Here is a 48277-nt window from a genome sequence, read left to right as displayed (position 1 = left end):
CCCTATGTTCTTCGGAAAAACAAGCCATTTTTTAGCATGTGATTTTTGGTCCCAAGCCTTAAAATCACTTAGAAAATCCTTATATTGAGATTGTAAATTTCTACCCGAAACACCATAGAAAGAAGCAATAGCTTTACAATCATTGGGACTGGAATCTATTGATTTCATTTAAAAAAGACGCAAACTCCTGAGTTACACGAGTTCCGTCTGCTACTAAATTCCAATCTCTAAAAACTATTTTTCCAGTATCTTCCTGAAGCCATCTTCTGCGAGTAATGTGAAGATATACCTGATGACCACGAATAGGAAAATCCTGAACCGTTATTTCTTCAAAGAATCCCTTTGAGCTTAATTTAGAGTCTCTGTATTCTTTTGGAATCGAGTTGATCTCTCTTAAATATAAATGAAGAATCTCATCTCCTTTTTCATAAGAGGTAAGCTCAAAATAATCCACTATTATTTCTGGTAATAATAACTTGAGAAGGTCGATAAAAGAATCCTGCATTTCTACTTAATTTTAAAATACAAAAATCGTCATTTTAATATTTCCCCACAACAATATGAGTTGATCCCATTTTAAATTAAGCCTAATCCCGACATATTGCCAAAGGCACTTAAAGGGGCGCTTTTCTCTCTATTGAGTCTTTAGCACTTAGTTTTACATCTTCTCATCTCCTTACCATATAAATTTGATGTTGGGCCATCCACTATTTTAAGGTTTATTTTTATAAATTTACGAAATGAAACAAGCAGAAACCGTTAGCGAATTTTATAAACGACTGCCAAGCCATGCTCCCGTAGATGTACCACTTAATAATGCAGGAATCGGCCATATTAATGTTTTTACCCGAGAATCTTGTGCTGAAGTAAGTCCTTACAGCCGAAGGGATTTTTACAAGATTTCCCTAATAATCGGCAAGGGCAAGATTTATTATGCCGACAAATGGATCCAGATTGACAAACCCGCCCTACTCTTTTCCAATCCTGTGGTGCCTTATTCCTGGGAAGCAGAATCTAAGGATCAGTCAGGTTGGTACTGCCTGTTTACCGAAGATTTCATACAGCATAGCGAACGCATGAATAGCTTACTGGATTCGCCTTTATTCAAAATTGGATGCAATCCGATATTTTTTCCCGATGATGCTCAATTGAAGGAACTTTCAGCCATATATATAAGGATGCAGGCCGAAATGCTCTCTACTTACCCTCATAAGTACGATATTCTGCGCAGTTATCTGCATTTGATAATTCATGAGGCCATGAAAAATAATTCTGTTGCAAATTTTCATACTTATACAAATGCCTCTTCCCGTGTATCGGCTTTGTTTCTTGAATTGCTCGAAAGACAGTTTCCAATTGACTCTCTTTCACTTAAACTAAAATTAAAAAATCCGGCAGATTATGCCAATTCTTTATCCATACATATCAACCATCTTAATCGTTCGGTAAAGGAAATTACAGGAAAAACTACATCTGCTCATATTGCAGAGCGCATTATTAAAGAAGCGAAAACCTTATTGCAACATACAGATTGGAATATTGCCGATATTGGCTACAGCCTTGGTTTTGAATATCCCTCTTATTTTACACTCTTTTTTAAAAAACACACTGGATTGGCACCAACTCAACTGAGAACAACTGTTTGAATATTATAATTAACTGTTTGATCGCTATAAGTCCCGACTGTGTTTTCAGGTTTACATTTGTAGAAACAAAATTAGATAAAAATGGAATACAGAAAACTCGGAAACACAGGTGAGGAATTATCAGCACTTGGTTAGGCTGCATGGGCATGAGCTTTGCTTATGGCCCAACAGACGATAAAGAAAGTCTGGCTACGCTGGAGAAGGCACTTGATATGGGGGTTAACTTTTGGGATACAGCCGATATGTACGGCAACGGTGCCAATGAAGAACTCATCTCTAAAGTTCTTGTACCTAACCGCGATAAGATATTTATTGCAACAAAATTCGGATTTCGTTTTAAAGATGGAATTGCGGGCCCAAGCAGTGCTTCGGGAACCTACTTTGACGGCTCTCCTGCCTGGATGAAAGTCGCAGTTGAACAGAGCCTAAAGCGTTTGAAAATCGATACAATTGACCTTTATTATGCACATCGTGTTGATCCAAATATCCCGATTGAGGAAACTGTTGGCGCAATGGCGGATTTAGTTAAAGAAGGTAAAGTGCGCTATCTCGGACTTAGCGAAGTCTCTGCCAATTCTTTAAGAAAAGCACATGCTATACATCCAATCTCTGCTGTTCAAAGTGAGTATTCGCTTCTCACAAGAGATGTCGAAACCGGAATATTAAAAACTACTCGTGAGCTTGGTATTTCTCTTGTTCCTTATTCTCCTTTGGCGCGAGGTCTTGTTACCAATAAACTTAATGTGGATGCACTTGCCATTGATGACTTCAGAAGAACGCTTCCTCGTTATCAAAGTGAAAATATTGACAACAACAATAAGCTTATAGAAAATTTCGTCGCATTTGCAGCTTCCAAATCTTGTACACCCGCACAACTAGCTTTGGCTTGGGTGTTAGCCCAAGGTGAAGATATAATTCCTATTCCGGGAACCAAGAAAACAAGTTATCTACAAGAGAATGTAGGCGCGATTGAAGTTAAATTGACAAACGCTGATCTTACGGTTATTAATGAGTTAATCAATAGATATCCTATAATTGGAGAGAGATATAGTGAAGAAGCAATGAAAATGGTTAATCACTAAGTAGCTTTTTTATTTTTGTTAACAATTTTAAAATCATTCTCTTTTTTTTTCGTCTCCATCAAAAAGAAAGTAGGTAAAGATTAATTTTAAATGTACACATATAAATTATGCAACTATAATTTATTTTTCTATAAGAAGTTGGGATGGAACCTATGGTAAATTTGTAATATGTAAATTATAAAAAACCACGTTATGGAAAAGCAAAACAACCCCGAATATGGTCAAACAGATCCCGATTTTATTGATCAAAACACTTTGGTTGATGGTAATAACATCCTAAACGAGGATCAATTACATCAAACCGTTCAAAAAGAAAATACACCAGAATTTGGAGAGAGTGACCCTGATTACATAGACCAAAGTACTCTTGTTGATAATGATAATTATGCCAGAGATGAAGATCCATATCAATATAAGGACGAATTTAAAATCAAACCAGAAAAAATAGATCCGGAACAAATCGTAAATAAAAATGATGCGATTACCAATGATGAAAGTAAAGATGACTTAAATAAAGATAACGAGTAATTGAATGTATCAAACATTTCAAAATATATTGACAAGTCTTTGCTTATTTTCGATAAAGATTTTTAGTAAAGCACAAAGCCTTCTTTTTCAAAAAAAAAAAGAAGGCTTTGTGCTTTAAAATAAGATACCAATACAACAAACATCCATACTATAAAATTTATTTAACCGTTTGGCTCTATAATTTTGTAGTTTCCACTAAGATGCATTAAACTAAAAAGATACATTAATCCATCATAATATGGATCAAAGTAACCGTCTTCATAAGGTTCAAGTTTGGCATTCCAAACAGCATGAACAAAATCCATACTTGCTTTATCTTTATTCACTAATGATGCTGTTGCTGCAGTTCCTACTAATCCAATCGAATGTCTTAATTTTTTGACCGGACCGGCCTGAAGAATAAACTCCGGAACAGAACCATCCAGATTAAACTGATCTTTAAATGTATTTAATCCTTTTGATCTAAGGAAATCTTGAAATCGTTTGGCATAGTCTTCCTGCCATTCCTTATCTTTTCCGTACCAGGTATAATCCATTGCGATGTTCATAGGAACACGCCAGGAATCATAACGAAATCCCGGAGGCATCCAGGGTGTTGGATGGGGTTCACCGTTAAACTCGGTATAATCTGAATTTAGTCCCGTCACAGCATGGCAGGCTTTATGTAAAAAATTACGCGAAACATCGGCACATTCTTTATAAAACTTCTCATGACCGTCTTTGGCATACAAGGTCCATATTTCGTAAAATGCTGGAACATGATACGAAGGATCTGTCCAATTGTAACCTCCTCCTTCCGGCACAAATGAAATCTGCTTATGTTCTGTATTGATAATATTATGCACATTGCCGGTGCCGTCTTTTTTCCACATCGCATCCAGAATTCTTCTTGCCTCTTTGTAGTAGTTTATTCCTGTATCATTACCCCATTTATTAGAAGCAAAAAGCAGGCTGGTTATATAATACAATTCCCCGTCTGAAGCAGAACCGGGAGAGTTTTGTTTTTTGGTCTCTGGATTTACACTCCACGCAAAGTACCCTTCTCTTGCTCCTTCCTGATGCTGCATGTATTTTACCGACCATCTCCAGAGACGATCAAAAACATCTTTTTTATTGAGCTGAACGGAAACCATCATTCCGTATGACATTCCTTCGGTACGGGCATCTTTATTTTTGACATCCGAGACGTATCCTAATGAATCACCTTCTTCAAAATAAACTTTATCCGGCCCTTCAAAAACATCGTAATAGGCTTTGGCTAATTTCTTGTCTATTTCGGTCTGGCTGTACCCTGCTTCTTTAAAAAGATTCCGATATTGAGGTCTTTTGAGTTCTGATATATCCGTTTTCTTATTATTTTGCCCTGTAACTAAAGTGGGAGCAGTCAACATAAAGATCATTACCAAAGCTGAAATTTTAATTAAACTCAAGCTTTGTTTTTTTCTATCTGTATTTTTCATTTTTTGACTTAATTAAAATTTGAAAATGCAATTCGTTTTTCATCAGTTGCATCTCTGTAAACAAATAAACAGCGCAGTGAAATGCGCTGTTTATCCAACTAACTTAACTTAAACTAACCAAAATTTAAATTATCTTAATAACCAGGATTATTATCTTTTGGTTTTATTTTAGGATTAGAAGATGTTTCCCTGTTTGGTATTGGCCACAATTCGCTTTTTCCTGCAGTAAAACCCGTTCCTTGTAAAACAGTACTGGCGATACCCCATCTTATAAGATCATCAAAACGAGACTGTTCTCCGGCAAACTCTACCTGACGTTCGTGAACAATTGCTGTAAAAACCGCCTCTTTAGTTGGTGCAATAGTAGTTGCCAAATTTGCTCTGTCGCGGACTTCTTTAATGTATGCTATAGCCGCTGTCTGCGAACCGCCATCTCTTTGATTTTCACATTCGGCTTTCATAAGCAATACATCTGCATAACGCATTACTTTAAAGTTAATGCTTGATCGTGTTGCTTCATCTTCTCTTGTGTAATAGTTTTGATATTTTTTCCAACCCGCTCTTCTAATACCTGCAGAGGTAGTAAAATTACTTGCTACCATTACCTTGGTTCCTTTTAAATAAGATGAACCAGGAACATAAAAAGTATCTCCAAAGCGATTATCACCTGCTTCATACGAATCTAAAAGTTCATCTGACGGATAAACATTGTACCAGCTAAGATTTCCGTACTCCTGACCTCTAAGTGTTGACTCCTCAAAACCCGTTCCGCCGCTATCACCAACAGCTCCCCATTGATCACCAGTTCCATTTTTCTCGTCAAACTCTATCTCAAAAATCGATTCTTTACCATGTTCTGTTTCTTCCAAAAAGTTGTTGTAAAAATTGCCTTTGTCTTCAAGGCTATAACTTGTAACATTATTAAAAGCAGCCAAAGCTTCATTATATTTCTTTTGATATAACAATACTTTGCCTAATTGTGCATAAGCCGCTTCTTTATTAGCTCTCCCTGCCGATTCTGAAGCTTTTGGCAAAAGATTTTGCGATGCAAATACAAGATCTTCTTCAATCAAAGCATATACCTCTGCTTTAGGGCTTCTTGCGTTTCCAATAATAGTACCTGTTTTATAAATTGGTAAATCACCAAAACGTCTTACTAATAGAAAATAATAGTATGCTCTTAAAAAATGAGCTTCTGCTAAATATTTGTTCTTTTTTTCCTGAGATAAAACATTATCTGGAAGAGCATTGATTTTCTGCTCGTTATCCAGTACAAAATTGGCTCTGGAGATTCCTGTGTAACAAGATTCCCAGTAATATTGAATAATATCATTTCCTCCGTTAAAAGAAAAATCCTGAAAAGGTTTCTTGTTACCCTCCAACTGCGGATTTCCTAAAGCATCATGGCCCATAAGATCCATGGCGAAAAAAAGATTTCTGCCATAGAGTCCCCTTGTCTGAAGATTTGCATACGAAGCATTTACGGCAGACTGAACCTGTGTTTCGGTTTTAAAGAAAGTTTCAGGCGATAAGGTATTAGGATTAGTTAATTCTAATTCGCTTGTGTCACATGAAGTTATGCTTAGAACTCCTGACAGTACTATAAGTATATATTTAATTTTTTTCATCGTCTCTAAATATTAAAATGTAACATCAATTCCAAAAATCACCGATTTCGGCTGTGGATACCTTCCTAAATCAATACCTGCTGAATTTGCATTTGCATCAGCACGGGCAATTTCAGGATCTAAACCTGAGTAATCTGTAATTGTTATAAGGTTTTGTCCGCTTACATAAAATCTTGCTTTTGAAAAATAGCTTTTAAAAGAATCTCCTGATAATGTATATCCAATAGCGATGTTTTTTAATCTGGTGTAAGAACCATCTTCTATATAACGCTGGTTTGCTGAAGACCAGTTAATATCTGCTCCTTGCGCTCTTGGTAATGTAGCCGAAGGATTTGTGACAACGCCATTTACAACATTTGCCCTGTCTAAAACATCTGTGCTGGCATTAAACAAGCGGTTCATTCCTTTTAGGTCAAAGGTGTTTGCATTATAAATATCGTTGCCTGCAACCCCGGTTATAAAACAATTGAAATCAAAGTTTTTATAGGCTGCGTTCAGGTTTAAACCGTAAGTGAAATCCGGGTATGGATTTCCGATATTTGTTTTATCATCTGCATTGATGATTTTATTACCGTCTCTGTCAATTATTTTAATATCACCCGGTTTTATAGTAGTCTGGCCAGGTCCAAAAACAGCATCTACTTCTGCTTGATTTTGATAAATTCCATTGGTTTGATATCCGTAAAAATAAAATAATGGCTGTCCGACTTCTAATCTGGAGAAATTTTCTAAACCTGCTCTGGCAGAAGGGCCTCCTAATACACTTGTAACTCCTGGTGCCAGGCTCACTACTTCATTTTTGCTTGTTCCCAAATTAGCCAAAGCCGACCATGTAAAATCACCTTTTCTGTCATTGTAACCAATTGACAATTCATAACCGCTTACTTTTACGTCTGCAATATTTTGAATTTGAGTTCCCCCACCCGCAGATCCAACAGAAGCCGCAAGAGGCACTGCAAAAAGAATATCACTGCTCTTATTATTGAAATATTCAAATGAACCCGTTATTTTTTCATCAAAAAAACCAAAATCTAAACCGATATTCCTGTCTAGTTTTGACTCCCATTTTAAGTTTGGATTTGCCGCAACTCCCAAAGAAACACCTGGTGCATTCCCGCCTCCAATTGGATAATTATAATTTGCCAATAAAGTAGCACTATACTGATAATTGTCTATCCTGTCGTTTCCTGTTGTTCCTGTACTAGCCCTAAGTTTTAATGTACTAAAAACAGAATTTTGCATAAAACTTTCTTTAGCTATATTCCATCCTACAGCAACAGAATAAAAATTACCCCAACGATTATTAGCCCCAAAACGTGAAGATGCATCTCTACGTCCTGAAACAGCCAGAATATATTTTTCGTCATAATCATAATTGATACGGGCAATATAACCGATGTTTTTTTCTTCGTAATTAGCAGATCCTAAACTTCCCTCATTATAGCGCAGCTGATCAATTTCGTCTGAAATATAATAACGGCTTCCGGCTGCTACATTTTGTGATTTTCCATCAATTTTAGTAATAACGCCTAACACTTCAAGATTGTGTTTGTTTGCGATGGTCGTTTTATAAGTTAAACTATTGTCAAAAACGATAGTCTGGCCTTGAGAATTTGTTTCGTTTGTTGTAGAAAAGGCCTGTTTGTGATAAGAACCATCCTGAAAGCTCGGAACAAAAGTATGATCTTTACCAGTATAATAATCTAAAGAAACTTGTGATCTGAATTTCAATCCTTTGTAAATTTCTAATTCAGCGAAAATATTTCCAATAATAGATAAGTTATTTATTTTTTGATATCCTAAATTAGCCACACGAACAGGGTTTTCTGCGTCATTACCGTCTATAGCGCTAGGTCCTTGATAGCCGCCTAAACTATTTTCATTGTAAATTGGAAAATAAGGTGCCATTTTAATTGCATGCTCCAATAATGTTCTTCCTCCTGAAGCACGTTCAGGGTTAATAGTACTGAAAGAAACACCAATGTTACTGCCTATTCTTAGCTTACCAATATCCTGCGTGTTATTTGCTCTAAAAGAATAACGTTCGAAACCAGTATTAATAATAGCTCCTTCCTGTTTTAAATATTCAGCAGAATAACGACTTGTAGAATTCTCTGTACCATTTGAAAAACTCAAATTGTAATCCTGCATTATTCCCGTTTGAAAAATCTGGTCCTGCCAGTTTGTATTTATATTTCCAAATTCAGCTGCTCTTGTTGTTAAATCACTCCCTAAATCTTTAGCGTATTGAAGATACTGCTGTGTATTTAAAACATTATATCTCTTTGTTATTTCCTGTCCGCCAACATAAGTGCTAAAGGTTAGCTGTCCCGGACCTTTTTTTCCTTTTTTAGTGGTAACCACAATAACACCGTTAAAGGCTTTTGAACCATATAAAGCTGTGGTAGAAGCATCTTTCAAAACAGATATACTTTCAATGTCATTCGGACTTAAACCAGAAAGATTACCGGTTAAAACCCCGTCAATTACATATAATGGAGCGCTGTTTCCCATTGTGGCAAGACCACGAATACTCACGGTGGGATTGGAACCCGGGGCACCATTTACAACTGTAACACCTGCAGCACGCCCCTGTAAAGCTGATTCAGCGTTTGTAATAGGGACAGCAGCAATATCTTTTGAACTTACAGTCGAGATTGCTCCTGTAATCTTGGCTCTTTTTTGAGTACCATAAGCTATAACTACTTCATTTAAATTTTGTGTAGATTGAACAAGAGTAACATTAATTGAACTTCTTTCACCCACTGTGATAGTTTGTGAGATTAAGCCAACATAGGAATAAGTTATTTTATCGGTAGGATTCACCCCATTTAAAGAATATTTACCGTCAAAATCTGTTGATGCGCTATTCTGCGTTCCTTCTACATTAATACTGGCACCAGGCAATGGAAATCCTGAAGGATCGGTAATCACGCCGCGAATAGTTTTTGATTGTGCTATCATACTATGACTGCTGACAATCAGCAGTCCGATTAGTGCAATTTTGAGTTTTAAATTCATATTAATAGTTTTTTTATTTGGTTTAAATAGTTAATGGTTTTTGTATTCTAATTCTATTTGTTCATAAGTGGTATTATTTTATTCAGTTATTATTTTGAAAAAAAGAATGAAGCAATGTAAATCAGTATGAAGTAATCACATCACTAACAAATATAAAAAAACAATTAATAAAACAATCGGTTGCTTTGCAATTTATTTAAACAATAAACAAAAAATAGCCAAAATAAAAACATTAAAAATATTTATTAACCAATAAAAATACAAATAATTCAATATCAAAATAAATTTGAAATAAAAAATAATAATTTAACAGCCAACTGAGTGATTTTATACCAAAAATACAAATATTAAAAAAAAGAGTAAATTCTATTAAAAACCATCTTGAATATAAGTAAAAAGCTACTAAAACAAGTTAAAAGGTATCTTTTTCAATATATCGTATAGAGAAATAAGTCTAAAAAAAACAAAAACAGGTAAAAAACAATCGGTTTCTTAAAAACAATTATCTCCTTTTGATATTAATTTTACGCTACTCCAATAAGGCAGAGTATGATTAATCTTTTTATGTATTCAAAAAATTTCTTAGATTAGTCTTTACAATCAGCTGTTGAATTTATAGCTATATTAAATCATTGAAAACAAAAACTATAAACCATTTAATTCTGGTTTCCCATCATTTTTCCAATTGATCTTAATAATCACAGAATTCACTAATAATTAAATACCATTTAGATGAAAAAAAAATTATCACTAATACTATTTCTTTTATCATGCTGTACTGTTACTGTTTTATCTCAGAATAAAAAACCAAACATTGTACTGATACTGGCTGATGATCTGGGCTATGGAGATGTGGGTTTTAATGGGCAGAAACTGATTAAAACGCCAAATCTGGATCGATTAGCAAAGGATGGAATTACATTAAAACAATTTTATGCCGGCACTGCGGTATGTGCTCCATCAAGGTCCTCCTTAATGACTGGTAAACATACAGGGCATACTTTTATTCGTGGTAATTTGGGTGTTGAACCCGAAGGACAGTATCCAATACCCGATACAATTGTAACGCTGGCTGAAGTATTAAAGAAAAGTGGATATAAAACAGCTGCCTACGGCAAATGGGGACTTGGGCCTGTTGGATCAGAGGGAGATCCAAACCGACAGGGATTTGATCATTTCTTTGGTTATAACTGCCAGTCACTGGCACATCGATACTACCCTGAGCATTTATGGAACGATCAGGAGAAAGTATTACTGAAAGAAAATAGCAAATTAGAATCCCCTAAACAATACGCATCTGACTTAATCCAGGAACAGGCATTAGCATTTATTGAAAAGAATAAGAAAGAGCCTTTTTTTCTTTTTTTGCCTTCAATATTACCGCACGCTGAACTTATTGTGCCCAACGATAGCATTTTTCGTTATTATAAAGGAAAGTTTGCTGAAAAAACTTTTAAAGGTTTTGACTACGGAACAAACGCAAAACCTACAGGATATGTTTCTCAACAATATCCTCACGCCACATTTGCAGCAATGGTAACCCGTTTAGATCTTTATGTTGGACAGGTTGTTGCTAAATTAAAGGAATTAGGACTAGAAGAAAATACACTCATTATATTTACCAGTGATAATGGCCCTCACAAAGAAGGTGGCGCAGATCCTGAATTTTTCAACAGCGCAGCAGGTTTCCGGGGCATTAAACGTGATTTATATGAAGGAGGTATCAGGGTTCCTTTTGTGGCCAAATGGCCGAAAGTTATTAAGGCTGGCCAAAGCAGTGATTTCACAGGCGCTTTTTGGGATATCATGCCTACTCTATCAGAAATCACAGGAAGTAAAAATCCTCAAAATGTTGACGGAATTTCTTTTACTAATACCCTTATGGGCCGTAAAAACCAAAACACTCATAAATACCTTTACTGGGAGTTTCATGAAGGAGGAGGCAAACAAGCGGTTCGTTATGGAAATTGGAAAGGAATCCGACTGAACGTTTTAAAAGATAAAAACGCAGTAATTGAATTGTATGATCTTAGTTCCGATCCTCAGGAAAAATATGATATTGCACTAAAACACCCTGATATAGCTAAAAAAATTGCTCTCTTTATGAATGAAGCTCACACAGAAAGTCAAATATTCCCCTGGTAGAATTTATGTTTATAATGTTACACAGGGATAATTTGCTATTTAACAAAAAAAAATGTTTTTAGATCTTTTTAGGAGATTTTAATTCAACAATTAAAAATTAATTTCTTAATTGTTAACTAGTTTAAAAATTAACAAAATCACAATCAAATTATTAGAGACGTACTGGCTCATTTAAAAAATATTTATTTAAAGAATCTTATTTGTATTTAATCTAAATAAGTTTAGATTTGCAGTCTTAAAAATAAATAACCGCCATGAAGTTTACGTTCTCATTAATGCTGCTTGCCGTTTTTAATATTGGCCTGGCACAAAACGCCAAAATCACCGGAAAAATTGTTTCCGAAAATAATGAAGCTGTTTCCTACGCTTCTGTCTCCATAAAAAGCCTTAAAAAAAATACTGTTTCTGATGATAAGGGAAATTTTGAAATCTCTAATCTTACCCCTGGAAACTACACTGTTTATTTCTCGGCAATGGGATTTTCTGTTCAGGAAAAAACAATTGAACTTCATGAAAATGAAAATCTCGAAGTTTCGATAGTTTTACAGGAAAACGTAAATACGCTGCAAACTGTAGAAATTACAGGACGTAAGGAGAAATCCTACCGAAACACAAAATCTTTTATTGGTGCCAAAACAGAAATCGCCTTAAAAGATTTACCACAAGCCGTTTCCTATGCTACCAAAGAATTAATTGCCGATCAGGGCGCTATCCGCGTAGGCGAAGTTGTAAAAAACTTCAGCGGGGTGAGCCAGTTTACTTTTTATGATGATATTTCGATTAGAGGTTTTAGAATCAACGGAGGAAGCAACACGCAATTGCTTAATGGTATGCGAACGTCTACAGGATTCTGGAAACAGCCGCTTGCTAATTATCTGGAGCGTGTTGAAGTTTTAAAAGGGCCTTCATCTGCTTTGTTTGGAAATGCTTCTCCTGGAGGAGTCATTAACAGAGTTACCAAAAAACCTTTGGATCAGGCTGCAAACAGCGTGAGTTTTTCTACCGGAAGTTTTAATACTTTACGCGCTTTAGCCGATTTTACAGGACCCTTGACTGAGGATAAATCGCTCTTATATCGATTGAATTTGGGTTATGAAAATGCAAATTCTTTTAGGGATTTACAATTCGACAAAAATATTGTCCTTGCTCCTTCCCTGTCTTTTCTTCCAAATGATAAAACGAGTGTGAATTTTGATCTGATTTATACAAGCTCAAAAAGCATATTGGACCGTGGACAATCGACTTATGAAAATAATTTATACTCTACCAAAATATCCAATTCATTAAATTCTACCAACGATTATTTAAATGAAGAAACTTATATTGTAACGACTTCCTTAAATCATCAATTTACAGATCGTTTGTCCTTTTCAGGATCATATATCCGCACGGGTTATACAGAAGATCTTTTGGAACACCGCGGTGCCAATAAATATGCGTCGGCCGGTGATGGATCTACGATTCCGACTTCTATAGAAATGCAGGTTTTTATGCGAAAACGTAAACGTTATATCGATAATCTTTCGACATTTTTTAAATACGAAGCCAAAACCGGAGCATTAGACCATAACCTGATTTTGGGTTACGATTATGCACAGGAGGAAGTTCCTGCCGGAGGTTCACAATTGCAGGCTACAGGATATAGAAATGCTGCAAATACAGGATCGATTGCAACGTATAATCCGGCCAATAAAGCTAATTATTTATTGGATAGCAAAGGTAATCCGGTGCCAAACGTGGCGCATTTTGACTTGACAAATCCATCCGGATCACAGCAGTTAAAAGACATGAGCAAGTATTTTTATGCAGCCCGTCCTTTTGATCCTACTTTTTACTCTTTATACGGAGTTTATCTTCAGGACCATATTAAGTTTGGTGCATTTCAGGCTTTAATTGGAGTGCGTTACGACGAATACAGCGATAAGGAAAACTACAAAAAAACGAATGAAAACAAAGTAAAACAACATTCCTTTCTACCTCGTTTTGGACTTACATATACTGTTAATCCAAACATTAACTTGTACGGAACTTACGTAAAAGGATACAACCCACAAACTGCTTCTTCTTTATCAAATCCAAATGCGGGAGGCCCTTTTGATCCGTTAGAAAGTAATATGATCGAGTTTGGAGGAAAATCTTCATGGTTTAAAGAGAAACTTTTTGTAACGGTTGCCCTTTTCAAAATTCAGCAGAAAAACACTTTATATCCGGCAAACGATACTACAAATCCTGATTTAATGCGTGCTATAGGTGAAGAAGAATCAAAAGGTATTGAAATTGATGTGAACGGAAATATTACACGAAACTGGAGTGTATCTGCCGCTTATTCTTATAATGAAGCTGCAATTTCTGAAAGCCCGATTGAATCTGAAATTGGAAGACAAAAACCAAATACTCCACGCCAGCAAGGTAATTTATGGACACGTTATAATTTTACAGACGGAGCTTTGAAAGATTTTGGATTAGGTTTTGGAAGCAATTTTGCAACCACCCGTACACTTAGCCAAACTGACCAGCAGACACTTCCTGGCTACACTTTATTTAATGCGGCATTATATTACAGCATTAACAAATTTAAAATTCAGGTGAATGCCAATAACATATTGAATAAAACTTACTGGGTTGGTGGTTATGATTATATTCGTTTGTTTCCCGGCGCACCTTCAAACTGGCTTTTAACCCTTGGATATTCCTTTTAAAAACCTTTAATTATATTTGGGACAATTTTCTCCTCTTCTATGAATAAAACATTGAAAAAAAATATTGGCTTTTTACATTTATGGCTCGGACTTTCGTCCGGGCTTATTGTATTTATTGTGGCGCTTACCGGAAGTATTTTAGTTTTTGAAGAAGAAATTGATGCTTTTGTCAATCCTGAATTTTATCAGGTTTCGACTATCGGAACAAAAAAATTACCGGTTGATGTTTATGTAAATACCATTCAGAAAAAATATAAAATCACTCAGTTAGATCGTATTCAAACGTATGAAGATTCTCAAAGAACTGTAATTGTTTCCGGAACTGATGCCGATAAAAACGATCAGATTTTCTCTGTAGATCCTTACACCGGAAAGGTATTGGCCTCAATTCCTGAAAAAAGCAGGTTTTTTTCTGTAGTACTGGATCTGCATCGTCACTTAATTTTGGGGGAAGCCGGAAAATTTATTACCGGATGCAGTTGTCTTATTTTTGCTTTTATGCTTATCTCAGGTCTTATTTTATGGTGGCCGAAAAAAATAAAAAACCTAAAACAAAGATTAACCATAAAATGGAGCGCCTCTTTTAAAAGAGTCAATTGGGATTTTCATTCGAATTTTGGTTTCTACAGCTTTTTATTTCTTTTGATAATATCGCTGACCGGGCTAACCTGGTCTTTTAAATGGTTTGAAAGCAGTATCTATTTACTCGCAGACGGAACCACAAAAAAGCCTTCAGCAAAAGTTGAAAATCCAACAAAAGTCGATCCTAACATTGACAAAACATATTTTTACCAAAAAATATTTTCAAAAACCGACAGGATTTATAAATATAAGGGAGATACTCAAATCAGAATCCCATCTGACACCATAAACAGTATCATGGTGATTAAACTCAACCTTGAAAAATCGATTCCAAATATTTCAAGTATGGCTTATTTTGATAAATATACGGGAGAGCTTTTAAAAACAAGACCTTACGAATCTTTTAGCAACGGCGATAAAGTGCGCCGTCTTATTTATCCTATTCATACAGGAAGCATTTATGGTTATCCAACAAAAATCCTGGCCTTTTTGGTCTGCCTTTTTGCTTCGACACTGCCTATCACGGGTTTAATAATATGGCTGGGAAGGAAAAAAAAGAAAAAAAATAAGTAGCGATATCATTGTAATTGAGAACAGGAAAGTTCAAACCGCTTATTATAGCAGATAATTCAAAAACGTCAATTTTTATTTGTTGTTTCATTTTATCCAGCCGACCGTTTTTTTCCATTCTTCAATTTCCTTCTTTCTTTTTTCAAAGTCTGGCGGAGGTGATTGATTTTCGTTTTTCGCCTGTTTTCTTATAATTTCTGTTTGCTCTTCAAGAGTATTAAGTCCGATTGCTTTTCTTCTTTCATTTACTTTGGTTATATGATCAAAAAGATTTGGGCTTAAATTTCCATATTCATCCCAATCAAATTGAGTTCCGTAAAGTTGCGGCTTACCTTCAAATACTGCTATTCGATCAGTAAGATAGGCCAAATATTTTGGGTCTGCTTTATTTTCACTAACCGCACTTTCCAGTAGTTTTGCACACTTTTTCATAAATACTGGTTGTCCAATTGAATGTTGTATGACCAGCCAGGTCGCTTCGTTTGCTTCTTTACCAACTTTATCTATTGTTGGATAACCTATAGTGTCAATTATGTCGTTTAATATTTTTGCATTTCTGTTATGCAATTCTTTCATTTCTTCATTGTACCCTTCGCTAAGTTGTCCGCTTTTTACAAGTTTATCCCTTAACACCAAGTCTGCGTTTTTCAGGTCAATTATTTTTTTAGCAATGCTTTTATAATCCATTTTGATATCATTTAATTATGGCAATCTATCTTCCCAAAAAAATAATCACTAACGTTCTTTTACTACAGCGGGTTTAGGACTAAATTAAGACCATTCTCCGAATTTGCCAAATTTTATCACAAACACAAAACCACTTTACATTAAAACAAATAACAGATTAGAACCACTAAAAAAGTCCTAACTTTCATTAGGACTTTTTTTTATAGCTAAATTTTAATGTTGAAAATTCGGATTCTAAAACTATAGCAGAACCGTTATCTTATTTTATAAGTACACTCTGATATTTAGATATATCTTTTAAAACAATACCTGTACCTCTAACTACTGCTCTTAAAGGGTCTTCTGCAATAAAAACCGGTAAATCTGTTTTCTGCGAAAGCCTTTTATCAAGACCGCGAAGCAGTGCGCCTCCTCCTGCAAGATACAATCCTGTGTTATAAATATCAGCTGCAAGTTCCGGCGGTGTTATTGAAAGTGTTACCATAAGAGCATCTTCAATTCTTTGTATTGATTTGTCTAGAGCTCTTGCAATTTCGCGATAACTAACCTTAACTTCCTTAGGTTTTCCGGTTAAAAGATCCCTTCCGCGAACTGTTATGTCGTCAGGAGCATCCTCAAGTTCCTCTATGGCGGCACCAACATCAATTTTTATTATCTCTGCGGTTGCATCTCCAATATATAAATTATGATGCGTTCTCATATAATATAAAATATCGTTGGTAAAAACATCTCCCGCAATTTTTAAAGAGCTATCGCAAATTATGCCTCCCAGAGCAATAACCGCAATTTCGGTAGTTCCACCGCCAATATCTACTATTACGTTTCCCTTGGGAAGCATAACATCTAATCCAATCCCAATTGCAGCCGCCATAGGTTCGTGAATTAAAAATACTTCCTTACCATTTACACGTTCGCAGGATTCCTTTACAGCTCTCATTTCTACCTCAGTTATACCGCTTGGAATACAAACTACCATTCGCAGTGCAGGAGTAATAAAACTTCTTTTTAATTCAGGTATATTTTTGATAAACCAGTTGATCATTTTTTCTGAAGCATCAAAATCTGCAATAACACCGTCTTTAAGAGGTCGGATTGTCTTAATATTTTCATGCGTCTTGCCCTGCATTAAACTCGCTTCTTTACCAACAGCAATAATTTTTCCGTTTCTAATATCTCTCGCCACAATTGAAGGACTGTCTACCACTACTTTTCCATTATGAACTATTAAAGTATTTGCCGTTCCTAAATCCATCGCTATTTCCACTATCATAAAATCAAATAAGCCCATATATAGTATTGTTTTATTTAAACAACGCTTAATAGTAATGTTTTATTCTCTATTAATAAAAAATTCAAATATATTTTGCTTTCAGATTACTGAAAGTAAATAAAATCTTAATTATAATGTGTTTTTACGGTTTCAAACTGCGATAATCATTTTGCAATAAATGATAATCATATAACCAGATCATCCAATCATATAAAGTGAAAATGTTTTTTTAGCAATAATTTTAATTAATTATAAACATAGAAATCATTAAAAAATAAAAATATGGAAAACTTAATCAATCAGGAGAATCTTGAAGACATCAGGGAATTAATAGAATCTAAAATTGCGGATGTTCCCGGAGAAGTAATACTTTTTGGAGCAATTGGCGCTTTACTCTTATCTTCTTATCTAAATAAAACAGGCCACACGCAGGCGGGCTCCATAGTAGGAAAATTGTCTATTCCGATAATAGGAATAGGACTTGCCAAATATAAAGATGTTATAAAATCAGAAATTGAAAATTATCAGACAACAACGCAGGAAAACTTATACGAAAAATTCTAATCCACGGATAATTTTAGTTTCCTTAATTTTTTGTCTTATCAAGATATTATATGTCAAAAAAGCCTCCACACAAATAAGTATGGAGGCTTTTATTTTGTCTTTGGATTTCTAAAAAAATTATCTTCCTCGCTTTTATCAATTCATTGAAAATTGCATTCAAAACCTTTAATAGCAATCTCTTTGTTGATTTAAAGACCTGCAAATACATCATTTGTTTTACAAAATGCTTCAAATCTTGTACTATCGACACTACTGTAAAAGTACATTTACAACCTATTTTAAAAAATTCGATGCTAACTAAAATACAATGATGAAAAGACCAATTAAAAAATATGCCTTTTTACTGCTAATCGTTTTTGGAAACGGATATGCACAATCAAAAAAACATCTGGATACCAATAAACCAATTGAAGAGCGAATTTCGCTTTTGATGAAAGAAATGACATTGGAAGAAAAAGTAGGGCAAATGAATCAATATAATGGTTCATGGGATGTTACAGGCCCAAAACCCGAATCAGGTTCTAATGAAGAAAAATACAATAATATAAAGAAAGGACTGGTAGGTTCTATGCTAAGTGTACGAGGCGTTAAAGAAGTAAGAGCCGTACAAAAAATGGCTGTTGAAGAAACCCGTCTTGGGATTCCGTTACTTTTTGGTTTTGATGTGATACATGGTTATAAAACTCTCAGCCCTATCCCATTGGCAGAAGCCGCAAGCTGGGATTTGGAAGCCATTAAAAATTCGGCGCATATTGCTGCTATTGAAGCTTCTGCTTCCGGATTAAACTGGACTTTTGCACCTAATGTAGATATTTCGAATGATGCAAGATGGGGACGCGTAATGGAAGGTGCCGGAGAAGATCCTTATCTGGGCAGTAAAATTGCTACCGCTCGTGTTAAAGGGTTTCAGGGAGAGAGCTTAAGTGCTAATACGGCTATTATTGCCTGCGCCAAACATTTTGCAGGTTACGGTTTTGTAGAAGCAGGCAGGGAATACAATAGTGTCGACATGAGTAATTCTAAGTTATACAATAGTGTATTACCGCCTTTTAAAGCAACTGTCGATGCTGGAATTCGTACTTTCATGAATTCATTTAATACATTAAACGGAGTTCCGGCAACCGGAAATAGTTTTTTGCAAAGAGACATTTTAAAAGGAGCCTGGAAATTTGATGGTTTTGTAGTTTCTGACTGGGCTTCGATAGGCGAAATGATTACCCACGGTTACGCAGCCGATGCCGCAGATGCCGCTCAAAAAGCCGCTATTGCAGGTTCTGACATGGATATGGAATCAAGTGTTTATGTAACAGAATTGGCGAAGCTGGTAAAAAAAGGTGTGGTAAAAGAAAGTGTGGTCGACGATGCTGTTCGTAGAATTTTGAGAGTAAAATTTGAATTAGGATTGTTTGATAATCCATACAAATATTGTAATGAAGCCCGTGAAAAATCAAGTATTGGAAACAAGGCTAATAATGATGCTGTTTTGGATATGGCTAAAAAATCAATTGTTTTATTGAAGAATAATAAAAACCTGCTGCCATTAAAAAAAGAAGGAGTAAAAATCGCTTTAATTGGTGCTTTGGCAAATGATAAAACCAGTCCGCTAGGAAGCTGGAGAATTGCCGCTGATGATAATACAGCAATATCGGTTCTTGAAGGAATGCAGCAATATAAAAACAATCCTTTAGTTTATGAAAAAGGAACTGATGTGGCTTTAAACAAACAAGTATTTGTTGATGAAGTAAAAATTAATACAACTGATTTTTCCGGATTTGAAGCCGCTAAAAAGGCAGCCAAACAAGCAGAAGTTGTGGTAATGGTTTTAGGAGAAATTGGTTTTCAAAGTGGTGAAGGACGCAGTAGAACCGAATTGGGTTTGCCTGGAAATCAGCAGCAATTATTGGAGGAAGTTTACAAAGTAAATCGTAATATCGTTTTGGTTTTAAATAACGGGCGTCCGCTGGCATTACCGTGGGCAGCAGAAAATATTCCTGCTATTGTTGAAGCGTGGCAGTTAGGCACCCAATCCGGAAATGCAATTGCACAGGTTTTGTACGGAGATTATAACCCAAGTGGCAAGCTGACAATGTCATTTCCAAGAAACGTTGGGCAATGTCCAATTTATTACAATTTGTACAATACAGGACGACCAACTAATAAAGATCAAAACGCTTTTTGGTCCCATTATATTGATGTCGAAAAAACACCATTATATCCTTTTGGTTATGGATTAAGCTATACTTCTTTCGAATATAAAAATCTGAAATTAGCAAAAACTTCTTTCCAGAAAGGAGAAAAAATTGAACTAAGTGTTGATGTTACCAATACAGGAAATTTTGATGGAAAAGAAGTGGTTCAATTGTATATAAATGATGTCGCTGCCAGCGTGGTTAGACCCGTAAAGGAATTAAAAGGTTTTGAACTTATTGCATTAAAAAAAGGAGAAACGAAAACCGTTCATTTTACCTTAACCGACAAGGAGCTTGGTTTTTATGACAACAATGGTAAATTTTTGACAGAAGCTGGTTTGTTTAATGTTATGATTGGCTGGAATTCTAATGAAGGTCTTAGCACTAAATTCGAACTAAAATAAATGCTAACAAACTTAAAAACAAAAAGATAATCTTGATTGTTTGATTTATTTTTAAGCAATTTACAGCCTGAGTACGATTAATCCTTTTGAGGTGATTAATCTGCTCAGGTTTTTAGCAATATGGTAAATCTGGATAAAAAAAGTAAGTGTTCTGTTTAGTTTTATTAATATTGTTTTGGATATGATTAACCCATTGGCTGAAATGCATAAAAATTTAATTAAACACATAGAAACATAGATTTTATGATTTTGAAAAAGTAAATCCAAAAGAAACTTGTTTCTCACACATAGTCCCGATAGCTATTGGGATTAATGCAAGTGAAACGCCTTTTTTTTGTTCAATAATTCTATGTTTCTATGTGTTAAAATAATTACACCCAAGGGGTTGATTAAATCATCAATTATAAATTTTATTTCAAATAGAATTAATAAATATTAAAATGTAAATGAAAAATATCAAATATATTCTTCTGTGCTTTTTTGGTCTTGTAAATTGTTTGTTTTCTCAGGATAAATTTGAAAACTACCAATTTAGAAGCATACAGGAAACTACTTCAAAAAGGGCTATTTCTTCTATCATTCAGGATCACAATGGTTTTATTTGGATAGGTACAAACGGCGCAGGATTATATCGATATGATGGGGTAAATTATTTTGGATATAAACATGATAAAAAACCGGGATCCGTAAACAGTAATTTTATTTATGCCACTTTTATTGATTCTAAAAATAACCTATGGATTGGTACAGATGAAGGCTTGTGTTTGTACAATCGGGATCTGGATAATTTTACTAAAATCAATATTCAGGATGCAATTGTAAAAGGATACGAACAGCCAATTACCATAAAAACTATTATTGAAGATAACAACGGCGACATACTTTTAGGTGCGTATGGTTTTGGATTATTTAAAGTAAATGCAAAAACCCTGAAAACGTCTTTAGTGCACTCAAAAGTTCTCGAAAAACCAAACTTTTTAATCAAATGTTCCGTAAAAAACAAACAGGGAATTATTTATTTAGGAACCAGTTACGGACTTTTAGAGATCGATCTAAACGGAAAAGTAAAGCAGGTTTATAAAGACAAGTTTAAAAGAGAACCATTATTAGATGATATTGAAAGTGTTGTTATAGACAAATTTGGATATTTATGGCTGGGAACGACTGAAAATGGACTGATAAAAATTAAACCCGAAACGGATAACTATCAATTTGAGAATTTTTTTATTACCAAAAATAAAATCTTATCGATTATACAAAGTAGTCAGGATTATATACTTTGCGGCACCGAAAATGATGGTTTATTAGTTGTAAATTATAAAGGAGAAGTACTGCAAAAATACCTGCACAGCAAATACAATAATTTTAGTTTAAAGTCGAATTCTGTATGGTCATTATACGAAGACAAAGAAAAAAGACTTTGGTTAGGGTATTTCAATAAAGGACTTGGTGTATTTGATAAGCCTAATAATAAATTCAATTCACTTGAGTCGCTTGTTAATAATGATAATTCGCTACAGACTAGTTATGTAACTTCAGTTATAAAAGATAAAAAAGGCAATCTGATCATCAGTAACGAAGGCGGCGGACTTGATATTTATAATCTTTCGGCTAAAAGTTATATTCATGTCAACAAAAACAATCAAAGTTATTATTCCGGTCTGGATGCTGTTGATATTCAGACTATTTTCATAGATAGTAAACAAAATATCTGGGTAGGAAGCTGGGATCGCGGCATCTATTTTTTGAAAAATGGAACTACCCGATTCATAAACTACAATACGACAAATACAGCTGGATTGAAATCGAACAGGATTTTTAGTTTTTCTGAAGATTCCGGAGGCCGAATCTGGATTGGAACTTTCATAAAAGGACTTCATTATTTTGACAATAAGACCAACACATTCGTGCATTGTAACACTAAACCATTTGCAGACAACTCTTTAAACGAAGCCTTTATTCGCAAAGTTTTTGTTGACTCTGATAATATTTTATGGGTGGGAACAATATTAGGGCTATATCAGGTACACTTAAATGCCGATTCCAGTTTTAGAGTGATAAATATGCGCGATGAAATGTTTAGGGATAAAACAAAATATAGCGGTATTCAGACCATTTTATCCATTTATGAGTCCAACGATAAAAAAATATGGATCGGTACAGATGGCGAAGGATTGTTTAGTTACAATAAAAAAAATAAGGTATTTTCTAATTATGATGATTTTCCGGGTTTTGAAGAAAAATCAGTTCGCGCTATTATTTCTGACAACAATGGATCATTATGGATAAGCGGTGGATCCGGTTTGACAAAACTCGATTTTATAAACAAACAAAGCACCAATTTCAATAAAGATGATGGTCTTATTGACAACGATTTTAATAATAATGCCGTCTTTAAAGATGGAAATGGCGAACTGTATTTTGGTGGTTATGAAGGCGTAAACTATTTTAACCCTAATGAAATCAAAAAAACAGAAAAAGCGCCAAGGCTGTATTTTAGTGATTTCAAATTATTTAATAAATCTGTAAAACCAAATGAAGAGAGTTCGCCTTTAACCAAGGTAATTTCGCAGACAAAAGAAATTATTCTCAATCATGCACAATCGGTTTTTACGATCGAATATGTGGGGATAAACTATAATTATTCTAAAAAAAACCAATACGCCTATTATCTTGAAGGTTTTGAGAAAGACTGGAATTATGTAGACAATAACAGAACGGCTACGTACACCAATCTTGAGCCTGGTAATTATGTTTTTAAAGTAAAATCGGCCAATGCAGATGGTTCCTGGAGCGATGTTCAGTTAGAATTAAAAATAAAAATTCTTCCTCCGTGGTGGAAAACCATTTGGGCTTATTTAATATACGCCTCAATTTTAGTTTTTATGATTATATATTTCAACAAAATTTATCAAAATCGTTTTAAAGCCAGACAATCCATCATTTTAGAAAGAGAAAAAACGATTCAGTTAGAGAAGTTAAACAATAAAAAATTACAGTTTTTTACCAATATTTCGCATGAATTCAGAACACCATTAACCTTAATTATCAACCCTCTCGAAGATATTTTAAGAAGTAAGAATGTATCAAGAGAAATACATAATAAATTAAAAACGGTACATAAAAGCTCAGACAGGCTTTCGTGGCTTATCAACGAGCTTATGGATTTTAATAAATTAGAGTTCAACAAAATTTTCCTTCAGGTTAAAAAAATTGAAGTGATTGCTTTTGTAAAAGAAATTATAGGCTATTTTGATGAGGAAGCAGCTGCGAGAAACATAACTATTGATTTTGAGCCCTCAATTGAAGAGCTTGAAGATTGGTTAGATCCAAAAATGCTGGAAAAAATAATATTCAATATCATCTCAAACGCTTTTAAATTTACTCCTGATGATGGTTTTATTACTGTTGCTATCGATAAATTAGATGAGAATAGTTCCTTAATAATTAATGAAAGTAAGGTTCCCTCCTTTTCAATAACCATTACAGATACAGGTTCTGGAATCTACAAAGAGGATTTGAAAAGAATTTTTGATCGCTTTTATCAGGTTAATAACCTCAACAAAGATTACTACGGAAGCACCGGAATTGGCTTAGAGGTTGTAAAAGAATTTGTTGAGCTTCATAAAGGAAAAATTGATGTGGAAAGTACACCGGGAGAAGGAACAAAATTCGTGGTAATATTTCCTTTAGGCAACTCTTTTTATAAGGAAAATGAAGTAGTGAATGAAGTTTTTGAAATAGAAAAAAATAAAAATAAGTTTTTGTTTGAATCGAATAAATATCAGGAAGATGATGAAGAGATTCCTGAAGAGCCAACGAAAGAAATGGAAGCAGATACTGCAAAAGCCTATACCGTTTTGATTGTTGAAGACAATCTTGAATTACGAAATTATCTAAAAACGGAACTGAGTAAACTATATAAAGTCATTACAGCCGAAAACGGAAAAAAAGGTTACGAACTGGCCGTTCAGAAATTACCGGATATTATAATTACTGATGTTATTATGCCGGTAATGGACGGCTTACAGTTGTGTAAAAATATAAAGGGAGATTTAAAAACAAGTCATATTCCGTTATTAATGCTTTCTGCAAAAGCGATGGTACATGACAGGATTGAAGGAATAGATTCTGGTGCTGATATGTATTTGAGCAAACCATTTGAATTAGATATTTTAAAATCCAGTCTGGCGCAGCTTATTACAAGCAGACAAATAATGTTTAAGAAATTTTATACCGGCATCACAAAAGATGGAAAGGAAAAAACAACTTCATTAGACAATGATTTCATTCAAAAAATTCTTCATTTTATTAATGAAAACCTCAGCGAATCTGACTTAAGTGTGGAATTGCTTTCTTCTAAAGTTTTCCTGAGCAGGAGCCAATTGTATCGAAAAATAAAAACGCTAACGGGTGTTTCTGTAAATGAGTTTATTAGAAATGTACGATTAGAAAAAGCAAAACAATTGCTCGAACAAGGCAATAATACGATTAATATCAATGAAATTAGTTATAAAGTAGGATTCACCTCTCCTTCTTATTTTGCCAAATGTTATAAACTTAAATACGGACATTTGCCTACGCAGGAAACGGGATCTAAGAAATAGAGGAAAGAATATAGAGGAAAGAATATAGAGGAAAGAATATAGAAGAAAGAATATAGATGGAAGATGGAAGATGAAAGATTCTTTAAAGCTCGTATAATTTTACAAGCCTCGATTTTAAGTCGGGGCTTTTTTTTGTCAGCATCTTTTTAAAAAATTACTTTTTTGAATTTTGCTTAAACTTGTTATTTTAATAAAAATACTACAATATAATTTCGCAAAATATATTTTAAAGTATAATTTTTTGCCAATACTTCACTGGTTATTTAAGGGTTTTTATGTGTTATTCATTAAATGCAGAGGGTTGAAATGCGGTTTTGCATCAAATGATGCATGATTTGCTTCATCTGTTCTACACTTGGACTGCTCAAGATTTTACTTTCGTTAAGAAATATTTAAGAAATAGTTTTATATCACAACTCAAATAATAAGCGAGACAAAAACAATCCATTAAATGTTTTTTACAAACTAAAATAACTAATTATTTAACTCAGTCTAACAACCAAATTTTATGCAGAAAAGAACATTAAAAAAACTATTGTGTTTAATAGTGTGTATGTGGGGAAATTTTTTCTTTGCTCAAACTGTTAAAGGTAAAGTAACATCAGGCGGAACCAGTCTGCCGGGTGTTAGCGTAATAGTACAAGGAACAAAAAATGCAACCGTTACCGATTTCGACGGTAGTTTTGTCTTAAACAATGTCGAACCAACAGCTTCATTGCTTTTTAGTTATGTTGGATATAAAAATTTAATACTACCCGCAAAACCAGTCATGCAAGTGGTCATGGTCAATGATCTGGAAAAATTAAATGAAGTTGTTGTAATAGGATACGGAACTTCAAAAAGAAAAGATATAAACGGTGCTGTTTCATCTATTAAAGCTTCTGAAATTCAGGACAAACCGTTTACTTCTATCGATCAGGCTCTTGTGGGTAAGGCTGCAGGTGTAAACGTTACTCAAAATTCTGGTACTCCCGGAGGTGGAATCTCTGTTCAAATTAGAGGAATAACTTCCATTAACGGTAACGAGCCTTTATACGTAATTGACGGAACGCCCGTTTTTGCTGATAAAAACAACGATTCTTTTTCTTTTAGCGCTTTAGGCGGAGGAAACGGACAAACTAAAAACTCGGCTTTATCAGGTTTGAATATTTCGGATATCGAAACTATTGATATTTTAAAAGATGCATCGGCAACGGCTATATATGGTGCAAATGGTGCAAATGGTGTCGTTTTGATTACAACCAAAAAGGGAAAAAAAGGAAAATCAAAGTTTGCTTATGAAACCTATTTAGGTACTCAGCAGGTAACCAATACTGTTGATGTTTTAAACTTACCACAATACGCTGCTTATCAGGCAAAAATTTTCAAATTAAATGGCGAGCCTGTCCCATATCAATATCAAAAGCCTAATCTATTAGGTAATGGAACAAACTGGCAGGATGAGCTTTTTAGAACTGCTACAATGTACAATCATCAGCTGTCATTCTCTGGTGAAAAAGACGGAACTCGTTATTATACTTCTTTAAATTATTTTGATCAGGAAGGAATTGTTCTAAACTCAGATTTCAACAGATTATCGATGCGCTTAAATGTAGATTCTAATGTGAAATCCTGGCTAAAAATTGGTAATAACTTATCTGTCAGTAAGTCGTCTCAACAAGTAGTAAGAAACGATGACAGAGGTGGTTTAGTAATGAATACTTTAAGACAATCGCCAGAATTACCGGTTAGATATGCCGATGGCTCTTATGCGGGACCAACAAGTGGTTTAGGATCTTCGGCAAATGAAGCAACCAACCCAATAGCTTTGTCGGAATACAATAATTCAACTACAGAAAGATTTAAAATTAACGGTAATTTATTTGCTGATTTCACGATTATCAAAGGATTGGTTTTTAGATCTGAATTAGGATATGACCTTAATTTTTCAAAAAGCAGTGCTTTTGCACCTAAATACACTTTAGGAAATGTGTCTGAACTTTTAAACAAATCTTTCAAACAGCAGGATCAAAGTTATTATTGGAATATTAAAAACTACCTGACTTATAATAAAGCGCTAAATGAAAATCACAATTTTACTTTTTTATTAGGTCAGGAAGCTCAGGAAAGCCGCTATGAATATTTAAGCGGTTACAGAACGGGTGAGTTTTTAAATAGGGATTTTACGAACTTAAACATTGGCGATATTGATACTGCACTTAACGGAAATGGTTCTGGCAGATGGTCGATGGCATCTTATATTTCGAGATTAAACTATAGCTTTTCTGATAGATATTCTTTCTCTGCGTCTTTAAGAGCAGATGCTTCGTCAAACTTTGGACCTAATAACAAATGGGGATATTTTCCATCATTTTCAGGAGGATGGACAGTAAGTAACGAGAAGTTCTTTGAGCCTTTGTCAAATACTGTAAACTATTTAAAATTCAGGGCAGGTTACGGTCTGGTGGGAAATCAAAATATTCCGGCAAACAGGTATCAAACCATACTATCGTTACTTTCATCTCCGTTTGGAGGTGTGTCGCCAACAATTGATAATTTAGGTAATCCGGATATTAAATGGGAATCTCTTAAATCTTTCAATGCCGGTTTTGAATTAGGATTATTTGATAACAGAGTAAAAATAGATTTTGATTATTATATTAAGAATTCATCCGATTTCCTGACCAAACAAATCAACGATGAATCGAATCAAAGCGCCCTTAATTACTACCTCAACACAGGCGAAATTGTAACTAAAGGAGTTGAATTTACATTGAATACAAGAAATATTGTTACCGAAAATTTCACGTGGGACAGTACAATTATTTTATCCAAATACAATAATGAGCTGACAAGTTTTCAGGGTCAGGGCAAATCTTTGTTAGGAAAAGTACAATTTGATTTGTACAACGTTACCAGAACTACAGAAGGACAGCCGGTAGGACAATTTTATGGATATGTTACGGACGGATTATTTAAAAATGCTGCCGAATTAGCCGCAGGACCAACTCAGGAAACAGGAACCGGAATTGGAGATATTCGTTTTAAAGATCTTAACAGCGATGGAAAAATTGATAGTAAAGATCAAACAGCCATAGGAGATGCAATTCCTGATTTTACGTATGCCTTTACCAATAATTTTAAATACAAAAATATCAGTTTATCTGTTGTTTTAACAGGAAGTCAGGGCAACCAGATCTACAACTTTACGCGCCATTATACAGATGGTATTTATCCGGGATTTGGAGATCGTTTCGGAAACGTTAGTACTGAGGCGCTAAAGGCTTTTGAACCTGGAGTAAATGAAAATACAGATGTACCCAGAATTACACTTAACGATCCAAACGGGAATGGCAGAATTTCAAATCGATTTGTTGAAGACGGCTCTTATTTAAGAATTCAGAATGTTTCGCTGAGCTACGATTTACCGGAAAAAATATTCGAAAACTCTATTTTCTCTAAAGTAAGATTGTACGCCAATGTTCAAAATTTATACACGTTTACTAAATACTCCGGTTTTGACCCTGCCCTTGGAAATTTAGATCAAAACATAACCCTGAGCGGTATTGATTTAGGAAGATATCCTGTGCCAAGAACAATTTCTATGGGAGTGAATTTAGAATTCTAAAATTGATAAAAAACACATTTAACTTAATGATTCGTAATCGTTAACATAAAAAAAGTAGTTATGAAAAAACTTTTTAAACTTTTTATGATGGGAATGCTAATACCATTGCTGTCTTTATTTTCCTGTTCAGATGATTTTTTGGATGCACCATCTGAAAATCAATTAACCCCGGCTGATTTACCCGAAGGAGTTACCGCTTTTGACGGAATTGCTGAGAGTTTGTACTTTAAGCCGTGGTTTACTTTTAACGATAAATTCCTGATTGCTGTAGGAGATATGTATGCGGGAAATGCTTTTTCGTTTGATGGTGCGTATGCGCAATTTAAAGATGGCCAGGTAACTTCGCAAAACCCAATCCTGACTGAAGGATACGTTTCGTTATTTTCGGTTGTCGATCAATCTAATAATTTAATGAGTCTGGTTGAAGAAAGAAAAAGCGAATTACCTGAAGAATCTTATAAAAAAGCGATTGCAATATCCAAATTTATGAGAGCCAATGCTTATTTCTATCTCGTACGAACTTTTGGCGCTGTGCCTATTATTAGCAAAGCAGGTTCTGCTGCACAGCCAAAAAGAAATCTCGTTGCTGATGTGTATAAATTTATAAAACAGGATTTGGAATATGCTGTTGAAAATTTACCTGAAAAACCATTAAAAAAGGGGTATGTTACGAAATATGTCGCTATGGGTATTCTTGCAAAAGTGCATTTAACCTTAAATGAATATGCAGAAAGTTCAGCCTTAACCCAGCAAATTATTGGAAACCAATATAAGTTAATCCAGGAATACGGAAACTTATTTAGCAGCCCTGAAAATAATAACAGCGCAGAGAGTATGTTTGCCCTGCAATGGAAAGCGATTGCTACAGAATGGGGAACACAAAACACGAATCAGGCCTATATAGTTCCGGGAGGTACAGGAATAACAGGTGGCGGTGATGGCTGGGGAGTTTACCTGCCTTCAATCTCACTACAAGCCGGATTTGAGCCAAAGGATACCAGAAAAAAGAACACGATTATGACAGATGGTGACTTTTATCCTGAATTATTAAAAAATCAAGGTGGTTTCACATACAAAAAAATCCTTTCTTCGACAGGAGCTAATTTCAGAAAATACATTGTAGGTTCTGCCGCCGAAAGAAACGATGTGTTTTTTATGAGAACATCACAAAACACGATTATACTCAGATATTCTGATGTTTTATTAATGCATGCCGAAGCGATTTTGGCCGGAGCAGGTTCAACTACTTCCGAAGCTGCTTTAAGTGCTTTTAATGAAGTAAGATTAAGAGCCGGATTACCAGCTAAAACAATACTTACCAGAGATGATCTGTTTAATGAAAGAAGAGTTGAATTTGCACTTGAAGGACAGTATTTCTTCGATTTAAAACGACGTGGTCTTGCCGAAGCTACAGCTATTATTTCACAGCAGGAAGTTGGTTTTTATTCTGATGATGCCAGAACAGAATTGGTTTCCAGAAAGATAACTCCGGCAAACAATTATTTTGAATTGCCATTACCTCAATCTGCTATTGATACTAATCCATCATTATTAGAACCGCCGGTTCCTTTTAACTTCAATTAATTTTTATACTATGATCAATAAAATAAAATATAGAATTATAATTCTTTTGGCTCTGGTTTCTTTTACAGCTTGCCAAAATGATGATAATAGTACTGCTGCAACTATTGATGCAATGGTTGCTGAACCGGGAGATTTACTTAATCAGGCTTTTCCGTTAAATAAAGTTAGAGTCGAAGGTGAAGGTTTGGCGGGATTAAAAAAGATTACGCTGGATAATAAAATTAACATCAGTTTTAATCCTAATCATAATTCTGATAAAGCGTTTATTTTCACTGTTCCTTTTGATGAAAAATTAGGAAGCAGATTTGGCGTACAACCCATTACATTTGAAACTGCTGCTGGTTCATTCACAAAAGATATTGAGATTTTACAGCCCACTCCTACCATTGTAAAAACAATTCCGGCTGTAGCAACTCCGGGATTTCCACTGGAAATTGAAGGCACCTGGTTTTATAATATTTCTTCGGTAACTTTAGGAGGAAAAGCACTAAGTTATACTCTAAAATCATCTTCTTCTATTATTATCGGTTTACCTTCAGATGCAGTTTCAGGATCAGAATTAATAGTCACTACACCGGGAGGCACAGCAAAAACAATAATAAATTTTGCTACAATGGTTCTTGTATCTGATTTTGACGGAAACGGTGTCAGAACGAGTTGGAATGCTTATGGCGATATCGATACTTTTAACGCAAATACTACAGGCGGCCCAACAGGAAGTTATGCAACACTTGCATGGACTGGTTCTACTGCCAACGGTTACAACGGAAGCAGCGCCGGAGGAGGAACTAGTTTTTTAAGTGCATCAAACACTGATGCTGCAAAAACTTTTATAGATATTGACGTAAGTTCTAATGTCATAGGCGCTCAATTCGCCATACAATTAAACACTATTGATGGTAAAGACTATGGTTATAATTTTAAAGTAACGGATGTGAATTGGACAACCAAAACCATAACCTTAGCTGATTTTAAAGATAATTATGGGTTTGGAATGCCTGCTACTACGCTGGACGCTTCTAAAGTTAATGAAATCAAAGTAGGAATTGTACAGAGTGATACGCCAAATCCTAGTGTGATAAAATTTGACAATATTAAAATTCGCTACCAATAATTGAGAATTGTTGCTTTAACAAAAAGAGGCTGTCCATCAAAGCAGCCTCTTTTATAAAAGTAAATTATACATAAATAATAAAGAAAATATAATAAGAGTATTTCAGGATATTCTATAATAAAAAAACAGTATGAAAATTAAATTTTTACTAGTGCTCAGCAGTATCTTCTTTTTTTTAACTGCCTGTTCTAAAGATGACAATGAAACTGTTGAAACTTTAGAAAATCCAGTTGCAAACGCACCAAAAGATGTGAATGACAATGGTTTTAAAGCTAAATGGAATTATGTTTCGAATTCTAAAAGCTACCTTTTGGATGTTTCGACAACCGAAAATTTTACAGCATTTGTACTCAATTACAATGCAAAAGAAGTGACGGATTTAAATGAAGTCGTAGTTGGTTTAACAGGAGGCACACAATATTATTACAGAGTAAGAGCCAAATCAGAAACAGAGATTTCAGATTATTCAAATGTTATTAGCGTTGTAACTACCGGCTCTAACGGTATTCCTGAAGATCCTACTTTTTTAAAAGTAAAAGTCAATAAGGTGGCTAATCCATTTTTTGTTGGTATGGCGATAAAGGCTTCACAATTAACCAGCGGAAGCCCTTATGACATTATTTTGAAAAATGAATTTAGCAGTATTTCTGCGGAATATGAAATGAAAATGGATCAAATTTCTACGGCAAGCGGTGTTTATAACTGGGCAGTGGCTGATCAAATTGTTGCTTACGGAAATTCAAATGGCATCAATGTTCACGGTCATGCTTTAGTATGGCATAATTCAGTACCAAAATGGTTAACCGATTTTTCAGGTACTGATGCTGAATTTGCTGCAGAAGTAAAAAAATACATTACGGATGTTGTTACGCATTATGCCGGAAAAGTAAAGTCCTGGGATGTGGTAAATGAATCTGTAGATGACAATGGCGGTAATATGAGAAATACTATTTTTCTTAAACGAATGGGGCCTAATTATGTAAAAGATTGTTTTCAATGGGCAAGAAATGCAGCAACTGCAGCAGGTGACACCAATTTATTATTGTTTTATAATGATTATGCAACCTCTACAAATATCCCAAAACAAGATAAAGTTTTTAGTATTATAGATGATTTAAAAACAAGTAACCTTATTGATGGTGTTGGTTTTCAAATGCATAATACTTATTTAAGCCCAACAAAAACTCAAATTGAAACCGATATTAACAGAGCTGTCTCAAAAGGTCTGAAAATTCATGTTTCAGAATTAGACATTCAGGTCAATCCATTTAATGACATTTCTACTTTTACAAATGAAAGAAGGTTGGCCCAAAAAGCAAAATACAAGGAAATGGTAAAAATCTATAATGCACTTCCGGCAGCAAATAAATACGCTTTAACGATTTGGGGAATGAAGGATAATGAATCCTGGATTCCGTATAACACAGATCTAAATCATGTTGGAAATGACTGGCCTTTATTGTATGACGCCAATTTTGCGATCAAAAGTTCGCATACCGGATTTCTGGAAGGTTTAGATTAAATTTTAAAGCATAATACTTTACTATACTATTAATATAACCACAAAAAATTATGAAAAAATTAAATTTGTTATCATTAGCATTATCCTGCGCTTTAGGATTTGCATCGTGCTCAGACAGTACAAATCCTGTATTGGCAGAAGAGCAATTGTCAACTGTAAATACCACTGCAAGTACAGCTAAAATAGCCGCTGCACCCTGGGTGAAACAATTTGAAGACACATTCAATGTAGGCTCTAATTTGTCGCAATGGACTAAAGAACAACGAGCGGATTATAATTCCTGGTATTGTGACTATAATAGTTCGGTACCTACCACACAATGGAGAGATGGAAAACAATGTTTAGAAATCAAAACAACCAAATTAAGTGCTTACAAATATCAATCTGGTTTCATTTCTTCTCATTACCAATACAAACCGGAAAACAATACAGAGTATATGCTTTCTGCCAATATTAAATTAATAGCGATGGATGGCGGAACCTACAAATCTTTCTCAGATACTTACGGTGCGTGGCCGGCCTTTTGGTCTGTACAGCAAAATGCATGGCCAACCAAAGGAGAAATCGATATTCTGGAAGGGTATTCTTTTGCACCCAATGCGAGCCGTTATACTTCAAATATTTTTTACGGAACTTCTTCAGGAAACAACTTATTAGGAAACGCTGCCGAAAGAAACTATCCCGGTAGTTTTAATCTAAACGGAAATAACGGTTGGCACTTATATGAATCTTTCTGGAAAATGCAAAACAATGTTGTAACGGTAACTATAAAGGTTGACAATGTAACTGTTGCAACATACACGAACAGTAGTGTGGTCAATCTAAATTTTAATAATTTTGGGACACATTCGATTATTTTCAACATGAATGTGGGGTCTAAAGATTCTAATTTTATAGACCCTAATAAAATTAACTTATTTTCATCTGTAATGATGTGGGTAGATGATGTTACGGTTTACAAAAGACCAATCTAAAAATATATCGCAATCAATAACAGAAAGCTTCAGAGAGATCTGGAGCTTTTTTATGTGTATGACTTTGCTGTTTTTAAAGGAGATATTGATGTAATGTTATCTTGACCAAAGCTATTCTATTTTAAGAAAATAGTATGTCAGGATTTTCATCACATAGCCAATTTACAATAACCTTTAAAAAATCACAGGAGTTTCAACTTTAGACTTTATTAATTGTTTAATAATGAAGATAATTTTCTGTAGAAGTTAAAAAAGAAAAAGCCTTTAAATACAAAACTATTTAAAGGCTTTTTAAAATTTAAAGCTCGATTATATTTTAAATCCTCCGGAAACTTCTATTCGTTGTGCGTTAATCCATTTAGAATCATCAGAACAAAGGAATGCTACCACACTTCCAATATCATCCGGTAAACCAACTCTTCCCAAAGCTGTTTCTGAAGCTATGTATGCATTCAAATCCGAAACATCACGAACAGCACCACCTCCAAAATCGGTTTCAATGGCGCCCGGAGCAACGGAATTGACTCTTATTTTCCTGCTTCCCAATTCTAAAGCCTGATATCTTGATAATGAATCCACTGCAGCTTTCATTGCACCATAAGCGGAATATCCGGCAAAAGAAAATCTTGCCAAACCAGAAGACGTGTTCACAATACTGCTTCCATCATTTAATAATGGCAGCAATTTTTGTGTTAAGAAAAAAGGCCCTTTAAAATGGATATTTGTCATTGCATCCAAAGTTTCTTCTGTTGTGGTTTCAAAACTTTCATTGATTCCGATACCTGCGTTGTTGACCAATGCATCCAATTTTGCAGAAGAAAATTGAGTTTCTAAAACATCTTTTACTTCGGTTATAAATTGGTCAAAACCTGCCGTTATTGAAATATCCAAAGACAATGCAAACGCTTTTTTTCCAAGAGTTTCAATTTCTTTTACCACTTGGTCCGCAAATTCTTTTTTGGTTTGATAAGTAAGGATGATATCAAATCCTTTTCTGGCCAATTTTAAAGCCGAATCTTTTCCAAGTCCGCGACTTGCTCCTGTAACTAATGCTATTTTATTTTGATTATTTGACATTCTTATTGTTTTTATATTTGTTATTATTTTAAAAATTAATCATTACAGAGTCCAGCCCGTATAATTTACTTATACCAGCCAAAAACTATTTCTTTATAACTTATGAGATATGTTGTTAATTTAGCCTGCTTCCCCTAAATTCATTTGGGGTGCTGCCTACTTCTTTTTTAAAGAGACGTGAAAAGTAAGTTGTATTTTCAAAACCAAGTAAGTGCGAAATTTCAGAAATATTCAGTTCCCCTTCGGTCAATAAGTTTTTTGCCTCATCAATTAAAAAAAGATGAATCAATTCTAACGCCGTTTTTCCTGTTTCTTGTTTGAGCAAATCGGTTAAATAGCGCGAAGATATATTGAGCTTCTCTGCCATAAAGGCTACCGTTGGCAATCCAATGTTTTTTGTTTTTCTTTCTTCAAAATTAGCGGCCAGTAGTGCATTAAACTTTGTGACTGTAGAACCAGTTAGTTGTTTACGATTAATAAACTGTCTTTTATAAAAACGCTGTGCATATTTAAGCATAGCATCCAGATGACTTACAATAATAGCTTTGCTCAGTTCGTCAGTATTATTATGGTATTCTTTTTCAATGCTGAAATACAAATTCCAGATAATATCTTCTTCTGCAGGCGAAAGATGTAATGCTTCATTAACCTCATAATCAAAATAACCATATTTCCTGATTCCGTTGTAAAGCATTGTTCCTGGTAAAAAGTCTTCATGAATAATAATCAGGAATCCCTTTTCCTCTAGTTCTACATTTTTAAAAACTACTTTCTGCTGAGGCTTTACAAACGACATTGAACCAAGGTCATGGTCGTATTTTGTTTTTCCATACAACATACTGCCGGATTTCAATTTTTTAAATCCTATGATATAAAAATCGGATGAAAATTCGAGAATACTATTTCCATCACAGGAATCCCTTTCACCATATGCCACACTTAAAAGCGGATTTTCCGGAGGTTTTACACCAAGAGCTTCATGCAGATCGCTGATTTTTTTGAAATGTTTCATTGTTTGCAATTAAAAAAAAGAATCGCGGTAAATTCAGATTCTGTTTAAGGCTGTTTTACCAATAATAAGCCGTTTTTCCCAATAGTAACATTCGCAGATTTTTATCTACTTTCCAAATTCTCCCAAACCAGGGCACACCTCTTATAAAAATTATTTTTGCCATTATTTTATCTTTAATATTATAATGACAAAGTTCTGCTAATCAGTAATAGCTATTGTGATACAAAAGTAGGCAATAATGAAACGTTTTTACATTTTGATAGCATTGTAACAGATGTTAAACTATCTTCTTGCTATTTCATTATGGATTGTTTTTATAATTCAGTTTAACAAAATAGATCTTTCCTGAGCAAAAAGGAAAGATCTATTTATATTGATTTCTTAAACAGACTTAGGATTTTTTTGAAACAATCCTCTATTGTATTCTACTATATAGGAATGAGATGGATAAGATGGCAGCGAAGAAAGATCAGCAATAGCTTTATCTCTTAACGAAGGTGCTTCTTCTTTTATGGCATTAGAAAGTGCTTGTTTTAATTCTTGTGCAGTAAGTTCTGTGCAGTAAGCAGGTGTCCCTGGCTGATGTTTCCAGGATTCAGAAAGATTACCGGAGTCAACGGCATCAAAACCGGCATCATTAATTAATCTTATAATTATTTTTTTTGCCTCTGTATCATCACCTGCAACAGCCATCGCTATTCTGCCTTGAGCATCAGGTTCTTTTCCTCCGTTTGCTAATGTTTCTGCCAATAAATTGTTGAAAGCTTTGATTACTGGTCTTCCTAGTTGTTCAGACACCCAAACACTTTCGACTTTTCCGTTTTTGATCTCTTCGATATCGGCATCACGAAAAGGATAATAATTGGATGTATCAACCAAAATTACATTTTCGGGAACGTTTGAAAATAAATCTTTGGGTAAAGTTGGAATTGCTACTGTTGGCACTGATAAAATAATGACATCTACATCTTTTACAACATCTTCAATCGTAGCTGCCACGACACCTAATTCTCCGGCAAGAGCATTTAATTTATCAGTATCACCTGAATTAGTGATTTTTACGTTGTGTCCCGCTGCTGCCATTTTTTTTGCGATTGTACCGCCAATTGCGCCGCTACCTATTATTCCTATTTTCATTTTATGTAAATTTTAGTTGTTATAACTTGCAATTCATAATTTGCAAATTTTGAAGAGATTATGTGGCAAAATTAAATTAAAATTACTTTCCTTTGTATAGTCCTTTCCCAAAGGAAAGCAAAATAAGTAATTATATTATGCCAAAAAAGAAACCTTACTGTGAATGCCTTAACACGGTCAAGCCAGTGCGCGACACATTGGAAGTAATAAATGGAAAGTGGAAATTATCCATCATTATTTCTGTTGGTGTAGGCAACAGCCGATTTACAGAAATTCAAGAGAGCATTCCTGGTTTAACGCCAAAAGTCCTTTCTAAAGAACTTAAAGAACTTGAGCAACACCAACTGATTAAAAGAGTTATAACAAACGATTATCCTGTCAAAATATCCTATTGTCTGGAACCCTATGCATATACCTTAACACCAATTATCTATGCTATGAAAGATTGGGGATTAAACCACAAAAAGAAAATTTTTCAGGAAGTTTAATCCTGTGTAGTTTAAATATGCCGATACTATCATTTATGTTAGCGTTTTAGATCACTACTCTAATAAGCTGAATTATTCCAGAGAGCAACTTTGGGCTAATTTTCTTCCTGAAAGCTCCCCATTGGTACTGATTAACCTTTTTATATTTTAAGCATTCTTTACATTTTACGAGAATACTTCATTTCTCCCCGCTTATCCTTTTTTCTAATACACTTATTACTTTATATTAAAATCAGGCTGCACAATCAGAATTGCGGATACTATTTTTTGTAAATTATTTTTTTTTGCAGTAATAAAACACTCAACTAAAACGTTATAAATCATTACGTTAAGTTCAATTCCTTTTCAATTATTCCCATTTGAATTAAAAAAAAATAAAAAAAACATGACCCCTATTAATGCTGTAATCCTATCACATGAAAAAGAAACTCTGATGATTTTAAAGAAATTTGCAGAAGAGAATTATATGATTGTGCAAATAATCGGGGTTGCACAATGCATAAGTGATGGCATTGCATTGATTAAATCAAAGAAACCGGATGTTATCTTTCTGAATATTGCACTTGAAGATGATTCTTTTTTTGAAATGCTTGAACAATTAGAATTTAGCATTCCAAAACTCGTATTTATCTCCGCACACAAAGAGTATGCTATCAAAGCTTTTAAACATAATGCAGTTGATTTTTTATTAAAACCAATTGACTTTAATTCCATCATAATAGCGATATATAAAGTTATTAAAAGAATAGAAATGGAACGTGCTTTTCAAAATCAAAAAATCAACAACATCAATACTTTAAACCCTATAAATCAAACAAATGACTATGTAGCAGTCGCATCTTTAGAAAAAATAGAGCTTATACCTATGACCGATATTATTTTTTGTAAAGCTGACGGAAAATATACCGTTTTTGTACTTTCTAATGGAAATAAGATAATGTCAAGCAGAAACCTTGGTGAATACGGTGCAATTCTCGACAACAGTTACTTTTTTAGAATACATAATTCCTATATTATTAATTTGAGGCATATCGCCAAAATTTTAAAAAAAGACGGGTACTTCTGTGAACTTTCCAATGGAGCAATTTTGCCGGTTGCCAAAAGAAGACAAGATGACTTTAACAAATTTATAAAACTTAAGGAATAACAAATAGCCCATTACTTTTAAATTAATTCCAATAAAGACCACTATAACAAAGAATATAATGAAAAGCAATCCGCCAAAAGAAAAAAATGATAATAATACTGGTGATTTTAAGGAACCACTACATGAACTTGGTAAAATTTTAGACTTTTCAATGGATCTGATTTGTTCTTGTGATAAAGAAGGAAAGTTTGTCTGGGTAAATAAAGCCTCAGAGCGTATTTTATGCTACACATCTGAAGAATTAATTGGCAAAAAATACACTGACTTCGTATCTCATGAAGATGTTGATAATGGGATAAATAAAGATTTTGATTTTAGAAGCGGCGGGTCGCAGGTACCTATATTTGAAAAAAAATTTATAGACAAAAACGGAAATATTGTTTATTTGCAATGGTCAGCTGCATGGGATGATGCAAAAAATTTATGCTACTGCATAGGCAGGGATATTACGGAGAGAAAAAATATAGAAAAAGCTTTTGAAATTGAGCGATTACGATTCTATAATTTATACTCGCAGGCACCTTCCTGTATAGGAATTTTAAAAGGACCAAACCATGTCTATGAATTGGCAAATGAGCTTTATTTGCAATTAATTGATAAAAGGGATATTATTGGCAAGACGGTAAAAGAAGTTTTACCCGAGCTTGAAACACAAGGATTTTTTGAAATATTAGATAATGTATATCAAACAGGTGAAACCTTTACTGCCAATGAAATGCTGGTAAAACTTGATCGTGATGGTAATGGAAAACTAAAAGACACCTATTTAAATTTTATTTATCAGGCACATAAAGATGCAAACAATAATATTGACGGTATTTTTTTCTTTGGAAATGATGTAACAGAGCAGGTTTTATCACGGAAAAAAATTGAAGATAGTGAGAAAATATATCGGGATCTAATCCATAAATTACCTGTTGCAACGTACTCCTGTGATGTTGAAGGACAAATAGTGCTCTATAATAAGGCAGCAGTTGCCTTATGGGGAAGAGAGCCAGAACTAGGAAAAGATTTATGGCATCATTCATGGAATATTAGCAATAATAAAAGTTCAGCGACGCTCAATTTATGTTCGATGGCTAAAGCGCTAAAAGAAGGTGACCCTATCTTTAGAGAGGAAATAATCATCATGCGCCCTGATGGAGACAAGCGTTGGGTCTTGCCTTACCCTGTTCCTTTTCGCGATTCTGAAGGTCAGATAACCGGAGCTGTTATTGTATTGGCTGATATTACGGAAATGAAACAGGCAGAAAAAAAACTGAAAAAAAGCGAAAAAAAATACAGGTACCTATTCGATAATAATCCAATGCCGATGTGGGTTATCGATTTGGTAACTTTTAAATTTCTCGATGTAAATAAAATGGCCATTATGAAATACGGATACAGCCGTGAAGAGTTTCTTGCCATGACTGCTCTGGACATAAGACCAAACGATGAGAAAATTAGTTTTATAAAATCTAACGATATTTCGGAAATTAACGAATCAAATTACAACAGGGGAAAATGGAATCATTTAAAGAAAGATGGAACTCTTTTTACAGTTGAAATCATAGCACATGATATTACGTATGAGGGAACGCCGGCAAGATTAATTCTTTCTAATGATATTACAGATCGTACAAAAGCAGAAATAAACCTGGAAAAAAGAAACAGGGAACTCATCAAAACCAATTCAGAGCTGGATCGCTTTGTGTACAGTGTATCCCACGATTTACGTTCGCCTCTAACTTCGATTCTTGGTCTTGTTAATTTTATTGAAACAGAAAGCCAGGAAACCGATACACTTAATCATGCCCAATTGATTCGAAGCAGTATTAATCGTCTGGATGAATTTATTAAAAACATTTTAAATTATTCACGAAACAACCGTACAGGGCTTGAAGTACAACAGATTCCGCTAAACGAGATGGTGCTGGACGTCCTAGAATCGCTTCAATGTATGAAAAATGCAGAAGGAATTCGTTATGAAGTTCAGATCAATGAACAGCAGACTTTTTACACAGACAGGCTGCGCCTGAGTACGATTCTTAAAAATCTTATTTCCAATGCAATAAAATACCATAAAAAAGAGGAGGCTGAAAGATTTGTGAAAATAGTTGGATATTCAGATCAGGAAAATCTGCATTTATCCATAATGGATAACGGAATCGGAATTGATCCTGCCTATCATCAAAAAATATTTGAAATGTTTTTTCGACTCTCAGGCAAAGATGGCTCCGGTATTGGGTTATATATTGTAAAAGATGCCATAGAAATGTTGCAGGGAACCATAGAAGTTCAGTCAGAAAAAGGGGCTGGAACTACATTTAATATCACACTAAAAAATTTAAAACCATGATAAAAGAACCAGATGCAAAATTTGAAACGGTTATGATTATCGATGATAACCTGGTAGATTTATATATCATATCACGTATAATCATTAAAAATAATTTTAGCAAAAATGTGTTGCATTACACTGAGGCAGAAGAAGCCATGAAATATCTACAAGAGAATCAGGACAATATTTCTAAGTTACCACAAATAATTTTTGTAGATATCTATATGCCTCTGATGTCGGGATTTGAATTTTTGGAAGTGTATGATACGTTATCGGCCACATTAAAAAATTATTGTAAAACTTATGTCATATCATCAACAATCGATAACGAGGATATAGCCCGATCCAGCAGAAATAAAAATGTAGTTTGTTTTCATGTTAAACCGATTACTAAAGAATTTCTTGACCGGATTGTTTAAGAACAATTATTAAAAATAAATTCTAACAATTTCAGGTTAAACTAAATATTAGGGTTTACATCAACATTACCAAGTAATTTGGTAAATACTTTGTAATTATTTAATTTGACTTTTTAAACTTTTTTTAGAAGTACTAAAGTCCATTCTTCAAATGCATTCTATTGCACGATGGTAACAAACTAGCACTTCTTCCAACTACATTTTTTATTCTCAAAAATTCCATTCTGGAATTCATTAATAATCCGGCAGGATTTTGACACTATTTACTTTACTCTTTTTTACATAAATCGTAGTTATTATAAGTTTATTAACCACTTCTTTTTAAAATTGGAAGCTTTTTTCATATAAAGTCTGTTATAGCTTGGTGTTTGGTATGTTCTTTTGTAATAATCATCTCATAATTATAAACGGTTATTCTCTATAGGTGCCACTTATTACTTCTCGGTTTTAATTCAACATTCATTTTTTTTTATTTGTGCCCAATATACTGGATAATAAGATCTTGAAATAAAGAATTTTCAAATTCACAAATACTTTACTTAACCCATTACTTTACTATAATGAAAAAACCCCTTTTCTATTTATTTTTTTTTATACCAATAATAGCACTATCAGCCAATCCTCCTCCACCCGGTTTACCCGATGAGCCACCCACAGCACCAATAAACTCAATGATTTTTTTACTATTTACAGCTGGTATTGCATTTGGGGGCTACACTATTTTTAAAAAGAAATAAGATAGACAGTTAAAACTTAAAACAATCTAAACTTTACTAATTAACCCGAAAGAAGTATGAAAAAAACTTTACTATTACTATCTATTTTATTTTCTTTTAAAGGTTTTTCTCAAATACATGTTGGTGCCAATACACCTCTCTATGTTAAGAGTCAGGTACTCTATGTAGGTCAGAATATAAATCTGGCTGCTAATTCTAATCTTTATCTGAGAAACAATTCTCAGTTGATTCAGGGAACAACCAGTACTTCTCAGAATACAGGAACAGGAATTATATCGCTTTATCAGGAAGGAACTTCAGATAACTTTGATTATAATTACTGGTGTTCTCCTGTTGGAAATACTGCAACCTCTACAGGAAATAATAACTTTGGAATTACATTATTACATCAGCCCACGACTGCAATTGCTTCTACTGCTGCAACTATACTGCCTATTGGGACTTATAACGGCACCGCTAATCCGTTGCGTATAGCATCTCATTGGATTTATAAATTAACAAATGCCAACAATTATTCACAATGGGTACAAGTTGGAACCTCAACAACGATTGCTCCCGGTGAAGGATTTACAATGAAAGGAACAAGCGGTTCTGACAGTGCAGATCCGGAAGGAACAGGTATTGTAAACAATCCGGGTACAGGCGCCCAAAGATATGATTTTAGAGGAAAGCCAAACGATGGAAATATTACCGTTACAGTAGGTTCTAATGATGCGGCGACCTTAACAGGAAATCCTTATCCTTCTGCATTACATTTAAATGCTTTTCTGTTGGACCCTACAAATACTGCCGCTACGGGAATCGCTTATTTTTGGCAACAGGACAAAAGTGTAAATTCGCATAATCTCTCTGCTTACAGAGGAGGATATGCCGCGTATGCTCCTATTAGCCTGGCTTCAAACGGAATCTATACCGCAGCAACCTTTAAATCCTATAACAGCGACGGAACAGTAAACAATAATCCTCCAACTGGTACCAGTCCGGCTGTAGCAAGAAAATACCTTCCAATCGGTCAGGGCTTTTTGATAAATGGAACTTCCAACGGAGTTGTTACTTTTAGAAATTCGCATCGTATTTTTTATGTGGAAGGCAATAGTTTATCTCAATTCGAAAAACAAGTAAAAACGCTATCTGCAAAAACAAATACTAATAATGGAGACAATACTTATATTCCTCCACCACCTCCGCTTACGCCTTATTTTAAACTAAATGCTATCATAAACAATGAGTTTACAAGACAGCTTGCATTAGTTTTTGTTTCTGAAGCAACAGATGGCGTTGACAGAGGTGTTGATGCCAAAAATATGGATGAAGATCTTCCTAATGATATTTCTTTCTGGATCGAAAATGGAAATTACGTAATTCAGGGGCTTAACTTCGATGTATCTAAAAAAATTCCGCTTTGTGCAAAAGCAGCTACAACTACAAAATTCAAATTTTATATCTCTGAAACTGTAGATTTTGATAGCGAACAACCTATTTATATATACGATGCACTTGATATGTCTTATCATGACATCAGAAATACACCATACGAAGCTGTAGTTGCAACCGGAAAATTTACAGATCGATTTAAAATAAGTTTTACTAATGGAACACTGGGAACAAGTGATGTTGTCAAAAGTAAATTTCTTATTAGCCAGGACAATAAAAACCAGGTTTTAAAAGCGACGAATTCAAATAATGAGATCATGAAATCATTTGTTCTTTATGATATTTTGGGAAGAGCTGTAATTTCAAATAATAATTTAGGCGCTGAACAGCACTTTAGTTTTTCGACTTCAGGATTGAGTTCCGGAGTGTATATCGCAACATTTTTAACGGATGACGGTGCAAAAATTACTCAAAAAATTATTATTTCTAATTCAGGCAGCTAAATATAATTCATCAAAACTTATACAATTTTAAAAACATTCAATTAATACGAAACTATGATTATGACATCTACTCCATCAAATAATAAGATCATTCTATTAGTATTTTTTCTCTTTCTAACCATTATTGGAAATGCTCAAATTGGTATCGGAACAGTGACACCAAACGCAAGTTCTGTCTTAGATATTTCCTCTGTAACTCAGGGAATGCTTGCTCCCCGAATGACCACTGCGCAGCGAATTGCAATAGCAAGTCCTGCAGAAAGCTTATTAGTTTATGACACTGATCTGAAATCATTTTATTATTATAGTGCAGCATCCTGGATTGCAATTAACAGTGGCGGGTCAAGGTTAAACTTTAAACGTATAAAATCGACCGATAATTTGGCAACTGTGCTTGCGGCTGAATTGGCCGCCGGAGGTGGCGCCAAATATGTATTAAACAGCAGTACATTATATGAAATAAATGGTACGGTAGTTTTTAATTTCCCAATTGATTTAAATGATGCCTATATACAGGGTCTGGATGCAAATGAAGACATTATTACGAAAACATCCGGAACTCTTTTTGACGGAAATAAAGGGGGAAGCATCAGAAATGTAACTATTCTGGCACCAAATGCTACTGTATTTAATTTAAATGCTGCATCATCAACCTCTTCCTTTTTACTTAGAGATACGATTATTGCAAATGCTGCAAGTGTGGGTACTATAGCGGGTTATGGATTGGTTTTTATGAGTATCGTTAATTATTCTGGAAATTTAAATGGTATTACGTACACGAATATTGGTCAGTTGTTACTGAGCAATCAGGCATGGTTTGTTAATAATGGCGGTACGTACGAAAAATTTACCGGAACATTTACCCTGATAGAAAAACAAGGTGGGTTCTCTTTTGTTGGCCCCGGAGCATATGGTTTGGATGTTTCTACAGCTGGCCTTACTATTACTGGCGATGCCGCTTTAGAATCTGTTGTTTATACTGGCGCGACCCCGGCTAATTTTGTAAAACCATATGCACCGGCATCAACCTATACTGGCTATAACTTTAGTAATGCCTGGACAGTGAGAGCGGCAGGAATTCCGAATGAGGCTGATACAAATGCAACCGGAGATTTTTCTATGGACTCTGAAATTGGAGGAGCTATACCAATTAACTTAAGTGCTGGTACTCCGAGCAACATCTTAAGAATTTATTCAGCATCAGTTCCAACTGTTTCAAGCAACTTATTTCGATTTTCAGCTGATGGTACTTACAACAGATTAAGATATGTGGGTAAGAAAAAGAGAATTTTTCAAATATCAGGATCTGTCAACTTTCAGGTTCCATCAGCAGGAACTTACATTGTTCATTTGTACAAAAATGGCGTGGCAGTGCCTCAGTTTAAATTTTATGGCCGCGGAACTGCTGCAAATGATATTGTCGTAGCGCCGCTTGATGCTTCCATAGAATTAAATGCTAATGATTATATTGATTTTTATTTGCAAAGATACAGTGGAAATGACGGGGCTGATGTGCTTGTTTCAAACATGACAGTAATCGTTAAATAATTATACAATTTAACTCATTAATTTTTTTAGTTAATATAAAATAGAAAATTACGTTTATTATTAACGCCCGCCTTATATGTAAATATTTGGCGGGTTTTTCATTTAAAGACATTGCAACTTGGCAACTATCGTTATATTACTAAATAAAATTTCAAAAAAAGTGATATTGTAATTCTGAAACATTCTTTTATATTTACATAACAAGATACTGATAACTTATATCTAGTTTCGTCAAAAATCTAAATCACCAACACTGATGTACGACAACCTAATGCTTTTGAAAAACATTGTGGATAATACCCCTTTGCCAATAGCTGTTTACACAGGAAATGAACTTAAAATAGAACTGGCTAATCCTGCCATGATTAAGGCATGGGGAAAAGGAACCGAAGTAATTGGTAAAAAATATCTTGAGGTTGTTCCCGAAATCGAAAACCAGCAGATTTTTAATCAGGCGTTAAGTGTGTTTCAAACCGGAATTCCGTTTCATGCCAAAAACAAAAAGGTAGAGTTGGTAATCGACAACGTATTAAAAACATTTTATTTCAATTATAGTTTTATTCCTCTTTTTGATAATGAGAAAAAAATCTATGGCATAATGAATACAGGGGCAGATGTATCTGATCTTTATGAAGCACATAAACAAATTCAAAGTTCAGATGAGCGGCTGAGAATGGCTATTGAATCTTCGGGAATGGGAACTTACGAAATAGATCTTTCTACAAAAAAAATCAATACCAATGGAAATTTCAACACCATATGGTCCGTTGACAAGGAAACCCCGAATGAGCAGCTCATAGCAAAACTGCATCCGGAAGATCAACTACTGCGAGAGAAAGCACACCAAGAGGCACATATTACCGGAAAAATAAATTACGAAGCTCGAATTATAAATCAGGATCAGACCATTAAATGGATAAAAGTCAATGGTAAATTAATTAATGATCAAAACGGCAGTCCAATTACTATTATTGGAATTGTTCAGGATATTGACCAGCAAAGACAATTTGAGCACGAGTTAAAAAAACAAGTGGATGAAAGCACTCAGGAACTTAGAAGATCAAATCAAGATCTTATGCATTTTGCTAATATTGTAAGTCATGATCTTAAAGAGCCTGTGCGAAAAATAAAAACCTTCATCAGTCTTTTAAGGAACAACTCCAGTGCCTATTTTAATGATGTATCAAACAAATATCTTACTAAGGTAGATCAGTCTGCTCAAAGAATGCAGACAATAATAGAAGGCATACTCGCGTATTCTACTCTGGATAAAAAAACGCAGCCTATAGAAAACATTAATCTTGATGAAGTGATTGAAAACATAAAAGTTGATCTCGAACTCATCATAAAAGAAAAAGGCGCCATACTAATCAAAAGCGAACTTCCTGAGATAGAAGGGGCTACAATTTTAATTCAGCAGCTGTTCTATAACCTGATACACAATGCTTTAAAATTTTCAAAAGCAGACCAACCGCCCAGAGTTATTATATCATCTCTTATTATAAACATTGATCAAAGAGAGTTTGTTCAGATAAACATTAAAGACAATGGAATTGGACTTGATTCAAGTCATTACGAAAGAATATTTAATGCTTTTGAAAGACTGCATTCTAAAGATGAATATGAAGGAAACGGTCTTGGGCTGTCTCTTTGCAAAAAAATTGTACTAAGGCATGGAGGTACCATTGCGGCTACAGGCGAAGAAGATAATGGGGCTGAATTTATAGTAACATTGCCTTTAAAACAAACAACAGATACTATATAGTATTTGTTATCAATTATATCAAGCAAGATATTATTGATATATTCTTCATTATTATTTCACCTCAACAATCATTTCAACCTCTATTGCCATATTTTGTGGAAGTGTAAAAACGCCTACTGAAGTACGGGCATGTTTTCCCTGCTCACCAAAAACCTCAATTAATAAATCTGAAAAACCATTCATCACTTTAGATTGCTCTGTAAAAGAATCGGCAGTATTTACGTAACCATTTACTTTGATTATCTTTTTTATTTTGTCCAGACCAAAAGCCTGCTTAAGTATTGCCAGTTGATTTATAGCCGTTAATCTGGCGGCCTGATAACCTTCGTTGGTCGTTAAGTCCTGCCCTACTTTGCCGATAATATATTTACCATCTGCTTGAAGAGGTCCTCTTCCCGAAAGGAAAACAAGATTTCCAACTCTTACCATATCCTGATAACTTCCTAACGATTCTGGTATTTGTGGCAACTCAATTCCCAACTTCTTTATTTTTTGCTCCGGAGTTTGTGCGAACAAATTAAAACTCAATAGTAGTAATACAAGGGCTGCTATATTTTTCATTGTTTCTTTTTATTTATTTTAAAAAAGAAAGCCATCTTTAAAAGACAGCTTTCCTGATTTTGTTTTTATTTATTTTATGAATTTGATCAATTCTGCATTGAATTTTGGAAGCTCTTCAATAAACAAAGCATGACCACTTTTTTCGAAGGGAACCAAAGTTGAATTGGCAATTGATTTATGCATTTGCTCGGCCAATTCATAAGAACAGATTTTATCTTGTGTTCCGTGAAGGATAAGAGTTGGTATTTTGATTTTTTTCAAATCTTCTCTTAAATCAGTATCACGAAGCGCTTTCATAGATTCTGC

32 protein-coding genes are annotated in these 48277 nt (G+C 34.4%); 21 read left to right on the top strand and 11 right to left on the bottom strand.

All coding sequences use genetic code 11. The features are described from left to right. Positions 1-139: 139 nt before the first annotated feature. Positions 140-505, bottom strand: coding sequence for a transposase (locus SD960_RS23190; RefSeq protein WP_318806255.1), 366 nt, complete (start codon positions 503-505; stop codon positions 140-142). A 235-nt stretch (positions 506-740) separates the two neighbouring features. On the opposite strand from SD960_RS23190, the gene SD960_RS23185 reads away from it, so the two are divergent. The 3 genes from SD960_RS23185 to SD960_RS23175 all read left to right on the top strand — a co-directional run bounded on the left by SD960_RS23185 (position 741) and on the right by SD960_RS23175 (position 3256). Continuing rightward, positions 741-1646: a helix-turn-helix domain-containing protein gene (locus SD960_RS23185; RefSeq protein ID WP_318806254.1), complete on the top strand. Its 906-nt coding sequence runs from the start codon at positions 741-743 to the stop codon at positions 1644-1646. A gap of 146 nt (positions 1647-1792) precedes the next feature. After that, a complete protein-coding gene (locus SD960_RS23180; RefSeq protein ID WP_318806253.1) occupies positions 1793-2728 on the top strand; it encodes an aldo/keto reductase in 936 nt (311 codons plus the stop codon). 192 nt (positions 2729-2920) lie between these two features. After that, positions 2921-3256 carry a hypothetical protein gene (locus SD960_RS23175; protein WP_318806252.1) on the top strand — a complete coding sequence of 112 codons (336 nt, stop codon included), beginning with the start codon at positions 2921-2923 and terminating at the stop codon, positions 3254-3256. Positions 3257-3417: 161 nt separating this feature from the next. Here SD960_RS23175 and SD960_RS23170 read toward each other — a convergent pair whose 3' ends face one another. The 3 genes from SD960_RS23170 to SD960_RS23160 form a co-directional block, all read right to left on the bottom strand. Next, positions 3418-4716 (bottom strand): glycosyl hydrolase family 8, encoded by a 1299-nt coding sequence (locus tag SD960_RS23170; protein WP_318806251.1) that lies wholly within the window; start codon positions 4714-4716, stop codon positions 3418-3420. Positions 4717-4850: 134 nt separating this feature from the next. Then, a complete protein-coding gene (locus SD960_RS23165) occupies positions 4851-6344 on the bottom strand; it encodes a RagB/SusD family nutrient uptake outer membrane protein (protein WP_318806250.1) in 1494 nt (497 codons plus the stop codon). A 12-nt stretch (positions 6345-6356) separates the two neighbouring features. After that, positions 6357-9365: a TonB-dependent receptor gene (locus tag SD960_RS23160; RefSeq protein WP_318806249.1), complete on the bottom strand. Its 3009-nt coding sequence runs from the start codon at positions 9363-9365 to the stop codon at positions 6357-6359. 732 nt (positions 9366-10097) lie between these two features. Between SD960_RS23160 and SD960_RS23155 the strand changes: the two genes are divergently transcribed. The 3 genes from SD960_RS23155 (at position 10098) to SD960_RS23145 (ending at position 15364) form a co-directional block, all read left to right on the top strand. Next, positions 10098-11510 (top strand): arylsulfatase, encoded by a 1413-nt coding sequence (locus tag SD960_RS23155; RefSeq protein WP_318806248.1) that lies wholly within the window; start codon positions 10098-10100, stop codon positions 11508-11510. A 254-nt stretch (positions 11511-11764) separates the two neighbouring features. Continuing rightward, positions 11765-14209: a TonB-dependent receptor gene (locus SD960_RS23150; protein WP_318806247.1), complete on the top strand. Its 2445-nt coding sequence runs from the start codon at positions 11765-11767 to the stop codon at positions 14207-14209. Between the two features lie 51 nt (positions 14210-14260). Next, positions 14261-15364, top strand: a complete 1104-nt coding sequence (locus tag SD960_RS23145; protein ID WP_318806246.1) for a PepSY-associated TM helix domain-containing protein — start codon at positions 14261-14263, stop codon at positions 15362-15364. A gap of 84 nt (positions 15365-15448) precedes the next feature. Here SD960_RS23145 and SD960_RS23140 read toward each other — a convergent pair whose 3' ends face one another. Then, the gene (locus SD960_RS23140; protein ID WP_318806245.1) at positions 15449-16048 is read right to left on the bottom strand and encodes a DUF6624 domain-containing protein; all 600 of its coding nucleotides are present in this window, start codon (positions 16046-16048) and stop codon (positions 15449-15451) included. 259 nt (positions 16049-16307) lie between these two features. After that, the gene (locus SD960_RS23135) at positions 16308-17336 is read right to left on the bottom strand and encodes a rod shape-determining protein (RefSeq protein WP_318806244.1); all 1029 of its coding nucleotides are present in this window, start codon (positions 17334-17336) and stop codon (positions 16308-16310) included. A 264-nt stretch (positions 17337-17600) separates the two neighbouring features. Between SD960_RS23135 and SD960_RS23130 the strand changes: the two genes are divergently transcribed. The 8 genes from SD960_RS23130 to SD960_RS23095 all read left to right on the top strand — a co-directional run bounded on the left by SD960_RS23130 (position 17601) and on the right by SD960_RS23095 (position 33883). Beyond that, positions 17601-17882: a hypothetical protein gene (locus tag SD960_RS23130; protein WP_318806243.1), complete on the top strand. Its 282-nt coding sequence runs from the start codon at positions 17601-17603 to the stop codon at positions 17880-17882. A gap of 310 nt (positions 17883-18192) precedes the next feature. After that, positions 18193-20475 (top strand): beta-glucosidase BglX, encoded by a 2283-nt coding sequence (gene bglX / locus SD960_RS23125; protein WP_318806256.1) that lies wholly within the window; start codon positions 18193-18195, stop codon positions 20473-20475. 446 nt (positions 20476-20921) lie between these two features. After that, positions 20922-25082 (top strand): two-component regulator propeller domain-containing protein, encoded by a 4161-nt coding sequence (locus SD960_RS23120; RefSeq protein WP_318806242.1) that lies wholly within the window; start codon positions 20922-20924, stop codon positions 25080-25082. 553 nt (positions 25083-25635) lie between these two features. Then, positions 25636-28689, top strand: coding sequence for a TonB-dependent receptor (locus SD960_RS23115; RefSeq protein ID WP_318806241.1), 3054 nt, complete (start codon positions 25636-25638; stop codon positions 28687-28689). A 60-nt stretch (positions 28690-28749) separates the two neighbouring features. After that, complete coding sequence (locus tag SD960_RS23110) at positions 28750-30273, top strand: RagB/SusD family nutrient uptake outer membrane protein (RefSeq protein WP_318806240.1); 1524 nt, start codon at positions 28750-28752, stop codon at positions 30271-30273. A 10-nt stretch (positions 30274-30283) separates the two neighbouring features. Beyond that, positions 30284-31387, top strand: coding sequence for a hypothetical protein (locus SD960_RS23105; protein WP_318806239.1), 1104 nt, complete (start codon positions 30284-30286; stop codon positions 31385-31387). A gap of 130 nt (positions 31388-31517) precedes the next feature. After that, positions 31518-32909, top strand: coding sequence for an endo-1,4-beta-xylanase (locus SD960_RS23100; RefSeq protein ID WP_318806238.1), 1392 nt, complete (start codon positions 31518-31520; stop codon positions 32907-32909). A 50-nt stretch (positions 32910-32959) separates the two neighbouring features. Beyond that, a complete protein-coding gene (locus SD960_RS23095; protein ID WP_318806237.1) occupies positions 32960-33883 on the top strand; it encodes a glycoside hydrolase in 924 nt (307 codons plus the stop codon). A 309-nt stretch (positions 33884-34192) separates the two neighbouring features. Here SD960_RS23095 and SD960_RS23090 read toward each other — a convergent pair whose 3' ends face one another. The 3 genes from SD960_RS23090 to SD960_RS23080 all read right to left on the bottom strand — a co-directional run bounded on the left by SD960_RS23090 (position 34193) and on the right by SD960_RS23080 (position 37109). Then, positions 34193-34960, bottom strand: a complete 768-nt coding sequence (locus tag SD960_RS23090; RefSeq protein WP_318806236.1) for an SDR family NAD(P)-dependent oxidoreductase — start codon at positions 34958-34960, stop codon at positions 34193-34195. 115 nt (positions 34961-35075) lie between these two features. Continuing rightward, positions 35076-35972 carry an AraC family transcriptional regulator gene (locus SD960_RS23085; RefSeq protein ID WP_318806235.1) on the bottom strand — a complete coding sequence of 299 codons (897 nt, stop codon included), beginning with the start codon at positions 35970-35972 and terminating at the stop codon, positions 35076-35078. A 381-nt stretch (positions 35973-36353) separates the two neighbouring features. Next, positions 36354-37109 (bottom strand): NADPH-dependent F420 reductase, encoded by a 756-nt coding sequence (locus SD960_RS23080; RefSeq protein ID WP_318806234.1) that lies wholly within the window; start codon positions 37107-37109, stop codon positions 36354-36356. A 92-nt stretch (positions 37110-37201) separates the two neighbouring features. On the opposite strand from SD960_RS23080, the gene SD960_RS23075 reads away from it, so the two are divergent. The 7 genes from SD960_RS23075 (at position 37202) to SD960_RS23045 (ending at position 47410) form a co-directional block, all read left to right on the top strand. Then, a complete protein-coding gene (locus tag SD960_RS23075; protein ID WP_318806233.1) occupies positions 37202-37597 on the top strand; it encodes a helix-turn-helix domain-containing protein in 396 nt (131 codons plus the stop codon). 385 nt (positions 37598-37982) lie between these two features. Then, a complete protein-coding gene (locus SD960_RS23070) occupies positions 37983-38744 on the top strand; it encodes a LytTR family DNA-binding domain-containing protein (protein WP_318806232.1) in 762 nt (253 codons plus the stop codon). Between the two features lie 58 nt (positions 38745-38802). Next, on the top strand, positions 38803-41082 hold the full coding sequence (locus tag SD960_RS23065; protein WP_318806231.1) for a PAS domain S-box protein: 2280 nt from the start codon (positions 38803-38805) through the stop codon (positions 41080-41082). Then, positions 41079-41483: a response regulator gene (locus tag SD960_RS23060; RefSeq protein WP_318806230.1), complete on the top strand. Its 405-nt coding sequence runs from the start codon at positions 41079-41081 to the stop codon at positions 41481-41483. The genes SD960_RS23065 and SD960_RS23060 overlap by 4 nt, the downstream gene beginning before the upstream one ends. Before the next feature lie 793 nt (positions 41484-42276). Beyond that, on the top strand, positions 42277-44097 hold the full coding sequence (locus SD960_RS23055) for a T9SS type A sorting domain-containing protein (protein ID WP_318806229.1): 1821 nt from the start codon (positions 42277-42279) through the stop codon (positions 44095-44097). 60 nt (positions 44098-44157) lie between these two features. After that, positions 44158-45645 (top strand): hypothetical protein, encoded by a 1488-nt coding sequence (locus SD960_RS23050; RefSeq protein WP_318806228.1) that lies wholly within the window; start codon positions 44158-44160, stop codon positions 45643-45645. 256 nt (positions 45646-45901) lie between these two features. Beyond that, positions 45902-47410: an ATP-binding protein gene (locus tag SD960_RS23045; RefSeq protein ID WP_318806227.1), complete on the top strand. Its 1509-nt coding sequence runs from the start codon at positions 45902-45904 to the stop codon at positions 47408-47410. 51 nt (positions 47411-47461) lie between these two features. On the opposite strand, the gene SD960_RS23040 is transcribed toward SD960_RS23045, so the two are convergent. Together SD960_RS23040 and SD960_RS23035 are read right to left on the bottom strand one after the other, a co-directional pair. Continuing rightward, positions 47462-47971, bottom strand: coding sequence for a RidA family protein (locus SD960_RS23040; protein WP_318806226.1), 510 nt, complete (start codon positions 47969-47971; stop codon positions 47462-47464). Between the two features lie 69 nt (positions 47972-48040). Further along, positions 48041-48277, bottom strand: a 237-nt coding sequence (locus SD960_RS23035) for an alpha/beta hydrolase (protein ID WP_318806225.1), incomplete at its 5' end; no start/stop codon positions are given.

Source organism: Flavobacterium sp. MMLR14_040 (assembly GCF_033657265.1).
GTDB lineage: Bacteria > Bacteroidota > Bacteroidia > Flavobacteriales > Flavobacteriaceae > Flavobacterium.
This window is presented reverse-complemented; position numbering and strand designations above follow the sequence as displayed.

Excerpts from the sequence above, each read along its gene's own strand:
- SD960_RS23190 (WP_318806255.1), bottom strand. The coding sequence starts at position 505 with ATGCAGGATTCTTTTATCGACCTTCTCAAGTTATTATTACCAGAAATA.
- SD960_RS23185 (WP_318806254.1), top strand. The coding sequence starts at position 741 with ATGAAACAAGCAGAAACCGTTAGCGAATTTTATAAACGACTGCCAAGC.
- SD960_RS23180 (WP_318806253.1), top strand. The coding sequence starts at position 1,793 with ATGAGCTTTGCTTATGGCCCAACAGACGATAAAGAAAGTCTGGCTACG.
- SD960_RS23175 (WP_318806252.1), top strand. The coding sequence starts at position 2,921 with ATGGAAAAGCAAAACAACCCCGAATATGGTCAAACAGATCCCGATTTT.
- SD960_RS23170 (WP_318806251.1), bottom strand. The coding sequence starts at position 4,716 with ATGAAAAATACAGATAGAAAAAAACAAAGCTTGAGTTTAATTAAAATT.
- SD960_RS23165 (WP_318806250.1), bottom strand. The coding sequence starts at position 6,344 with ATGAAAAAAATTAAATATATACTTATAGTACTGTCAGGAGTTCTAAGC.
- SD960_RS23160 (WP_318806249.1), bottom strand. The coding sequence starts at position 9,365 with ATGAATTTAAAACTCAAAATTGCACTAATCGGACTGCTGATTGTCAGC.
- SD960_RS23155 (WP_318806248.1), top strand. The coding sequence starts at position 10,098 with ATGAAAAAAAAATTATCACTAATACTATTTCTTTTATCATGCTGTACT.
- SD960_RS23150 (WP_318806247.1), top strand. The coding sequence starts at position 11,765 with ATGAAGTTTACGTTCTCATTAATGCTGCTTGCCGTTTTTAATATTGGC.
- SD960_RS23140 (WP_318806245.1), bottom strand. The coding sequence starts at position 16,048 with ATGGATTATAAAAGCATTGCTAAAAAAATAATTGACCTGAAAAACGCA.
- SD960_RS23135 (WP_318806244.1), bottom strand. The coding sequence starts at position 17,336 with ATGGGCTTATTTGATTTTATGATAGTGGAAATAGCGATGGATTTAGGA.
- SD960_RS23130 (WP_318806243.1), top strand. The coding sequence starts at position 17,601 with ATGGAAAACTTAATCAATCAGGAGAATCTTGAAGACATCAGGGAATTA.
- bglX (WP_318806256.1), top strand. The coding sequence starts at position 18,193 with ATGAAAAGACCAATTAAAAAATATGCCTTTTTACTGCTAATCGTTTTT.
- SD960_RS23120 (WP_318806242.1), top strand. The coding sequence starts at position 20,922 with ATGAAAAATATCAAATATATTCTTCTGTGCTTTTTTGGTCTTGTAAAT.
- SD960_RS23115 (WP_318806241.1), top strand. The coding sequence starts at position 25,636 with ATGTGGGGAAATTTTTTCTTTGCTCAAACTGTTAAAGGTAAAGTAACA.
- SD960_RS23110 (WP_318806240.1), top strand. The coding sequence starts at position 28,750 with ATGAAAAAACTTTTTAAACTTTTTATGATGGGAATGCTAATACCATTG.
- SD960_RS23105 (WP_318806239.1), top strand. The coding sequence starts at position 30,284 with ATGATCAATAAAATAAAATATAGAATTATAATTCTTTTGGCTCTGGTT.
- SD960_RS23100 (WP_318806238.1), top strand. The coding sequence starts at position 31,518 with ATGAAAATTAAATTTTTACTAGTGCTCAGCAGTATCTTCTTTTTTTTA.
- SD960_RS23095 (WP_318806237.1), top strand. The coding sequence starts at position 32,960 with ATGAAAAAATTAAATTTGTTATCATTAGCATTATCCTGCGCTTTAGGA.
- SD960_RS23090 (WP_318806236.1), bottom strand. The coding sequence starts at position 34,960 with ATGTCAAATAATCAAAATAAAATAGCATTAGTTACAGGAGCAAGTCGC.
- SD960_RS23085 (WP_318806235.1), bottom strand. The coding sequence starts at position 35,972 with ATGAAACATTTCAAAAAAATCAGCGATCTGCATGAAGCTCTTGGTGTA.
- SD960_RS23080 (WP_318806234.1), bottom strand. The coding sequence starts at position 37,109 with ATGAAAATAGGAATAATAGGTAGCGGCGCAATTGGCGGTACAATCGCA.
- SD960_RS23070 (WP_318806232.1), top strand. The coding sequence starts at position 37,983 with ATGACCCCTATTAATGCTGTAATCCTATCACATGAAAAAGAAACTCTG.
- SD960_RS23065 (WP_318806231.1), top strand. The coding sequence starts at position 38,803 with ATGAAAAGCAATCCGCCAAAAGAAAAAAATGATAATAATACTGGTGAT.
- SD960_RS23060 (WP_318806230.1), top strand. The coding sequence starts at position 41,079 with ATGATAAAAGAACCAGATGCAAAATTTGAAACGGTTATGATTATCGAT.
- SD960_RS23055 (WP_318806229.1), top strand. The coding sequence starts at position 42,277 with ATGAAAAAAACTTTACTATTACTATCTATTTTATTTTCTTTTAAAGGT.
- SD960_RS23050 (WP_318806228.1), top strand. The coding sequence starts at position 44,158 with ATGACATCTACTCCATCAAATAATAAGATCATTCTATTAGTATTTTTT.
- SD960_RS23045 (WP_318806227.1), top strand. The coding sequence starts at position 45,902 with ATGTACGACAACCTAATGCTTTTGAAAAACATTGTGGATAATACCCCT.
- SD960_RS23040 (WP_318806226.1), bottom strand. The coding sequence starts at position 47,971 with ATGAAAAATATAGCAGCCCTTGTATTACTACTATTGAGTTTTAATTTG.